This window comes from Nonomuraea sp. NPDC049784 (assembly GCF_040659615.1).
Classification (GTDB): Bacteria; Actinomycetota; Actinomycetes; order Streptosporangiales; family Streptosporangiaceae; genus Nonomuraea.
This window is the reverse complement of record NZ_JBFAMX010000002.1, coordinates 56,840-109,029: the sequence shown is the minus strand read 5'-3', so window position 1 is coordinate 109,029 and position 52,190 is coordinate 56,840. Positions and strand designations below refer to the sequence as shown.

General features: G+C 68.0%; 36 protein-coding genes and 1 tRNA gene (1 of these 37 cut by a window edge). 24 read left to right on the top strand and 13 right to left on the bottom strand.

Annotated elements, in window-relative coordinates:
• A partial coding sequence (locus AB0J09_RS01065) for an acyltransferase domain-containing protein (protein ID WP_360683119.1) occupies positions 1 to 2,710 on the top strand: 2,710 nt, incomplete at its 5' end.
• A gap of 86 nt (positions 2,711 to 2,796) precedes the next feature.
• On the opposite strand, the gene AB0J09_RS01060 is transcribed toward AB0J09_RS01065, so the two are convergent.
• Positions 2,797 to 3,321, bottom strand: a complete 525-nt coding sequence (locus AB0J09_RS01060; protein ID WP_360683133.1) for a hypothetical protein — start codon at positions 3,319 to 3,321, stop codon at positions 2,797 to 2,799.
• Positions 3,213 to 4,016, bottom strand: a complete 804-nt coding sequence (locus tag AB0J09_RS01055) for a CPBP family intramembrane glutamic endopeptidase (RefSeq protein WP_360683117.1) — start codon at positions 4,014 to 4,016, stop codon at positions 3,213 to 3,215. The genes AB0J09_RS01060 and AB0J09_RS01055 overlap by 109 nt, the downstream gene beginning before the upstream one ends.
• A 324-nt stretch (positions 4,017 to 4,340) precedes the next feature.
• Here AB0J09_RS01055 and AB0J09_RS01050 point away from each other — a divergent pair, with 324 nt between their 5' ends.
• Together AB0J09_RS01050 and AB0J09_RS01045 are read left to right on the top strand one after the other, a co-directional pair.
• Positions 4,341 to 6,296, top strand: a complete 1,956-nt coding sequence (locus AB0J09_RS01050) for an endo-1,3-alpha-glucanase family glycosylhydrolase (RefSeq protein ID WP_360683115.1) — start codon at positions 4,341 to 4,343, stop codon at positions 6,294 to 6,296.
• 382 nt (positions 6,297 to 6,678) lie between these two features.
• Entirely contained in the window at positions 6,679 to 7,269 is a 591-nt protein-coding gene (locus AB0J09_RS01045; RefSeq protein WP_360683113.1) for an SMI1/KNR4 family protein, read from the top strand.
• 233 nt (positions 7,270 to 7,502) lie between these two features.
• On the opposite strand, the gene AB0J09_RS01040 is transcribed toward AB0J09_RS01045, so the two are convergent.
• Positions 7,503 to 8,264 carry an SDR family NAD(P)-dependent oxidoreductase gene (locus AB0J09_RS01040; RefSeq protein WP_360683111.1) on the bottom strand — a complete coding sequence of 254 codons (762 nt, stop codon included), beginning with the start codon at positions 8,262 to 8,264 and terminating at the stop codon, positions 7,503 to 7,505.
• 189 nt (positions 8,265 to 8,453) lie between these two features.
• Here AB0J09_RS01040 and AB0J09_RS01035 point away from each other — a divergent pair, with 189 nt between their 5' ends.
• From AB0J09_RS01035 to AB0J09_RS01025, 3 genes are all read left to right on the top strand, one after another.
• Positions 8,454 to 9,326 (top strand): helix-turn-helix transcriptional regulator, encoded by an 873-nt coding sequence (locus tag AB0J09_RS01035; RefSeq protein ID WP_360683109.1) that lies wholly within the window; start codon positions 8,454 to 8,456, stop codon positions 9,324 to 9,326.
• Positions 9,327 to 9,478: 152 nt separating this feature from the next.
• Positions 9,479 to 10,399: a MerR family transcriptional regulator gene (locus AB0J09_RS01030; RefSeq protein ID WP_360683107.1), complete on the top strand. Its 921-nt coding sequence runs from the start codon at positions 9,479 to 9,481 to the stop codon at positions 10,397 to 10,399.
• Positions 10,396 to 10,980, top strand: coding sequence for a hypothetical protein (locus AB0J09_RS01025; protein ID WP_360683105.1), 585 nt, complete (start codon positions 10,396 to 10,398; stop codon positions 10,978 to 10,980). Before AB0J09_RS01030 ends, AB0J09_RS01025 begins: the two co-directional genes overlap by 4 nt.
• 43 nt (positions 10,981 to 11,023) lie before the next feature.
• Here the strand turns inward: AB0J09_RS01025 and ilvA are convergent, their stop codons facing one another.
• Both ilvA and AB0J09_RS01015 read right to left on the bottom strand, forming a co-directional pair.
• Positions 11,024 to 12,274: a threonine ammonia-lyase IlvA gene (gene ilvA / locus AB0J09_RS01020; RefSeq protein ID WP_360683103.1), complete on the bottom strand. Its 1,251-nt coding sequence runs from the start codon at positions 12,272 to 12,274 to the stop codon at positions 11,024 to 11,026.
• A gap of 102 nt (positions 12,275 to 12,376) precedes the next feature.
• Entirely contained in the window at positions 12,377 to 13,087 is a 711-nt protein-coding gene (locus tag AB0J09_RS01015; RefSeq protein WP_360683101.1) for a hypothetical protein, read from the bottom strand.
• Between the two features lie 292 nt (positions 13,088 to 13,379).
• On the opposite strand from AB0J09_RS01015, the gene AB0J09_RS01010 reads away from it, so the two are divergent.
• Entirely contained in the window at positions 13,380 to 13,724 is a 345-nt protein-coding gene (locus AB0J09_RS01010; RefSeq protein ID WP_360683099.1) for a hypothetical protein, read from the top strand.
• Between the two features lie 7 nt (positions 13,725 to 13,731).
• Here the strand turns inward: AB0J09_RS01010 and AB0J09_RS01005 are convergent, their stop codons facing one another.
• Together AB0J09_RS01005 and AB0J09_RS01000 are read right to left on the bottom strand one after the other, a co-directional pair.
• Complete coding sequence (locus AB0J09_RS01005; RefSeq protein WP_360683097.1) at positions 13,732 to 14,451, bottom strand: hypothetical protein; 720 nt, start codon at positions 14,449 to 14,451, stop codon at positions 13,732 to 13,734.
• Between the two features lie 116 nt (positions 14,452 to 14,567).
• The gene (locus tag AB0J09_RS01000; protein WP_360683095.1) at positions 14,568 to 23,282 is read right to left on the bottom strand and encodes a DNRLRE domain-containing protein; all 8,715 of its coding nucleotides are present in this window, start codon (positions 23,280 to 23,282) and stop codon (positions 14,568 to 14,570) included.
• Positions 23,283 to 23,975: 693 nt separating this feature from the next.
• Here AB0J09_RS01000 and AB0J09_RS00995 point away from each other — a divergent pair.
• Positions 23,976 to 24,476: a transposase family protein gene (locus AB0J09_RS00995; protein ID WP_360683093.1), complete on the top strand. Its 501-nt coding sequence runs from the start codon at positions 23,976 to 23,978 to the stop codon at positions 24,474 to 24,476.
• On the opposite strand, the gene AB0J09_RS00990 is transcribed toward AB0J09_RS00995, so the two are convergent.
• Positions 24,477 to 25,223, bottom strand: coding sequence for an integrase core domain-containing protein (locus AB0J09_RS00990; RefSeq protein WP_360683131.1), 747 nt, complete (start codon positions 25,221 to 25,223; stop codon positions 24,477 to 24,479).
• Between the two features lie 194 nt (positions 25,224 to 25,417).
• Here AB0J09_RS00990 and AB0J09_RS00985 point away from each other — a divergent pair, with 194 nt between their 5' ends.
• On the top strand, positions 25,418 to 25,657 hold the full coding sequence (locus tag AB0J09_RS00985; protein ID WP_360683091.1) for a hypothetical protein: 240 nt from the start codon (positions 25,418 to 25,420) through the stop codon (positions 25,655 to 25,657).
• 81 nt (positions 25,658 to 25,738) lie between these two features.
• Here AB0J09_RS00985 and AB0J09_RS00980 read toward each other — a convergent pair whose 3' ends face one another.
• From AB0J09_RS00980 to AB0J09_RS00970, 3 genes are all read right to left on the bottom strand, one after another.
• Positions 25,739 to 28,057 carry a 2OG-Fe(II) oxygenase gene (locus tag AB0J09_RS00980; RefSeq protein ID WP_360683089.1) on the bottom strand — a complete coding sequence of 773 codons (2,319 nt, stop codon included), beginning with the start codon at positions 28,055 to 28,057 and terminating at the stop codon, positions 25,739 to 25,741.
• A gap of 228 nt (positions 28,058 to 28,285) precedes the next feature.
• Positions 28,286 to 28,702, bottom strand: a complete 417-nt coding sequence (locus AB0J09_RS00975) for a hypothetical protein (RefSeq protein ID WP_360683087.1) — start codon at positions 28,700 to 28,702, stop codon at positions 28,286 to 28,288.
• On the bottom strand, positions 28,677 to 29,414 hold the full coding sequence (locus tag AB0J09_RS00970; protein ID WP_360683085.1) for a DUF433 domain-containing protein: 738 nt from the start codon (positions 29,412 to 29,414) through the stop codon (positions 28,677 to 28,679). Before AB0J09_RS00970 ends, AB0J09_RS00975 begins: the two co-directional genes overlap by 26 nt.
• Before the next feature lie 132 nt (positions 29,415 to 29,546).
• Between AB0J09_RS00970 and AB0J09_RS00965 the strand changes: the two genes are divergently transcribed.
• Positions 29,547 to 30,836: a recombinase family protein gene (locus AB0J09_RS00965; RefSeq protein WP_360683083.1), complete on the top strand. Its 1,290-nt coding sequence runs from the start codon at positions 29,547 to 29,549 to the stop codon at positions 30,834 to 30,836.
• 5 nt (positions 30,837 to 30,841) lie between these two features.
• On the opposite strand, the gene AB0J09_RS00960 is transcribed toward AB0J09_RS00965, so the two are convergent.
• A tRNA-Leu gene (locus tag AB0J09_RS00960) sits at positions 30,842 to 30,927 on the bottom strand.
• A gap of 339 nt (positions 30,928 to 31,266) precedes the next feature.
• Between AB0J09_RS00960 and AB0J09_RS00955 the strand changes: the two genes are divergently transcribed.
• Positions 31,267 to 31,905, top strand: coding sequence for a hypothetical protein (locus tag AB0J09_RS00955; protein WP_360683081.1), 639 nt, complete (start codon positions 31,267 to 31,269; stop codon positions 31,903 to 31,905).
• A gap of 231 nt (positions 31,906 to 32,136) precedes the next feature.
• Positions 32,137 to 34,125 (top strand): chaplin family protein, encoded by a 1,989-nt coding sequence (locus AB0J09_RS00950; RefSeq protein WP_360683079.1) that lies wholly within the window; start codon positions 32,137 to 32,139, stop codon positions 34,123 to 34,125.
• A gap of 119 nt (positions 34,126 to 34,244) precedes the next feature.
• Here the strand turns inward: AB0J09_RS00950 and AB0J09_RS00945 are convergent, their stop codons facing one another.
• Positions 34,245 to 34,430, bottom strand: a complete 186-nt coding sequence (locus tag AB0J09_RS00945) for a DUF5703 family protein (RefSeq protein ID WP_055508738.1) — start codon at positions 34,428 to 34,430, stop codon at positions 34,245 to 34,247.
• A 192-nt stretch (positions 34,431 to 34,622) separates the two neighbouring features.
• On the opposite strand from AB0J09_RS00945, the gene topA reads away from it, so the two are divergent.
• The 12 genes from topA to fxsT all read left to right on the top strand — a co-directional run.
• Entirely contained in the window at positions 34,623 to 37,307 is a 2,685-nt protein-coding gene (gene topA / locus AB0J09_RS00940) for a type I DNA topoisomerase (protein WP_360683077.1), read from the top strand.
• A gap of 61 nt (positions 37,308 to 37,368) precedes the next feature.
• Positions 37,369 to 38,577 (top strand): metallophosphoesterase, encoded by a 1,209-nt coding sequence (locus AB0J09_RS00935; RefSeq protein WP_360683075.1) that lies wholly within the window; start codon positions 37,369 to 37,371, stop codon positions 38,575 to 38,577.
• Positions 38,578 to 38,651: 74 nt separating this feature from the next.
• Positions 38,652 to 39,197: a helix-turn-helix domain-containing protein gene (locus AB0J09_RS00930; protein WP_360683073.1), complete on the top strand. Its 546-nt coding sequence runs from the start codon at positions 38,652 to 38,654 to the stop codon at positions 39,195 to 39,197.
• A gap of 132 nt (positions 39,198 to 39,329) precedes the next feature.
• Positions 39,330 to 41,390, top strand: coding sequence for a dTMP kinase (gene tmk, locus AB0J09_RS00925; RefSeq protein WP_360683071.1), 2,061 nt, complete (start codon positions 39,330 to 39,332; stop codon positions 41,388 to 41,390).
• 99 nt (positions 41,391 to 41,489) lie between these two features.
• Complete coding sequence (locus tag AB0J09_RS00920; protein ID WP_360683069.1) at positions 41,490 to 42,662, top strand: DNA polymerase III subunit delta'; 1,173 nt, start codon at positions 41,490 to 41,492, stop codon at positions 42,660 to 42,662.
• 100 nt (positions 42,663 to 42,762) lie between these two features.
• Complete coding sequence (locus tag AB0J09_RS00915) at positions 42,763 to 43,290, top strand: SigE family RNA polymerase sigma factor (RefSeq protein ID WP_360683067.1); 528 nt, start codon at positions 42,763 to 42,765, stop codon at positions 43,288 to 43,290.
• Positions 43,287 to 44,327: a permease-like cell division protein FtsX gene (locus tag AB0J09_RS00910; RefSeq protein WP_360683065.1), complete on the top strand. Its 1,041-nt coding sequence runs from the start codon at positions 43,287 to 43,289 to the stop codon at positions 44,325 to 44,327. The genes AB0J09_RS00915 and AB0J09_RS00910 overlap by 4 nt, the downstream gene beginning before the upstream one ends.
• A gap of 101 nt (positions 44,328 to 44,428) precedes the next feature.
• A complete protein-coding gene (ricT, locus tag AB0J09_RS00905) occupies positions 44,429 to 45,256 on the top strand; it encodes a regulatory iron-sulfur-containing complex subunit RicT (RefSeq protein ID WP_360683129.1) in 828 nt (275 codons plus the stop codon).
• A 129-nt stretch (positions 45,257 to 45,385) separates the two neighbouring features.
• Entirely contained in the window at positions 45,386 to 45,667 is a 282-nt protein-coding gene (locus AB0J09_RS00900; protein ID WP_360683063.1) for a hypothetical protein, read from the top strand.
• A gap of 20 nt (positions 45,668 to 45,687) precedes the next feature.
• Entirely contained in the window at positions 45,688 to 47,925 is a 2,238-nt protein-coding gene (locus AB0J09_RS00895) for an FxsB family cyclophane-forming radical SAM/SPASM peptide maturase (RefSeq protein WP_360683061.1), read from the top strand.
• 191 nt (positions 47,926 to 48,116) lie between these two features.
• Complete coding sequence (locus AB0J09_RS00890; protein WP_360683059.1) at positions 48,117 to 49,355, top strand: TIR-like protein FxsC; 1,239 nt, start codon at positions 48,117 to 48,119, stop codon at positions 49,353 to 49,355.
• Positions 49,339 to 52,190, top strand: partial view of an FxSxx-COOH system tetratricopeptide repeat protein gene (fxsT, locus tag AB0J09_RS00885; RefSeq protein ID WP_360683058.1) — the 5' portion only. Its footprint extends 1,048 nt past the window's final position; 2,852 of the gene's 3,900 nt are visible here — the first part of the coding sequence; it begins with the start codon at positions 49,339 to 49,341; its stop codon lies off the right edge, out of view. Before AB0J09_RS00890 ends, fxsT begins: the two co-directional genes overlap by 17 nt.

Below are 52,190 nucleotides of genomic sequence, written 5' to 3'. Positions count from 1 at the left end.
CGGTCACCTCGAGGGCGCCGCCGGCATCGCCGGCCTGGTCAAGGCCGTCCTGGCGCTCGACCGCGGCGAGCTCCCGCCGAGCCGGCTCGGCAAGCCCAGCCCGGCCGTCGACTGGACGGGCGCCGGGCTGCGGGTGGTCGACGCGCCGACGTCCTGGCCCGCCTCCGCGCATCCGCGCCGGGCCGCGGTCTCCGCCTTCGGCTACGGCGGCACCGTCGCCCACGTCGTCCTCGAACAGGCGCCGCCCGCCGGACCACCCGCCGAGGGGACCGCGGGCCGGCTGTATCCGGTGTCCGCCGCGTCGCCGGCAGCGTTGCGGCAGGCCGCAGGCAACCTCGCCGGCGTCGCCGGTCGCCTGCCCTCGGCCGACGTCGGGCACACGCTCGCGCTGCGCCGCGCCCACCTGCCGGACCGGGCGGTGGTGGCGGCGCAGAGCCCGGCCGCGCTGGCTGACCGGTTGCGCGCCCTGTCCACCGGCGCCTCGCACGACGCGGTGACCACCGGGCGGGTGCTCTCCGATCCCGGTCCCGGCCCGGTGTTCGTGTTCTCCGGGCACGGCTCACAGTGGGCGGGCATGGGCCGGGAGCTGCTGGCGACCGAGCCGGTGTTCGCCGCGGTGATTGACGAGCTGGAGCCGGTGTTCGCCACCGAGATCGGCTTCTCGCCACGGGAGGTGCTCGCCGAGGACGAGCTGACCGAGGTGGACCGGATCCAGACCATGATCTTCGCGATGCAGCTCGGCCTCGTCGAGCTGTGGCGCGCGCACGGGGTGCGCCCGCACGCGGTCATCGGCCATTCGGTCGGCGAGATCGCCGCCGCCGTGACGGCCGGGGCGCTGAGCCGCCTGGACGGCGCCCGGCTGATCTGCCGCAGGTCCCGGCTGCTGGGGCGGGCCGCCGGCCGCGGCGCGATGGCCATGGTGCACCTGCCGTTCGCCGAGACGGCGCGGCTGCTGGGGGACCGCACCGACGTGGTCGCCGCGATCGCGGCGTCACCCGGCTCGACGGTCGTCTCCGGCGATCCGGACGCCGTGGCCGACGTGCTGGCCGGCTGGATCAAGGAGGGCATCCCGGGCCGTCGGGTCGCCTCCGACGTGGCCTTCCACGGGCCGCAGATGGATCCGCTCCTGGCCGACCTGACCGCCGCCGCGGCTGACCTCACGGTCGGCGTCCCCGGCATCCGCGTCTACTCGACGGCGCTGGACGATCCGCGCGCCAACCCGGGCTTCGACGGCGCGTACTGGGCGATCAACCTGCGCCGGCCGGTGCGCCTGGCCGACGCGGTCACGGCGGCCGCGGCCGACGGATATCGCGCGTTCGTCGAGATCTCCCCGCACCCGGTGGTCACCCACTCGGTGCTGGAGACGCTCGGCACGGCCGGTCACGAGGAGGTCTTCGTCGGCACGTCGTTGCGGCGGAACCGTCCCAGCCTGCTGGCCGGCGTGGCCGCGGCGCACTGCGCCGGCCTCGACGTGGACTGGCGCCGGCTGCAGCCGGCCGGCGGGCCGGTCGTGCTCCCCTCATACCCGTGGCAGCACCGCAGGCACTGGCGTGCGCCGTCGGCCCCGGACGCCGCCGGTCGCGGCCACGATCCCGGCACGCACACGCTGCTCGGCGACGGCCTCGATCTCGCCGGCACCGACGTACGGCTCTGGCGGACCAGCGTGGACGACCAGACCCGGCCCTATCCCGGCAGCCATGCCATCGAAGGCGTGGAGATCGTGCCGGCTGCGGTGCTCGCGGCGACCTTCTTCGCCGCAGCCGGAGGTCAGGTGCTCGGCGAGGTGAGGATGTCGGCGCCGCTGCTGACCGCCGACCGCCGCGAGGTCCAGGTCGTGCGGCAGGGAACCGGACTGCGGCTGGCCGCCCGTGTCGCCAGTGAACCGGACGCCGCCTGGCAGATGATCGCCACCGCCACGGTGCCCGCCGAACCGGGAGAGGCGCCTGCTCCCCCGGCGCAGCCGCTCGTCCAGGCGGAGCCGGGCCAGGTCACGCAGCGGCTCGCCGCCGTCGGCGTGCCTGGCACCGGGTTCGACTGGACGGTCGAGGAACTGCTGCGCGGCCGCGGCGCGCTGCTCGCCCGGGTCCGGTGCGGGCCGGCCGCCACGTGGGCACCCGTTCTGGACGCGGCGATGTCGGTGGCGCCGAGCGCGTTCCCCGGTGACCCGCTGCTTCGCATGGTGACGAACGTCGATCGGCTGGTCACCGTCGGAGAGCCACCGGACACGGTCGACATCGAGGTCTGGCTCGACCCCGAACGCGCCGACACGGTGCAGGTACGGGTGACCGACCGCGCCGGCACCGTCGTCGGCTGGCTCTCGGGGCTGCGGTACCCGGTGATCGACGTGCCGGCCGCCGCGGAGAACGGTGCCGAAGGCGTGCGGCCCGCCGAATCCATCGCCGATCTGGGGCCAGAGGAACTGCGTGCGTTCCTGCTCGAGGAGGTCGGCGCGCAGATCGCCCAGGAGATGCGGCTGGCCCCCGCCGACCTGTCGCCGTACCGGCCGCTGATCGAGCAGGGGCTGGACTCGGTGCTGACGGTGGTCGTCCTGCGGCGGCTGGAGAAACGGTTCCGATGCTCGCTGCCGACGACCTTGCTGTGGCGGCAACCGACCGTCGCCGCGGTCTCCGACTACATCGCCGGGCTGGTGTCCGCCTCGGGCGGTAACGGGCACGCCCACGCGCCGGTGGGCGGGGGTTCCTTGATGTAGGGCTCGAGCGTCTCGCCCGGCTCGTCCACCTCAGGGTCGCGATTGTCTGCCGCCACCCGTGTCACCAACCTCATGGGACAGAACATCTAGAGCAGGTGCCGGTGCGGGCGGTCTGTCTCTTGGGGCTGATTGGTGTGCTGGTGAGTAGCGGCCCAGGAGGCGAGCAGGCGGAGCGCGTCTTCGGACGGGGAGCCTGGTTCGGCGGCATAGATCGTCATGGACAGGTCCGGCTCGGCGCGCAGGTCCATGCTCTCGTAGGCAAGGGTGAGGTCGCCGACGATGTGATGGCGAATGTGCTTGACGCCGGTGCCGTGCGTGCGGACGTCTGCGAGCGGTGAACATGCTCGGGGACTGGTTGAAGAGCCGACATCAACCTCAGTGTCAGTCCGGCCTGGACCACGGGCAGCCCGGGGTCGACCTGCTTGGCGCCCTTGTGGCCTGCTCCGGAGCGACGCATCCGGCCCTCGGCCAGCGGACGGTACCCCCTCGTTTCGAGGCGGTCTTACATCGAGTAGGCGCCGGAGGCGAGGGCGATGACGCCGACCACGGTCATCAGCAGCGCCGAGCCGGGGTGCATGGCGATCGAGATGCGGATGTCCTGCTTCTTCCAGGCGAGCCAGACGCCCGGGTAGAGGAAGACGAGCTTCGACAGGACCGTCCAAGGGGCCCAGAAGTGGTACACCGAGAAGAAGAAGGTGTTGAAGAACGGGGCCCACTTGCCGAGCTGCGGGAGGCGGGGCAGCAGGAAGCCGCGGAAGTAGTACTCCTCGAGCAGGGGCAGGGTGAAGCCGGTGAACGGCGCGCAGATGAGCAGCGTGGTGAGCACGAGCTCGTGCGAGTAGCCCTGGAGGTAGGCGGTGCCGTCGGGGCCGGCGCCCTGGTAGTTCACCCAGGTGAAGAACCAGTCGTAGACGATGTTGTCCAGCGAGGTCAGAGAGAGCGAGACCACGGTCATCCACACGAGGCACGCGGCCCCGAGCCAGAAGACCTTGCCGCGCGAGACCGGCTTGTCGCGATAGTGGACTACGCCCTTCATCGTGAAGCGGCCGGTCTTCTTCTTGCCCAGCCACAGCAGGAATAGCTGGAGCGGGAAGAGCACAACCGCGAGGGCGATGGCCCAGGCCAGGAAGATCGGGAAGTGTATCGCCCGGACCAGGGGGGCGGCGATGAACGCGTACACGGCGACGATGACCGCGCCGGGCACCAGGTGCAGTGCGATGGAGAACGGGACGGAGTGACGGTCGGCGAGGAGCTTCGCGACGAAGCCCTTCGGCTGGGCGCCTTGGCTGTCGGGTGAGGGTCGCATTGCTGTATCCATGTCGAGAATCGTGGCCCCTCGACCCGACACGGACCTGACATCGCGCTGACACGGCTTCGAGTCGCCGTGAAAGGCGCAGGTCACGGAGCCACGCTCCGTCATATGTAGCGGAGGACGCGAGCTCGAAGAAGGTCGAAGTTGGCTCGGCCGAACAGCCGGTGCGTCAGCGGTCGTGTACGGAACGAGTTGGTGACGTTCCAAAAATCAGACTTCGGGCCAATGGCAGGAAAAGGTGGTTGATCTTGCCTCATCCTTGGGTCTTGCACAGCGGCTCCGCCCCCAGGAGCCGCGTCGAGAGTCAAAGGGAGTTCCATGGTCAACCGATATCGGGCGTTACTGGCGGCGGTGGCGGCCTCGGTCACACTGGGGACCGTCGCCGTCGCCCCCTCGCAGGCGTCTGCGGTCGCTCCGGTCAGCGTGACGTTCGCCGCCGCGGAGGACGTGTTCGTCAGCCAGGCCGAGCCCGCCAAGAGTTTCGCCACCGCGACGTGGCTGAGCGTCTGCGGCTCCGGCTGCGGCGGCGTCGCCGCGGGGCAGCGCATGGCCCTGACCCGGTTCAAGGTCACCGGGATCCCGGAGGACGCCGAGGATGTCAAGGTCACCCTGGACGTCGTCTCGGCCAGGACGACGGACACCACCATCTCCGCCCGCGAGGTGACGGGCTCGTGGACCGAGGCCGCCACCACCTGGAACACCCGCCCGGCGGCCGGTGACAGCGCCGTCGCCTCGCACACCGGGTTCACCACCGGCGCGACGGCCAAGCTGGACGTCTCCTCCGCGATCGTGGGAGACGGCACCTACGCCTTCGCCCTCACCGGCACGTCCGACACCACGACCGTCCTGATGTCCTCGCGTGAGACCGGCGACCGCGGGCCGAAGCTCACGGTCACGTACACGCCGGGTTCGGGGGAGGAGCAGACCGACGGGCCGCTGCCGTTCACCCTGGCTAGCACGGCGGCGCTGCGGGCCTCGGACAAGAAGGTGTTCGCGCACTACTTCACCCCGTACCCGATCTCGCTCGACAACGCCGCTCCGGAAAACGATTACTACGCCCGCAACTACCTCAAGCCGGAGGGGGAGAGCGGCAAGCATGCCGCGTACGGCGGGCTGCTCCGCGACCGGCCCGCCGGCCGCGCCCCGATCACCGGCGACTACGCGCTAGCCGACCTGAAGACCGAGGTCCAGCAGGCCATCGCCGCCGGCATCGACGGCTTCACCGTGGACATCCTGTCGGTGACCAGCGCGAACTGGACGCGCGTGCAGAACCTCATCAAGGCCGCCGAGGCCGTCGATCCCGGCTTCAAGATCGTGCTCATGCCGGACACGAACGGGCTCGCCTCGGTGGACAGCGCCACCCTGGCCGCGGCCATCGCCAAGCTCGCCGCGTCGAAGTCGGTCTACCGGCTCGCCGACAACCGCCTGGTCGTCGCCCCCTTCAAGGCGGAGGGCCACACCGCCGCCTGGTGGGCCGACTGGATGAAGATCATGGAGACGGCGCACGGGATCAAGGTCGCCCTGGTGCCCTGCTTCATCGACTTCGGCAAGAACCGCGACGCCTTCGCCTCGATCAGCTACGGCTTCTCCAACTGGGGCAGCCGCAGCCCCGCGGGCAACGCGAACCTGACAGCCAACATCACCACCGCGCACGGCATGGGCAAGATCTGGATGCAGCCGGTGTCGGTCCAGGACGAGCGGCCCAACCAGGGCATCTTCGACGAGGCCGGCAACACCGAGAACCTGCGCGCCTCGTGGAAGGGCGCGATCGACGGCATGGCCGACTGGGTCCAGCTCACCACCTGGAACGACTACTCCGAGAACACCCAGTTCGCCCCGTCCAGGAACGCCGGGTGGACCTACCTGGACATCAACGCCTACTACCTGACCTGCCACAAGCTCGGCTGCCCGAAGATCACCAACGACGTCGCCTACCTCACCCACCGCGTCCAGCCGGTCGCGGCGACGCCGTCGTTCGAGCAGACCAAGCTGATGAACCTGCGCAGCGGCAGCACGGCGGCCCGTGACACGGTCGAGGTGCTCAGCATGCTCACCGCGGCCAGCAAGGTGTCGGTCACCATCGGCGGCACCACGCAGACCTACGACGCGCCCGCCGGGGTGTCCGCCAAGACCTTCCCGCTGAAGGCCGGCACTGCCGCGGCCACCGTGACCCGGGGCTCCGCCACGGTGGCGAAGGTCACCTCGCCGTACACCATTACCGCCACGCCGTACGTGCAGGACCTGCACTACCGCGCGGCCTCCAGCGAGCGCTGACCTGGGCAGGCCCCGGGCACGGCGGTCAGCCGCGCGGCCATACGGCGGTGCGGGCCGCCAGCGCCGGGCAGGACGGGGCGCTCCGCGCAACTCACATACCTTCGCTTAACCGCGACCGTGGCGTGGATACGGACGGCGAGGACGATGACGGCTCAGCGGAGGCGCTGGTGCCGGTGGCGTAATCGCCAGCTCATCGCCCGGCGGCGGCCGGGCGGCTAGGACGAAAGAGGCCCAGGCCAGGGAGGTTGTCCCTGGCCTGGGCAACTGGCGACCCTGCCCGACGTCGGCACGCCGACCCGCTAGTGCGCCTGTTGCGGCGTTTGTCGGTGCGACCTCGTAGGCTCGCGGCCACGTTGTCGAAGGGATTGCCGTGGAAGACCCGATGGGTATCGCAGCGCTGACCAAGATCCTGCCTTCGGATCTCGGTGCGGACGAGGAAATCGATTGGTCGGCAGCAGAGATGCGATGGGGCACGCGGTTCCCACGTGACTACATGGCCTTCATGTCCATCTATGGCGCCGGCGCGTTCGACGCCGCCGACGGGCGGGGCGGGGGCGTCATCCTCATGCCGTTGCCCAAGGAGAGCATCTACCTGGACGATGAGACCTTCGAGGATGAGACGCAGAACGCCCGTGCCACCTGGGAGATGCTGGGGGGTCAGGAAGGCCTCGACATCGACCCGGACGACATCCTCGCCTGGGGCGTCACCTCGGGCCCCGACATCCTGTGCTGGCTGACCACCGACCCTGACCCCGACGAGTGGCCGGTCCTGGTCTGCGGCCGACACACCGACGAGGACTTCACACTCTTCCCCTGCGGCATGGTCGAATTCCTCCGCAGGCTGCTCCTGGACGAGCACGACCCCTACCCCCTCAGCATCGACCTGCCGCCTGTCGCCGTTCCCGCGCCACCACATCAACGTGATCGGCAAGTACTCCTTCGTCCTGCCGGAGCTGCCCGGCGGCGTGCGTGAGCTCCGCGACCCCGATGAAGCCGACGAGGACGACGAAGCCGCTTACAACACGCACTGAACGATGGAGGCGGCCGGACTTCCCGAGCTCGCGCCGCCGCTGAACCGTCGCTGCCCCGGCAGGGTGGGCTGCGGAGGCGGGGCCGTTCGGGGGGCGGGGTTCGTGTCCAGGACGCGTGGCTGCCCGTTGGCCGCCCGGTGGCGATGAGAGAGGAGGCCGTCGGCGGGGAAGGGCGTCAGCCTTCGCGGTTAAGGAGCATGGCCAGGGCCTGGGAGCGCTGTGCGACGAGGTCGTCGTAGGTGCCGTCGCGCTCGGCCCAGCGGTGCATGAGGACGCCCTTCACGAGGACTTCGTGAGGCGTGGGGTTCTCCGAGAGCAGGTGCATGACCTCGGTGGCGAAGTCGTCGAGCGGCAGCGCGTGCGGGTTCACCTTTTCCTGACCTGCTGTGGCGACGGCCGGGGGGACAAGCTCGACGACGCCGACACCCGTGCCGTCGAGCTGCGCGCGCAGCGCCTCTGAGTAGGCGTGCACCGCGGCCTTCGAGGCGGCGTAGCTGGGCATGGGCGGGAACGGCAGGAAGGCGATGCCGGAGGTGACGGTGATGAAGGTGCCGGCGCCCCGCCGGACCAGGTGGGGGGTGAAGGCGTCGATGACCCGGATGGTGCCGACCAGGTTGGTGTCGATCGTCGTCTCTGCCGCCTCGAAGTGCGCGGGGTCGCGCAGGTCCTCCAGGAGCATGACGCCCGACATGGTCACCACGGTGTCCAGCTCGGGGTACCGGGCGAGCACGGCGTCACGGACAGACGTGACGGAGGAACTGTCGGTGACGTCGATACCGAACGTGCCGAAACCTTCTTCGGCTAGTTCCGAGAGTGCCTCTGGGCTGCGGCCGCCAACTGCCACGGTGCTGCCCGCTGCGGCGAACCGGCGGGCCAGCTCTCGCCCGATACCCGAGGATCCGCCGACGATGAGAACGGTGCGGTTGGAGAGATCCACGAGATCTTCCCTTCAGTCCAGGGCGCCGACGGCGTTCAGGCCCGCGGCGCAGACAGTGATGTTCTCTGTCCTTCTCAAAACGGTGTCACCACAGTCTTGACGGCATTCGGTGGATGTGGCAGGGCTCTCGTCTTCCCTGGTCCTGCCAGGGCCCCCTCTGAGACACGCGCACCGCATTACGGTGTCGGTATGAAGGATGAGGAATCCGGCAACCGGCTCGGCAGCTACCTTCGTGCCCGGCGTGAGCTGGTCTCCCCGGCGCAGGCAGGACTCCCCTCCGGCGGAAACCGCCGCGTGCCCGGCCTGCGCCGTGAGGAAGTCGCCCTGCTCGCCGGAATCAGTCCCGACTACTACCTGCGCCTGGAACGGGGCCGTGACAGGAACCCCTCACCCCAGGTTCTCGAATCACTCGCGCGCGTCCTGCAGCTCGACGGCATCGAGCGGACGTATCTGCTCGGCCTCGCTGCGGCACGCCCCAGGGCGCCGCGCCGCAAGCGGCCCGAGCACGTACCGGCGCGAGTGCACGAGCTACTCGCCCACCTTCAGATCCCCGCGTTCGTCGAAGGGCGCGCGTTCGACGTCCTGGCCTCCAACCCCATGGCCGTCGCGCTCTCCCCCCGCCTGCGGCCCGGCCAGAACCGGCTTCGTTCCCTCCTCCTCGATCCCGAGGAACAAGCCTTCCACCAGGACTGGACGAAAGCCACCGCCGACTTCATCGCCGCCCTTCGCACCACCATCGGGGACGACACCGACAACCCCCGGTTCGTCGAACTCGTCGGAGAACTCGCACTTTCCAGCCAGCGGTTCCGCACTCTGTGGGCCCGCCACGACGTCCGCAGTCTCGACGGAGGCACCACCACGGTCCACCACCCCGTCGTCGGTGAACTACGCCTCCATCGCGACAAACTCCCCATCGACGACGTCATCCTCGTCGTCTACTACCCCGACAAGGACAGCGACAGCGACGAGAAACTGCGGCTTCTCGCCGCACTTTCACACACCGAGTCCGCCGGCACAGCGCACGACAGGCGGGCGGACGACCCGTACCCAAAGACACCCTGACGAACACGCGCCGCCCGCGCCCGAGAATGACATGTTCTCGGAAGCCACGGGCCTACCAACTTCCGAGAGTCCGGTGTCGGCTACGCCGTACGGCCCCTGTTCCGCGCTGGCCGCTTTGACCTCGCCCCAGGGGAATGGCCCAGGCTAGGCGCGTGAACGACGCGGATCTCTTGCTGCCTGGCGAGTTCGGTGCTGCCGCCCGGCTGTCGCCGAAGGCGCTGCGGCTCTATGCGGCGCAGGGCCTGCTGGTGCCGGTCTACATCGACCCCAGCACCGGGTATCGCCGCTATCACCGCGACCAGATCCCGCTCGGTCGGCTGATCGGACGGTTACGCATGCTGGACCTGCCACTGGCCCGCATCGCCGCGCTGCTTCCACTCGACCCGCAAGCGCGCCAAGCCGAGCTGCGCGCCTGGGTGGCCGCCCAGGAGATCGAGCTTCAGCATCGGCGTGAGTTGGTCGAGGCGCTTGATTGCTCGGATCGTGCGGCCGCCGGCACCCCGACGCTCCGGGCTCGCCCGCAACGCAAACTGTTGTGCCGAGAACAACGTGTCCACATCGGCGAACTGGATGCTTTCATGGCCGACGCACAGGAGCGGATCCGTGCCCGGTTGCGGGCAGTCGGATTGCCCGGCGACGGACCGACGTTGGTGCACTTCCACGGATTCGTGACCCGGGACAGCGACGGGCCGGTAGAGGTCGCGGTGCCGTTCACTGGTTCGGTGGATCCCGTCGACGATCTGCGGGTGAGACTTTCGCCGGCCGGCACCGACGCCGTCCTGCCAGTCGCCAAGGCTGACGCCGACTTCCCCAAGATCTTGCACGCCTACAACGCGTTGGAAGCCTGGATCGACGCGCATCGGCTGGTATGCGTCGCCAGCCCGGTCGAGATCTGGCCCGGCACCCTGACCGGGGCCTCGTCGACGCAGTCGCACTGCTGGGTTGGACCTGCCAACGTCAGGGTGCGGACGACGACGAGCAAGCCCTTGCGATGCTGTGCGACGCGGTCAAGGCGGGCCCGGTCCTGGCCGGGCCGGTGGAAAACGGTCTGCTGCGGCACCAGCCCGGGATGACCGGGCCGATCGAGGCGGACCACTTCGTCACGGTGCTGGACGCCGACGACACGCTGGTCCGATTCCACGACCCACACGGACACCCCTACGCGACCCTGCCAACCGGGGATTTCCTCGCCGCGTGGCGCGCCGACACCATCGCCTACCGGACCACGCCGTACACCATGCGCAGTGAATTTCAGCGGGTCCGAAAGGTCACCGCCGAGGCGGCGCTTCGCACGGCCCTGCCCGGTGCGGTCGCCTGGCTGCGCGGACGCGATGAGCTCGCGGTGCCACCGGGCACGATGGGTGGCGCTGCCGGGGTCGCCCGGCTCGCGGACATGGTCACTGGTGGGCTGGATCCCCAGGTGCGTGATCACCTGATCCACTTCGCGATCCGGGTCGGTGCCCGACGGCTCACCGACGCCGCCACCTCCTTCGCCGCCCTCGGGTACCACAGGGCCGCCGCCGTGGCCACCCGACAGGCTCGGCTGGTGGGTAGCCTCCAGTATGACCTCGTGGCCGGGCACACGACGTCCGCCGCTGAGACGCTGCGGCAGCTCGCCCCTACATACGAGGAGTTGGCCACCGCGCTCAGCTAGAGCCCGTACGAATCGTGGATCACCAGCACGCGGTGGCGAGGTGTCAGAGAACAAACGTGAACATTGGCGAGCCCGGTGGGATGCGCTCCACCGTGAGCGGGCTGGCCTTCATCCGGGACAGGAGACTGTCGAGGTCGCCGGCCCGCTCGAGTTCGATGCCGACAAGCGCCGGGCCGGTTTCGCGGTTGTTCTTCTTGACGTACTCGAAGGCGATGATGTCCTCGCCCTCTCCCAGAACCTCGTCCAGGAAGTGGCGCAGGGCGCCGGGGCGCTGTGGGAAGGTCACCAGGAAGTAGTGCCTCAGCCCGATGTGTACAAGAGAGCGCTCCAGCACCTCGTTGTACCGACTGACGTCGTTATTGCCGCCCGACACCACGCACACCACCGGTCCTCCAGAGGCGTATGGCAGGAGCTCACGGGCCGCGGCACCCGCGAGAGCTCCGGCGGGTTCGGCGATGATGCCGTCGGTCTGGTAGAGATCCAGCATCTCGGTGCACACCGCGCCCTCATCGACCGCGACCACCTCGTCAACCAGATCCTTGACCAGGGGGAACGTGGCGTCTCCCACCCTTCCGACGGCGGCGCCGTCCACGAAGGTGTCCAACTCGGGCAGGGCGAGAGGCTCGCCGTGGTCGAGGGCGGCTCGCATGCTGGCCGCTCCGGCGGGTTCGGCGCCCACGATGCGGGTGGCGGGTGAGTGCTCGCGCAGCCAGACGGCGATGCCGCTGATCAGGCCGCCTCCACCGACCGGGACGACCACGGTGTGCGGCGCCTCCCTGCACTGCGCCAGGATCTCCAGGCCGACCGTGCCTTGCCCGGCCATCGTCCTGACGTCGTCGAACGGATGCACGTAGATGGCACCGGTGTGTTCGCTGTCGGCGTGCGCGGCGCTGCTCGCCTCGTCGTAGGAGCCGCCGCCGACCACGACCTCCACCCGGTCGCCGCCGAGCGCCGCGATGCGCTCGCGCTTCTGCCGTGGCGTGGTGGACGGGACGTACACCCGACCGCTGATCCCCAGACGGGCACAGGCGAACGCGACGCCCTGCCCGTGGTTGCCTGCGCTCGCGCAGACCACGCCGCGCCGCCGTTCCTCATCCGTGAGGGAGGCGATCAGGTTGAACGCCCCGCGCACCTTGTAGGAGCGACAGACCTGCGCGTCCTCGCGCTTGAGCAGCACTTGGCCGCCGAGCAGGTCGGACAGCCGATGGTTCGGCTCCAGTGCAGTATGGCGTATCACCGGCCGTAGCCGTTCGGCCGCCTGGCTGATCAGCCTGGCGGTGAGGCGGTCGGTCATGCACACTCCTGGCACAGCGGTGGATCAAGGGATGGTGGCGGGGCGTGTCGTGGTGGCCACGGTCGCAGCCGAACAGGCGATCGCCGGGAACGGTGCTCGCCGTCAGTCGAGCACACCGGCCACAACGATCCCACCAGGCATGCTATTCCGGCAGCGCCCGCCTCTCAGCCGGACGGCGTCGGCCCTTCGCTGCGCGGGAGAGGTGGCCAGCCCTAGATCAAGGGGTTCAGGCCCTCTCGGACGCCTAGGACGCCGAGATGAGCCTCCACCTCCTCTATGAGCCCTTCCAGTGTCGGTGAGCCAGGCCAGGTTTGCTTCGTGACGCTCGCGGGCGAGACGTTCTCGTTCGAAGAGGGCTTCTGTTTTGGTCAGCACCAGGGTGTACGGGCGGCCCTGCCGTCTGGTCTCGTGACGGACGGGCAGCTCCGCGTCATTTATTCGGGCGTGGACATGCCTGCGCTTGTCCTTTGCGAGCGGCCAGTCGAGAGCACGCCGTTCAGGATGCTGGAGGAACGTGCCGAGCGCTTCGCACAGGTCGCACGCGCATCCGGTGGGCAGCTCGATCGACCAGCCGCCCGGCGCGCGTTGTGGCCGCGCCAGTAATGCCCGGATCCGTTCGGCACAGTTGATGGCCAGCTCGCCGAAGCCCGCGTGGTGCCCCCCGGCGGCGCGCAGCGTGGCCATCGCCAGCACGTACGCCCGATCACCGGCCGTCCGCGCGAGCTTGTGGGCGTCCTCCAGTACGCCCGTCGATCCCAGCTGGGCCGCGGCCGCGATGATCCCGGAGCATGGCGCCCCAAGGCGGTCAGCCATGCTTCTTGCCGGGGGGTGAGAGGCCCGTCGATCGCCGGACCGACCTGGCCCGCGAACATCGTCCACGACAGATCGACGATGCGGCGGGCGGCCGTGGTGGACGGGCTCCCCTCCACCGAGAGCGCGGTACACAGCCGTGCAAGATTCTCAAGCCATTCCAGCGGCGCCTGGGCGAGGCCGTAGGAGCCGGGGGTCCCCTCGTGGTTCGTCGTGGTGGGCAACTGGTCGATGGTGGCTGTTGGTCGGCTGCTACGCGGGGTAGCCGCGCCGTCCCGTGTCTCGCGGGAGGAACGTGTCGGGCTCCGGCCGTTCCCCGCCGGCGCACGTGCTCGGCGCGGTGCGCCTCGGCGAGGGCGATGTAGATGTCGAGGGCCTTTCGCCGCAGGCCGGGCAGGCCCGGGTCCAGGCCGGGCCGCAGGAGACGACCGGTGAAGAGCGGGTGCGCGATCGTGCGGCGTTCGCGGCCCTGGCACGTCTCAGCTCCATCCGGCGTGCCCAGGACGCCGAGCGGCGCCACGTGCGGGCGGACACCGCCCACAGGTACGCCGACGCGGCCGCCGCCCGGCTCCGCCGCCTCATCGACCAGCGGGGCGAGCGGTCACCCAAACAGCAGGACCGCTTCTCGCCGCCCACCTGACGGCACGTCAGGAGTGCTCCCGGAAGATCGACATCAGCCTTTCCGCCGCCTCAGGGGAGAGCCCGCCGGTGAGGAACTCCGTGTGGATGAACAGGTCGCGCTGACCTCCCTTGACATTGAACTCCAGCGTTTCAATCGTCGCGATGGCCTCGTCGCGGTCCTCGGCCTCTCCCCATCGCTCGGCGTCCCGCATCGCGATTTCCAGGGGGCCCGCCGCGTCGCGCAGGATGAAGTAATCGTCGCTGTCCGGGAACCGCTGCAGGCCGAGGTCGATCCCGCCCCGGAAGGCGACGTCCTTCATCCGCGCCGCGGAGAAGTCGTTTCCCTCGTACCTGTTCCTCGTGCGTCCCAGCTCTGCGTCCTCCGCATAGGGTTTCGCGGAGAAGATCACCGATTCGATACGCCCCGAGAAGACGCAGTCCACGAATTCGGCGTCCCGGAAGTCGAGACGGATCAGGCTCGTGTCCAGGAAGGAGCACTTGATGAAGGTGGCCCGGCCGGGGTCGAGGCCATCCCCCTTGAGCGTGCTGCCGTCGAAAACGCACTCGGTGTAGACACTCGGCCGCCGGCCGCCTCCCAGACAGCCTTGGGTCGCGCGGATGCGGCGGAAATCGCACTTGGTAAGGTGGCTGCCATTCGCGACGGAGATGTACTTGAAACGCTGCCCGGAATAATCCGCGCCCTCCGATCGGGTGCCGCTCAGCTTAAGCTCGCCGCTCGCTTTCATCGGCTGCCCTTTCTGTCGTCTCAATCATAGGTATGTATTTTACCGCAGTTCTTTCAGGTAACAAGGAGACGCTCCCGGACGAGGTCCGGGAGCGTCTCGGGTGTCAATCGGCTACCTCATGAAGGCAGGCGGCCGACGCTGTACAGGAGGTACGGCACCCTGCTGTACACCCCCTTCGTCGTCCGGCCGAGATGGTTCGCATAGTCCTTGACCGTGGTGAACTCCACCCAGTTCATCAGGCGGCGGTCGTAGAAGTCGACGCCATGACTGGATTTGTAAACCCATCGACCGGGGTCTATCGCGTTCGCTTCCTTCTCCAGCGCGCGATGGAATGCCGACCCCAGGTAGCGGCGCGCCTGCTTGTATTTTCCGGCCTTGAGCAGCTTGCGATATTGTTTCAACTCGCCGTCCCGGAAGCCCTCCATAATTTTGTCCGGTTTCATCGCGAGCTGTTTTGCTGCGGTCTCGAGTGCGGCGGCGGATTCCGCGTAGCGAGCCCGGACTCCGGCGGGCAGGTCGTCCCTTACCTTGACGCTGAAGGTGAACCCGCACTTTGAGGCGTTGTGTGCCAGGACCGATGCGGTGCCCGCCAGCACGTAGTAGGTGTGCAGGTCGGCGACGGTCAGGTTGTGGACCCGCTGGTGCGCGGTCCGCTTCTTGACCGCCTTGACCTGGACGTACGTGCCCGAGGAGGTCCGCAGCCACATGCCGGGCTGAAGATCCTTGGCGTAGACCCATCTGCCCAGGTCACGGACCCAGAACGGGTGCTCGTCCGTGGCGGTGAGCTTGCCGGTCTTCTTTTCCTTCTTCCCGTCGGCGTCGACGGTCCTGCCGCCTGCGTCGACTGTCTTCTCGTCCGTGTCGACCGTGATGTCGACCAGCTTCTTCTCGCCGTTGCCGGTGATCAGGTCGGTGACGGGCTCGGACTGGGTCTCGCCGGTCGCGGTGTCGGTGGCCAGCACCTTGTCCCCGACCTTGACCTTGTCGATGTCCTTGGTGCTCCCGTCAGCCATCTGGACCTGCGTGCCGGGCACGAAGCTGTTGGGCGTGCACCCGCCCGTCAGGCCCCGGCCGCCGCCCAGGAGCCTGCCGAGCCCGAAGGTGGCCGCGCCCATCGCGCCACCGGCCAGCGTCTCCAGGGCGAAGTCGCCGGCGTCGAAGCTGCGGTTGGGATCCAGGGCGACGCTCGTGCTGTAGCCGGCCGCCGATCCCGCCGCTCCGGCCGCTATGGCGACCGCGAGCCCGCAGGTGATCCCGCCGGTCTCGGGGCAGAACACCGCGAGCCCGCCGACGGCCAGCCCGGCCAGCAGCCCGACACCGAAGGACGCGAGTTCGTGCTTCCAGTTGAACGGCGCCGTGTAGTGCAGGTTGGCGATGCTCAGGCCGGCAGCGTAGCCATAGCGGTTGCTGGTGGCCGGGTTGAGGTTCAGGCCGAGATCGGCGTCGGCCCCCTGCTGCGAGTCTGGGGTGAGGTACTGGTGGCTGGTGGGCAGGTAGTTCCGCGTCCCCATCTGGTAGCTGGCTGAGAACTGGTCGTACCGACTGGCCCCGAACCAGTACGGGTTGTAGGGCTCCTTGTAGGGGTTGTGGGTGTCGGGGGTGTCCACGCCGCTGACCGATCCGGGCACCAGGGAACCGAAGACGCTGTAGCCGTACGTGGCTCGGGTGTCGCCGGCGTCGGTGGTGAGGATCTCGACATTGCCCTGCGGGTCGTAGCCGTAGACGCTGCGCTCGCCGTTCGCGCCACCGTCGAACTTCGCCATGGACAGGCGCTCGTCCGACGCCGAGTACTCGAACGAGCGGGTGATCGCCCCGGCGACCTCCTCGTCCAGCACCTCGCCCGACATGCCGAGGTAGGAGTAGGTGGTCTTCTTGCCGTCGTTGTCGGTCGTGGAGGAGGTACGGCCCAGCGGGTCGTAGGTGTACTGGTTGACCCGGTTCACGTTGTCAACGCCGACCTGCTCGGTCTGAATGATCTGGTCGAAGGCGTTGTAGGTGTAGGTGGCCGTCGGCGTGTGGTCATCGCCGGAGGTCACCTGGGCGAGCCGGCCGGAGGGGTCGTAGTTGTACTCGGAGCCGTCGTCGCTCTTGGCCAGGCGGTTCCAGTCGTACCAGAAGTACGTCGAGTCCCCGGCGATGTTCTGCAGGACCACGTTCGAGTTGGCGTCGTACCTGTACTGCTCGTCGAAGGCCCAGCCGGAGTTGGCCACGCTGGTGACCCGGTCGCGCGGGTCGTAGTCGTACTCCTTGGTCACGTCCGGGTCGAGGCACTTGAACTCGACGCACTGCACCTTGATGTGGTCCTTGGAGACCTGCAGGTCGGCCTGGTACTCCAGGGTGTGCTCGTCCTGTACGGCCCCGTCGGCCTTCTTCTCCACCGAGTGCTGGAGCAGCCCGTCGAGGTAGTAGTCGTAGGTCGAGACGTTGCCGTTGGACTTGGTCTCGGTCTTCCGCTGGCCGCGCGGGGTGTAGGTGTACTGGGTCAGCCTGACGTTGGGGTCGGTCGCGCTGGAGCCGTTGCGCACCGTGTCCATCAGGTCCCGCGCGTCATAGGTGTAGTTGGCGACCGTCTTGTCGTGACCGCGGTAGGTCAGGCTGCCAATCTCGTTGTAGTCGTAGCTGGTGGTGTTCTTGAGTGCCCCGGCCAGGCTTTCCCTGATCTGGTGCACCTGGTTGAGGTCGGTGTAGTCGAGGTCCCACTGGTCGATCGTCGCGTTCGACGCGGTGTCGGTGACCTTCTTGAGGTTGCCGTTCGGGTCGTACAGGTAGTCGAAGGAGACCGCCTGCGGGTACGGCGGGCTGGACGATCCGCCCTGGTCGGCGTGGTGCTTGAGCTTTCCGTCGGGGTGGTAGCCCCACTCCAGGGTTCGCTGCAGGGTCCCGTCCGCCGCGGTGACGGTTCGCTGGGTCTGCTCGCCCAGCTCGTTGTAGTCGTAGCTGGCCGCGATGCCGAACGGGTCGATGGACTTCTTGATCCAGCCGTTGTCGTAGTACTCGGTGTGGCTGACGATCCGGCCGCTGTGATCTTCGTTGGCGAGGTGATCGGAGTCGCCCGCAGGCAACTCCACCGTCTTCAGGCGCGAGGCCGCGTCATAGGTGTAGAGGACGCTCTGAGGCGTGCGGTAGGGGAGGTCCGGATAGTTGTGGTTGTCGTCCTTGTCGAACGGGTAGACCTGCTCGGCTACGCGATTCAGCTTGTCGTAGCGCAGCTCTGTGAGGAAGTCGCCGTCGTCGTCAGCGGTCGCCACTCCACGTGGGTTGATGATCTTGGTCTGGTTGCCGACCTGGTCGTACTTGAACTGGCGGATCGTCTCCTTCTTGACCCCGTCGACCACCTCGTGCGGGACCCGCGTCTCGACCACCTGGCCGCGCTGGTCGTACACGGTCGTGGAGACGGTGCCGTTCTCGTCGGTGGAGGTGGTCTCCAACCCGTCGAGGTCGTACCCGGACTGGGTGGTGTACCCGCCGGCGTCGGTCACCGTCTTGACCTGGTGGTTGAGGTCGTAACTGAACTTCGCCGTGAAGTCGAGCGGGTCCGGGGTGGCCGCCTTGCGGGGGTCGATCACCATGGACAGGTTGCCGACGTTGTCGTAGTAGTACCTGGTGATGAAGCCCTTGGCGTCGGTGATCGTGGAGAGCTGGTAGATCTCGTCGAGGCCCTTGGTGGTGACGAAATCGCCCTCGGTGGCGGTCGCGTTGCCGTTGGGCTCGGTGATCGTCAGCCGGTTGCCGACCTTGTCGTAGGTGAACGAGGTCTTGCGCTCCGGGGCGTCGCTCTGGTCGTCCTTGGGTTCGAGCTGGTAGTTCACCCGGTCGTTGGCGTCGTAGTCGGTGGTCGTGACGGCGCCGTTGGGCGCGGTGGCCGTGGTGATGTTGTCGTTGAGGTCGTAGATCGGGGCGGGCGTGGTGATGGTCTCGCCAGTCGCGTGGTCCTTCTCCACCGTGCTGGTCAGGAGCCGGCCGTACAGGTCGTACGATCGCGTGGCGACCGTTCCCAGAGGGTTGATCACCGACAGCGGCAGGCCCCGCCAGTCGTAGCCGAGGTGGGTCGCGTCACCGTTGGCGTCGGTGATGAGCTGGGGCTGGCCGGTCGCGTCGTACTCGTCGAACTTGGTGAGGTTGCCGTTGGCGTCGGTGGCCGTCCGCACCTGACCGTAGATGTCGTAGGTGTAGGAGGTGGTGTAGTCGCCTGCGGTGGCCGTGGTGTTGCCCACGGGGTCGGTTACGGACGTCAGGTTGCCCCACGGGTCGTAGGCGAAGGTGAACTGGCGGCCTTCGGGGCTGGTCTCGCCGATCAGGTCGGCGATGTGCCCGCCGAAGCCGTACTGGTAGCTGAGGACGGTGGTCGGGGTGCTTTGGGCGGTCGCCTCGGCGTCCTGGATCCAGAGCTGGTTACCGGTGAGCGGGTCGTAGGACGCCCTGGTGATGGCGCCGTTGTCCTCCTGCTCGCTGGTCAGGTTGTGGTCGTCGTCGTAGCCGAGGGTGGTCACCTGGTTCTTGGCGTTGACGATCCGCGTGGGCCGCCCGTACGCGTCCAGGTGGTAGGCGGTGGCGTGGTTCTCCGCGTCGGTGACGGTGGTGTCGATGGTTGAACCAGTCGGCCCGTCGGGGTCCACGTAGGCGAACTTGGTGATGAAGCCGAGCCTGTCGGTGATGGTCTTGGACGACCAGTGGAACTTCGGGTCGTCGCCGGCCTGCGGGTAGTAGTAGTCCAGGTCGGTGCCGTGGTTGCGGGGGTCGATGACCTTCACGAGCTTGGCGTTGTTGCTGCCCTGGGTCATGTCGTACTCGAAGCGGAACTTCTTGGGGTTCTCGTGGCCGTCACCGTCGATCATCTTGGCCATCAGGCCCCAGCTCGTGTACAAGAAGGTGATCTTGCGGCCTTCTATGTCACTGACGGACTTGACGTGATCGATGATGTTCGGGTTGACGAGGTTGGCCCAGTAGACCTCTTCGTTCTGGTCGTTGATCCAGGTGTAGTTCTCGCCCTTCTTGTAGTACTCGACCGTCAGCGTCTGCCGGTTCGCCGGGTCAGTGATGTACTGCAGGAACTTCACCGGCTTGTTGTTCGACTTGCGCGAGGCGTACGTGAAGGACGCCGTGTTGATCATCCCGTTCCGGTCCTGCGTCTTCGACAGGTAGCCGTCGCAGTCGAAGTAGAACTGGGTCCGGTCGGGCTGGGTCATCACCCACGCCTGGGACTCCTCGGTCTTCGGCCCGCAGGTCACCAGGTGCTGCAGATACAGGTGCACGCCCTTCGGGCTGAACCACTCGTCCGAGTCGTCGTCCTTGGTGAAGGTGTGGCTGGTGCCGTCCCCGTCGGTCATGGTGACCGTGGTCGGGCTCGTATTGGGGTGGAAGTCCAGCGGCGAGCCGAGCCGCATCGGCATGGAGGCCTGCAGCGACCAGCCGAACCCCATCGAGCTGTTGGAGGTGTCCTTGGAGTTGTAGGCGAGGTTGAGGCTGGAGGAGAAGTCACCCCGGGACTGGTGCAGCCAGGCGTTGTAGTTCCACACGGCGTTGCCCGAGTACAGGTTGGTCTCCACCACGCCGCCGGCGCCGGTGTCGCGTCCCCGGTACTCGTAGAAGTCCTCCAGCCCGAGCTGGTCGGAGGTCGGCTTGTCCACCGCCACCGTCTGGGTCAGTGACGGGATCACCTCGCTGGCCGACAGCCAGGTGCCGGTGGTCTTGTTGTAGAGGTCCGACTCCAGCGTGTAGCTCGTGCGCTTGTTGCTGTCGTCGGCCGTCACCGGCGCCTTGACCTGCGCCTGGACGGTCACCGTGTCACCCGGGGCGAGGTCCTTGGGCAGCGCGGTCTTCACCTGGTTGTCGGCCGTGGTCACATCGGTGCCGCCGGGCAGTTTCCAGCGGTACGACAGCACGTAGTCCGACGCCTTCCACGTCGCCGCCGTGGTGTTGGTGATCGTCACATCGGTGCCGGTCTGACCACCCTCGACCATCCGGAGCGCGGTGTCGGGCGCGTAGTAGGTGTTCTCTGTGGTCTTCTCCAGGTACGTCACGCGCAGCTGGGGTCGCAGCTGCGGCTCGGCCGCCTCGTCGGACAGGAACAGGGTCCGCTCGGCGGGAGAGGTCTCGTTCGCGAGCTTGACCATCACGCCGTGGTTGCCGGAGGGGGCGGAGACCCAGCTCTGCGCGAGCGACGTGGCGGTGAAGCTGCGCCGGTAGGGGTCGTTGCTGAGCCCGGTGTAGTTGCCGGTCACCGTGGGCGCGTACTCGCCGCCCGGCGTCGTCCACGTCCTGGCGGACGTGGCCTTGTTCCACGTGGCCGTGGTCTCGTCGAAGTCGCTGTTCAGGCCCCGCAGCTCGTACGTGGCCGTGCCCGACCCGATCATGGTCACTTCCCACAGGTCCACCTGGGCGTCGAGCACCCGGGCGCCCTGCGGGATGTCCGAGACCCCGGCGAACTTCAGCACCGCCCGCGTCTTGCCGTACGTGCCGGAGTTGTTGCCGACCGACAGCCACGGCGCGCCCGCCAGCATGTCCTGGTTGACGTCGGGCTGGCCGCTGGCCAGCGTCGTGGCCGCGGTGCCGCCCTGGAAGACCTTGACGGTACGGCCGGCCTTCGGCAGCGCGGCGATCTCCGTCGGGCCGGGGATGATCTGCCCGTCCTTGGTCTTCACCGCGACCATGTAGTAGTAGACCTGGCCGAACGGGTCGGTCGAGTCGGCCGGGGTGGGCCTGGCCGTGGAGTCGGTGATCTCCGTGGTGTCCGACGCCACGGGCGAGACGAGCGTGGCGGCCGACGGGGTGAAGGTCTGGAACACGCTGCGGTGGACCTGGTACTCCACTATGTTGTCCGACGTGGCGTCCGACGGGTCCTGGTAGGCGGGCCAGGACAGCTTCGCGCCGCTCGCGTTGATCGTCGTGGGAGGATCGACGTTGACGCCCCGGCGGTCGTAGGTGAGCACCAGGCGCGGGTAGGTCGCGGTCTCCCCGCCGTAGGAGTACAGGCTGCCCTCGTAGCGCACGCCGCCCTTGTTGAGGGTCTCGTCGGCCGCCTTCAGCACGAAGCCGTAGTTCTGCGCGCCGTCGAGCCACGACTGGACGATGTTGCGTACCGCGAACGAGTGCCACTTGCTGCCGTTGTCCGTGGCGGTCTTGACCTGGGTGGCGTCCTTGGTCAGCCGTACCGCGTCGGCGATCACCGCGGTGGTGGCTGTGGCGGGGCCATCGCCCAGCACGACCTTGCCGGTGGTGCCGGCGACGAACGGGTGGGTGCCCAGCGTCTTCCACACGCCGTTCGTGGTGGATGCCGCGTTCTGGTTGACCGTATACGCCTTGCTGCCGCCGTTGTAGGTGACGGTGTACGGCGCGTTCGTGGCCCGGTCGGATGCCTCCACGTAGTGGACGTCGACCCGGTAGTCGCCGTCCTCGGTCAGGCGCGGGGTCCAGGTGTAGCGGTCGCCCGCGACGGTGTCACGGTTGTAGAGGTAGTCGCCGTTGACGGCGTTGGCCGCCAGGGTGCTGGTGGACGTCGGCCACGCGCCCGTCGCCGCGGTCTTGCCCTCGTCGTCGTCATCGACGACCTCGGTGTTGTTGCCGAGCTCGCCGGTGATGTTCTTGGCCGAGTTCCAGGTGGCGGACGTCTCCTCCCAGGCGGCGGTCGCGCGGTGCGCCTCCAGGGTGACGTCGTAGGTCGTGCCGGTGCTGGTCGGGATGTCCTGGTCCCAGTAGACCTGGAGCTGCGCCGAGTCGATCTTGGTGCCGGACGGCACCCCGGTCAGCGGGAACTTCAGCAGCGACCGCGACACGCCCACCGACGACGTACCGGTCGACAGGCGCCAGCTCTCGTCGTAGTTCGTGTCAGGGGAGTCGGAGACGATCATCGTGTCCTGCGACACGCTGGGCGTCGGCGAGATCTTGATCGTCGGGTCGATGACCACCGGGTACTGCCGGGCCGGATCCGTCAGCCACGCCTGATCCGCGCTCACCGTGATCCGCAGCAGCCCCGCCGCCGCGTCCCACTGCATGCTCTGCGACACCTTGTCGCTGTAGGTCTTCCCGTACGGCGAGGAGGCGTCGTCACGGGCATCGGTCATGAACGGCTTGGGGATCTCCATGACCGGCGAGCCGTCGAAGTCGCCGCGGTAGAACGCGATCGAGCCGTTCGGCCGCTGCCAGGCCCGCAGCCCGTCCGCCCTCATGGTGAAGGTGTAGGTGGCCTGCTTCGGCGGGGCGTCGAGGACGATCTGCTCCTTGGCGCCTTCCGGGGTGACCTGGTACGACAGCCGCCCGCCTTCGCCGTACGCGTAGGTGGCGGTGTTCTCCTTGACCTGCGGCTTGCCGCGCTTCACGCCGTCGGCTCCGAGCGTCAGCGACACGTCGTCCAGCTCGACGCGGAGGACCGAGTCGGGATCGGCGCCGAAGAAGCTGCTGAAGACGTTCCTCTGGTTGCCGTACGCGAAGCCGGACCGGTCCGTGGGGGAGAGTTTGGTGGCGATCGGCTGCCACTTGCCGGACTTATCGCGATAATTCACCAGACCTGCGGAAACTTCCGCTTGCTGCCGGCCGTCCTCCAGCAGGAACGTCCGCGAGTGCGAGCTGCGCTTGTCGGCCAGCTCCTTCACCCGCCTGGCCGGCGGAAGCTTCTGCGCCGCGGGCTCCTGATCGCGGCGGGGCACCGCGTTCACGCCGAGATCGCGCGGCTCGGGCGTCCTGTCGCCCTCGCCGGTCAGCCAGTCGTGGAGCTCTTCCAGCCAGCCGCGCTCGCTGTCCGGCTTCCACCCGCCTCGCGCGTCGGCCGGGGAAGGCGGGCTGGGCGTGGTCGCCAGGGCGGGCAGTTGCCCGCCGCCCACCGCGACGGCGATCACCAGTAATCCTGCAGTTAATCGACGTAACCTTCGCATTTTCCTACGTCCAGCCACGAGCTGGCCTCCAGAGTCGGAAGTGGAGCCCAAAAAAGGCATCAGTGATGCAGGCCATGGCCTGACACGAAAAAGCCATGGCAAAAGTCGATGGACACGGGAAGAAATTGCGGACGCGAGTTTTGAGGGCTCGGGACTCACGTATCCCGATCGAGGTAGGTTGGGGGGCCTCACCTATGCAGTCCCGGTGATCGTCAGCCGATCCTGACCGTTTGTCAAGCCCGGCTCATCTGGGGTACTGCGCCTGGCAGGAGCCGCATCCAGGTACCGATCCGACTCCTCCGACTGACCGTTGGGCCGAATTTCGGCCCAACCGCCCTTGTGAGCTGGCCGGACGAAAACCGTCCCCGCGCACCATGATCGCAATTGATGTAACGAGGAGTGTATAGACTTGTCAGCACACTGTGTACGTGTCACGGTTTCAATACATATGGTCGGGGAAACCCGGCAGTCCACCAATTGGACAGGCGTTTACTGAAACACCTCACCCACGTGACCTGCCTTCTAAAAGGCCGGGAAGGGGCCTCGCCGGGTCCTGGCGTCATGCGCTTCATCGTCGATTAACGATTAATGGGGACGAGGGCCGGCCTCAAGCACGCCCTGGATCGCGCCCAAGCCGACGGCTGGCCTCACCTGATCTTGGATGGCACCCTGACGCGCATCGATCGGATCGGCGAGAAGAAGACCAGCGTGAAGGGCCAGGAAATCGACGCCTGGTACTCCGGCAAAGCCCGAGCCTTCGCCGCCAACCTGCAAGGTCTCATGACACCGGGCGGTTTTCCGATATGGATATCCGACGCCCTGCCCGGGTCGACTTATGACATCACCGCTGCGCGAGAACAGGTTCTCGCCACCATTCGCCCTTATCTCAAGGACATGCCGCTGCTGGCCGACTCGGGCTACGAAGGCGCAGGCGCCGGCGTCCACGTCCCGGTCAAGCAGCCCGCAGACGGCCAAGAGCTGGACGTTGACACGCGTACCAGAAATGCGCTTCTTCGTTCTCTTCGCTGTCTGGAGAACGCGGCTTCGCGCTTCTTGAGCAACGCTGGCGCACCCTTCAGCACGTCCACCTCAGCCCCAGCCGAGTCGGCGACCTCGCCAAAGCGGTGCTCGCTCTCACCCACTTCGAGCACGGAATGATCACGTGAAAGTCGCTGGGATTACCTCATTGATGAGGCCTGCGACGGCTTTCCGGCGTTTGATCCGCGCTGCTGGCAGCGGCAGCACCTCGGGGTCGTCCAGCGGCGCAAGCTGTTGGCGGCCTTGGTGGGGGCGATGCTCGTTGAAGTGGCGGGCGTAGCTGTGGAGGATCCTCTCGGCGTGCCCGCGGTTGAACAGCAGGATCCGGTTGGTGCACTCCTCGCGTTCCGAACGTATGAACCGCTCGGCGTGCGGGTTGCAGTTGGGGCTACGCGGGGGGATCTTGGCCACGATGATGCCTTCGCTGGCGAAGACGGCGTCGAAGGCGGCAGTGAACTTCGCGTCCCGGTCGCGGACGAGGTGGGTGAAGTGGGCGGCGTGCTCTCCGAGGTGCCAGAGCAGCTGTCGGGCCTGCTGGGTGGCCCAGGCTGCGGTGGGGTGGGCGGTGACGCCGAGGATGTGGACCGTGCGGGTGCGTACTTCCATCACGAATAGGGCGTAGAGCCGTTGCAGTCCGATCGTGTCGACGTGGAACAGGTCGGTGGCGAGTAGGCCGTCGGCTTGGGCCTTGAGGAAACTGGTCCACTCGCCCCGCGTCGGATGACGTCGCGGAGCGGGACCCAGGCCGGTAGCGCGCATGACGCGGCGGACGGTGGCCGGGCTGATTTTGTGTCCGAGGCGGCGCAGTTCGCCGTGCACTCTTCGGAAGCCCCAGTGCGGGTTCTCGGTGCCGAGCCGCATGATCAGTTTGCACAGTTCCTCTGGAACTGGAGGGCATCCCGCGGACGGCGGCTGTGTCCACTTCTTCTTGGTGAGCCGCCGGTGCCAGACAAGGAGAGTGCGTGGGGAGACGATCCGGTGGCTGCGCAGTACACGGGGGAGTAGGCGGGCGAGGGCGGCGAGTAGCGCGCGGTCGGCCAGGTGGGCCTTGGCGCGGTGCCTTGGCGGCGCAGCACCGCTACCTCGTGCCGCAAGATCAATTGTCCAGAAGCGAGATCGCCGCCCTGGTGACCGAGATCGGCGACATGGCCCGAGCCATCACCGAGGATTCGGCGGAGTTCAAGAACGAGACCTACCGGCGCATGGGTCTACGGCTGACCTATCACCCTGATCAAACAAATGTGAGGGCCGAGATCCATCTCAGCCCTCACATAGTGAAAAGATACGTGTCCGAGGACTGAGCGCCACCGGCCGCACATGGCCTGCCGCCATCCACATTCCCGTACACCACATTCACGTGGCCCGACCATGTCCGTGACGGATCAGGTGGAGACCTTCCACTCATCGGTGAGCCAGGCCAGATCCGCTTGGTGGCGCTCGCGGGCGAGACGCTCACGTTCGAACAGGGCTTCGGTCTTGGTCAGTACCAGGGTGTACGGGCGGCCCTGCCGCCTGGTCTCGTGGTGGACCGGCAGCTCAGCCTCATCGATCCTGGCGTGGACATGCGTGCGCCTGTCCTTCGCGAGCGGCCAGTCGAGAGCGCGTCGCTCAGGGTCTCGGAGGAACGTGCCGAGCGTCTCGCACAGCTCGCACGCGCATCCGGTGGGCAGCTTGATCGACCAGTCGCCCGGCGCGTGTTGTGGCTGCGCCAGTAATGCGCGGATTCGATCGGCACAGTAGAGGGCCAGCTCGCCGAAGCCCCCTTGGCGCGTCCCGGCGGCACGCAGCGTCGCCATCGCCAGGGCGTGCGCCCGATCACCGGCCGTTCGCGCGAGCTTGTGGGCGTTCTCCAGAACGCCCGTCGATTCCAGCCCGGCCGCAGCCGCGATGATCCCGGAGCAGGGCGCCCCCAAGGCGGTCAGCCATGCTTCCCGCCGGGAGGTGAGCGGCCCGTCGAGTGCCGGAGCGACCTGGCCCGCGAACATCGTCCATGACAGTTCGACGATGCGGCGGGCGGCTGCGGTGGACGCGTTCCCCTCCGCCGAGAGCGCGGCACACAGCCGTGGGAGATCTTCGAACCACTCCAACGGTGCCTGAGCGAGACCGTAGGATCCGGGCCGCCAGCCCTCTGTCCAGTGGCGCAGCAGGCCGTCCATCCAGATGTCGCCGTAGTGCGTGGCCAGGGCCGCGAATGCCGGACCATGAGGAGGGACCAGCCGCTCCAGCGCGAACGGCCGCAGCAGCATGGTCGCGACCTGCGCGTCATCCAGCTCCCTGGCCGCTTCCAGCGCCTTGCCGACCAATTCGGTCTGGCCGGGGTAACGGCCGGCGGCGTGCCAGAAGGACTCCAGCGACCGCGCCGCCTCACGAGCCTCCGCGATCTTCCCGGCACGGGCCGTCGCGGCGAGTTCGTCCAGCGCCCATCCTGGAGACGCCTCGGCCCGGCTGGCGAAGCCCTGGCTCCGGGGCCAGATGACCAGCGCCGCCCGCCGGTACCAGCGGTCAAGGGTGTTGCCGTAGTTGCCCATGTAGCCCTCGTACTCGGAGGAGTAGGGCGTCATGTCGGCCGTTGGGGTCGTCGAGGCCACCTCGGCGTCGCTGAGGTCCAGCGAGATGTCCTCCAGCCGCCCCGTTTCCGGGTCGATCCAGTGGGCGAGGGTGGTGGAGGTCTCGATCAGGTCCTGGAGGACGTACTGCTTGTCGTCCGTGCTGCCCGGGTCCTCGTAGTCGTCGGGATCCTCGTCCTCGTGGTGGCCGTACCACGCGTCCTCGTCCTCGTCGGGGTCGTAGGCGTCCCAGGTCTCCTGGATCTCCGCGAGGGCCAGAGTGATCTCACAGTCCGCCCGCTCGGCCGCGGCGCGCAGCAGGGCGCCCCGCGCGGCGTCTGATCCCTTCAGCCGGGACCAGCTCAGCCCGCGGGCGGTGTACTCGTGGTCGAGGAGATACGCCAGCCGCGCCGGTGGTTCCCCCCGGCGGGAGCTGTGGGGCAGGACGACCGGGGTGGCGAAGTGCGTGAAAAGATCGGCCGCGAGCTCGCTGACCAGCGGATTTTCGGCCGCCGCGGCCTGGCTGTCTCCTGCCAGGAGCAGGTTGTAGGTGAGGGTGACACGGTTGCCCTTTTTGACGGGAAGAACCTGGTGCCGGCAATCGGAGTAGAAGGCCACCAGTGAGACCGCGGTCTTCAGCCCCCGGTACTTCTTGGTCTGGCCCTGATGCTCGACCACGAGCTCGCCGTCGGTGTGCGCGGACGGCAGCGACACCACCAAGGTCGCGACCATGGCGTCGTCCTTCTCGGAGTCCTGGTGCGGGACGAAGAACTGCCCGGTCTCGTACAGGAGCATGGAATGCAGCTCGGGGATGAGCCGGCAGTGCGATGGCAGCCCTAGTTCCGCGCGCATCCCGTCGAGGACGGTCGTGAACGCTTCCGTCCATTCAATGCGCACCAGCTCCTTGGGGATCTCCCAGGTGTCGCGCACCTCTGGGTCGGTCAGGGTCTGCTCACCCCGCCCGAACCGCGCCCGGCGGCCGAGCTCGCGCAGCTGGACCGCCTGCTCATCGGCGACGGGAAACCGCAGTGGGCCGAGCCCATCGACCGCCACCGAGAGATCGGTCTTTTGAAGCTTTCGCAAGGCGCTGTACGCAGCGGGCTCCGCCGACGCGGTGAGTAACTCGGCCACTCGTTCACGAGCCATGTCGGGCATGGAATCACTCCTTCATCGCGGCACCAAATTACTGCGCAAGGAGAGCGCTCCGGTGGGGCCTTCAGGAGTGACGTCCGCGAATGCCGAAGACCGCGATCGGGACCTCAACGCGGCTTACTGGTGCCCGCCACCTGATCATGGGAGGAGGCGGAGTGTGAGTCGTTCGGCGTTGAGGGCGGCGGCGATCTGTTTGGCGGGCCTCCAGGAAACTGGCAGGGAACGCAGGCGTCAGTGATGTGGGGGATACAGGCGCTCGAGTCGGTCAGTGTGGACGGCGTAGATGAAGGGGCCAGGACTGTTGGAGGCGGCGAAGACGGCCTGCTGGTTGGTGATGAAGCGTTCGGCGTAGGCGGCGGAGGTGAGATCGCCGCGGGTGATGACGAAACAGCGGGCCTGATGCTCGATGACCGTGGCGATCCCTGCTTGCCGGTAGCGGATGCGTTTGTCCTTCATGAGGACGGCCCAGCCGAGCTTGGCGCTGTCTTCGATCCAGCGGGTGTCTTCGATGGTCTCGTCCTGGGGGACGCCGTAGTGTTCGGCCAGGGTGATCAAGTCCCACCCGGCTTCACGTAGCAGCTTGGGCACGGCGAGCCGGCCGAGACTGCGATCGACGAAGAACCTACGCGGCTGTTCGGGTGGCGACACGCAGGACATCCTCGATCTCGTCGCGGGTGAGCCCGTACTCCTCCGCCACGACATCGACGGGCTCTCCGGCCCGGAACAGGTCGATCGCGTCCTCGATCTTGGCGCCCCCGCGGGCGAACCGGGGCCGGCCGAAGGCATGGCGGGCATCTATCGTGACCTCGGCGACGCGGTATTGCGGAAGCGTGATCACTTCGGCGTATCCGTCGTGTGCGAAGTGCACGCGGCGCAGGTAGTTCTGCACGATCTCGGTGAAGACTCGTTGGTTGTTGCGGACGACGACCAGTTCGCGGGCCGAGTCGTCGCCGACGTGCTCGGCGTAGTCGTAGAGGACTTCGGCGCCGTCGGTGAAGAGTCGACGGCTGGCCAGGGCGTGTTCCAGGCCGAGCTCGCGCTGCAATGCGTCGATTGCCGGCCGGATGCGCTGCAGTGGTACGCCAGCCTGCCGAAACGCGGCCAGGGCATAGCCCTCGGCCAAGCCGATGAAGGGCACGGACGCCTCGTTCGGCCGTTCTGCGCGGGTGGCGGTGATGACCGGCTTGGCGCGGATCGCACGGCCGTCACGCTGACGGCGTTGGTAACCGAAGGCCCAACTGGTGAAGGTGGAGGCGGGGATCGCGAGGTAGCCGGCAGCTTCGGCGATGCCGTACAGCGGCGTGGTGAACCGATCGATGGCCATGCTCACCTCCTGGATCACGTCGTTGAGCCTCTCCATGATGCCTCACGGTGTGGTGCCGTAGGCGGCGCATTCCTGCGTCAACTAGATATGTCCTCTTTGTTCGACAGCTGGGTCCAGCGCAAGGTCATCAGTCCGCGATCTCCTCGTCATCGTTCGAAGGACGGGCCGTTGCGGTTCGCCCTCTACGCGCGGACCTCCACCGAGGATTTCCAGGATCCCGTCTCCTCGTGTGGGTGGCAGCGTGAGGCGGCGCAGATCCTGGTCACGGGTCGGGGCATGATCGTGGCTGAGTTCGTGGATATCGGATATTCGCGGCGGTTACCGTGGAGCGAGCGGCCGCAGTCCGCCGAGCTGCTGATGGCTCTGACCGATCCGGGCCGTGGCTGGGACGCGATCGTGGTCGGCGAGTATGAAAGAGCGTTCTGCGGGGATCAGCTCACGCAGCTTCTGCCGCTCTTTCAGACCTACGGTGTCCAGCTGTGGATGCCGGAGACGGGTGGGCCGGTAGATCCGGAGAGTCCGATGCATCAGGCGTTGATGCTGTTGCTGGGCGGGCAATCACAGCGTGAGGTGCTGCGGGCTCGCTACCGCGTGCTGGCCGCGATGCGGAACCAGGCTGCCGATCAGGGACGCTTTCTCGGTGGACGGCCGCCGTACGGCTACCGCTTGGTAGACGCGGGTCCGCATCCGAACCGGGCGCACGCCCGCTGGGGACGCCGTCTGCACCGGCTTGACGCCGACCCGGCCACGGCACCGCACGTACGGTGGATGTTCGCGCAGCGACTGGCGGGTGTCAGCGTGGCGGGGATCGCCCGGAGGCTGAACGAACGCGGCGTCCCGTGCCCCTCGGACGTGGATCGCGAGCGTAACCGGCACCGGTCTGGACATGTTTGGACGTTACGTACAGTTACGGCGATCCTCGGCAATCCTCGCTATACCGGCCGCCAGGTCTGGAACCGCCGGAGCGGCAGCGTCACCGATGCAACGCAGCGTGGCTGGAACGCTCCCCAAGAGTGGGCGATCTCGACGAAGCGGAGCCATCCGGCACTGGTCAGCGACGGCGACTTCGTCGCCGCGCAGGCGATCCGGGCTGCTCGACCCACCCAGGACGGCAGTCCGCGCGTCTATCTGCTCGCGGGCCTACTGAAGTGCGGGTTCTGCGGGCGCCGTCTGGATTCGCATTGGGTGAACGGACGTCCGGGATATCGGTGCCGCCACGGCTACACTAGCGCCAGACCTCGCGAGGCGTCCGGCCCGAAGTTCCTGTACTTACGTGAGGACCGGCTGCTGGCAGAGCTGTTAGCGCATGTCGGCGGCAGAGGGCGGGAAGGGCCGATGGAGATCGTCTCTGCATTACGAGCCAATGGCCTGGTGATCGTCTGCCACGCGGCGACCCGTGTCGTAACTGAGCTCAATGCAGAAGAGCCCGCCCCTCAGGGCAGGCTCTTCATGGGGTAATCCTGTGTCCGAGGGGGGACTTGAACCCCCATGCCCATCACTGGGCACTAGCACCTCAAGCTAGCGCGTCTGCCTATTCCGCCACCCGGACTTGGTGCCTGCACGCGAGACCGTCATCCCGCGTCGGCTCAGTAAGGTTAGCAAACTCTGAGGACTGCTTCATACCGAGAATCTCCGAGACCTCGAAGTGGGGACGGCGGGGGCTTCCGATGGGGCTTTGGTGGGGTGCGGCTGGCCTCCGGATGGCGTATGGCGGAGGGTATTGGGGCAGTTGGGGGCGGTTTGCGGTTGGGGGAGTTGGTGAATTTCTGGCTCTCAGGTGAAAAGCGCTTGCGGCAACCTTGGGTGCTGCTACGGTTACGGACCGTTGAGGGGTGAGTCCACGGACTGGCCTCACGACTGAGGCCGGTTCTGGAATGCGGGAGGTCACGTGGCGAGCGTGGTGGTGCTGCAGCTGAGGGCGATGACCCTCCGTGCGCATCGCCTGCCCGTGACCGTCCCGGCGCAGGACGCGACCACCGATCGGGTTGACCGGATGGCGCGGTTCGCGGCCGGTGCCCGTCGGCTCCTTGTGCGGGCAGTCACGATTGGCGCCCTGGTGGCCGCCGGGTGGCTGCTTGCTGTCGTGTTCGGCATGCTCACCGCCGACCCGGCGGCTGCCCAAACAATGGCTGCTGCCAAAGTGGCGGTGGCTGCCAAAGCGACGGCGGCCCTGGAGGCCGCCACCACTGAGGCCGCGGTGAGTGACGCCGCGGCGACTCAATCCTTCACCCGTCCGGACCGTGTCTCGGAGTCCGACAACGCCGAGGCCATGGCCGGGCGTACGGTTGACGGGCTGAACAGCCAGCGGGATCCTGGCCTGCCAACACCATCCACCGCCGGAAAGATCCTGGACACCAACGGCTTGGTGCCCAATGGCGGTGCCGGCGGCCCGTTCGGGGCCGCTGCGGGGGATGTCGCGAGGTCCGTGTTCGACCCGCGGCTCCAGGCGCGGCGCGCCCTCCTGGCGCGCGTGCTTCCCCCCGTCGTCCGCACAGCGGCGGACGACCCCTCTTTCTCACCTGACTGACCCCCGCCCAGGTGCCGGTCTTTTCTTCAGCCAGAACCGGTCCTTCACGAATCACGAAGTAGTGCGGCGGAGCGTGGTCTGACACCCCTTCGCCGACGGGTGAAACACGTCAGTTCAGCTGGTTCGCGAAGCTGATCCGGGGTCTCCGCTGTGCGCGAAACCTCATACGGCCTCGGCTGCCCGCGATCCGTTCAGGTATCCCCCCAAGAAGAACCACTAGGAGCATTCATCATGCGTACGTGGGCAAAGGCATCTACTCCTGCGGCCCTCCTCGCGGTGGCCGTCATGTCGTTCGGCGGCACCAGCACCGCGCTGGCCGACACCTCGGGCGACGGGTCCGTCGGCGGCGGCAACCAGGTCGACCTGCCGATCTCCCTCCCCATCGACATCAGCGGCAACTCCATCGCCGCGGTCGGCTCGTCCCATGCCTCCTCTCAGGGCGGCGCGACGGTCGTCAACAGGGGCGGCATCTCCAACAAGACCTCGGGCAACGGCAGCGTGCTCGGCGGCAACCAGATCACCGCGCCCATCAGCGCCCCGATCAACGCCTGCGGCAACGCCGTGTCGCTGATCGGCAAGTCCGACGCGGGGTGCAAGGGCGGTGCCACCGTCCGTAACCAGGGCAAGGGCGGCGCGGGTGGCAACCGCACCTCGGGCGACGGCAGCGTGCTCGGCGGCAACCAGATCACCGCGCCGATCTCCGCGCCGCTGAACGTCTGCGGCAACGCGGTCGCGATCTTCGGCGAGGCGACGGCGGGCTGCAAGGGCGGATCCAGCGTCCACAACACCGGGGTGGGCGCCGGCGGCAACCGTACCTCGGGCAACGGCAGCGTGCTCGGCGGCAACCAGGTCATCGCGCCGATCAGCGCACCGATCAACATCTGCGGCAACTCCGTGGCGGTGTTGGGGCGGGCGTTCGCCGGCTGCAAGGGCGGCTCCACCGTGAGCAACAACGGCGGCTCGCACGGCTACCACAAGGCCGTGGGCTCGACCGGCAACGACACCGACGGGCGCTTCGGGGTCGGGAGCGGCAACCAGGTCATCGCCCCGATCAGCCTGCCCGTGGACGTCTGCGGCAACGCCGTCGGCAACGCTCCCGCCGGGTGCCTGGGCGGCGCCAAGGTCGAGAACAGCGGCGGCGGCTCAGGGGCGGCCGACAACGTCACCTCGGGCCGGGGCGGGGTGCTCGCCGGCAACCAGGTGGTCGCGCCGATCACTGCCCCGATCAACGTCTGCGGCAACGCGGTGGCCGTGCTCGGCCACGCGTTCGCCGGATGCAAGGGCGGGGCCAGCGTGAAGAACGGTGGCAGGGGCGCGGGCGGCAACTACACCTCCGGTCGCGGCGGGGTGCTCGCCGGCAACCAGGTGATCGCGCCGATCACTGCCCCGATCAACATCTGCGGCAACGCGGCCGCGGTGCTCGGCAGGTCCGACGCCCACTGCAAGGGCGGCGCCAAGGCCGGCAACACCGGGGGCGGCGGCAACCGCACCTCCGGCCGCGGCGGGGTGCTCGCCGGCAACCAGGTGATCGCGCCGATCACCGCTCCCATCAACGTCTGCGGCAACGCGGTGGCCGTGCTGGGCGACGCCGCGGCCGGGTGCCTCGGCGGGGCGAACGTCGGCAAGCCGGAACACGGCGGCCCGATCGGGTACGGCCACTTCAGCGCCACCGCGACCAAGGAGGCCAAGCGCGGGCTGCTGCCCACGCTCCCCGCTGTCCCGGCCATGGGCGGCCTGCAGGACGTCGCCGGGGTCACGCAGAAGGTGCAGGGCGTCGGCGGAGTCCCGCAGCAACTGGGCGTGACCTCGCTGCCGCTGGTCGAGGACGTCTCCAGCACGTTCGGCCTGCCGGGCCTGCCCGAGCTGCCCGGCCTGCCCGCCCAGGCGCAGGCCCCGGCCCACCCGAAGAAGACCCGCGTGGCCAGCTCCGCCGACGGCGCCCGGCGCCCCGCCACCCCGGCCGGTGCCGTGTCCGTGCTCGACCCGGCGACCCAGCTGGTGGCCTCCACCCCGGTCGGCGGCGCGGTCACCTCGGCCACCCGCGGCCTGCCCGTCAACAGCCTGCCGGTCAGCGGTCTGGGCCTGATGAGCGCCGAGCAGCCCGCCGGCCTCACCGGAATGAACTCGAGCTCCCTGCTCGCCCTCGTGCTCGGCTCGATGTTCGCCGCCTCCGCCGCGCTGTTCGCGACCGCCCGCCGCTTCCGGTTCGGCCGGAAGTAAGGGAATCAGACAGAACCTATACAAAGTTCGGCTGCTGCTCACAGTCCGTGAGTAGTCAGCGATAGACGCTTTGCCCGTTCCGGGGGCGCGGCCCGGGACGGGCAAAGCCATGCCCATGTTCAGAGCGTGCTGCGTACCCGCATGACCTTGCGACGTAGCCGTACGTGACGACTCCCGTCGGGGTGCACACGTACGCGGGCGAGCTCCCACTGGCCGTACTCTGCGTGTTCGGTCAGCAGTTGACGTGCTGCTTCGCGAGTGAGGTCGCGCGGAATGAAGATATCCATGTAGGAGTAGTCGAGCACAACGATTAGTCTCCAGGGTGAGTCAGGGCGCCATGCCGCTCGATGGGCCTTATTCTGCGTGCTTGTGGGTGGACCCGGAAGCTAGTGGGTAGCCCGCGGGGGAAGGAAATTTCCGCGAGTCGGGTTACCTTTCAGTCTGTGCCGACTCCCGGCAGGGGGATTTTGCAAGCGAACAGCGAGGTAGGAAGCAGCGTGCCAGCCAAGAACGGCAGCGCCGGCGGAACACGCCTGGTGATCGTCGAGTCGCCGGCCAAGGCGAAGACGATCGCGGGGTACCTCGGGCGCGGCTACATCGTCGAATCGAGCATCGGCCACATCCGCGACCTGCCGGAGAAGGCCGACGACATCCCCGAGAAGTACAAGGGCGCGCCGTGGGCGCGACTCGGGGTCAACGTCGAGCACGAGTTCGAGCCGCTGTACGTCGTCAACCCCGACAAACGGTCGCAGGTCAACAAGCTGCGGCAGTTGCTCAAGGACGCTGACGAGCTCTATCTGGCCACCGACGAGGACCGCGAGGGCGAGGCCATCGCCTGGCATCTGCGCGAGGTGCTCAAGCCCAAGGTCCCCGTGCACCGCATGGTGTTCCACGAGATCACCCCCCAGGCCATCCAGGATGCCGTGGCCAACCCGCGCGACCTCAACCTCCGCCTCGTGGATGCCCAGGAGACGCGGCGCATCCTCGACCGCCTCTACGGCTACGAGGTCAGCCCGGTCCTGTGGAAGAAGGTCAAGCCCCGCCTGTCCGCAGGTCGCGTGCAGTCGGTGGCGACGAGGCTGGTGGTGGAGCGGGAGCGGGAGCGCATGGCGTTCACGTCTGCTCACTACTGGGACCTGCAGGCGCTCTTCGACACGAACAAGCCCGAGGAGCGGCCGCGCGACTTCACGGCGACGCTGACCGGGGTAAACGGCAAGCGGGTGGCGCAGGGCCGCGACTTCGCCAGCACGGGGCAGCTGAAGAACGCCGACGTGCTCCACCTTTCCGAGGCCGCCGCGGGCGAACTGGCCGGCAGGCTGAGGGATTCGTCGTTCGCGGTCAAGTCCGTCGAGCGCAAGCCGTACACGCGTAAGCCCTATGCGCCGTTCCGGACGACCACATTGCAGCAGGAGGCCAGCCGGAAGCTGGGGTTCTCCGCGAAATACACGATGCAGGTGGCGCAGCGGCTTTATGAGAATGGATTCATCACCTACATGCGTACCGACAGCATCACGCTGTCGGAGACCGCCGTGGCGGCCGCGCGTTCGCAGGCGATCAAGCTGTACGGCGCCGCGTACGTGCCCGACAAGCCGCGCGTCTACAGCAGCAAGGTGAAGAGCGCGCAGGAGGCGCACGAGGCGATCCGGCCGTCGGGTGAGGAGTTCCGCACGCCGGGCGAGACCGGGCTGTCGGGCGACATGTTCCGGCTGTACGAGCTGATCTGGCAGCGGACGGTCTCCTCGCAGATGAAGGACGCGGTCGGCGAGTCGGTCACGGTCAAGGTGAGCGGCAGGTCGTCGTCGGGCGAGGACGTCGAGTTCAGCGCCTCCGGCCGGACGATCACGTTCTACGGGTTCCTCAAGGCGTACGTCGAGGGGGCCGACGATCCCTCGACCGACCGTGACGACTCCGAGAAGCGGCTGCCCAACCTGGAGGAAGGCGACGCGCTGAGCGTCAGCAGGCTCGACGTGGCGGGCCACTCGACCAAGCCGCCCGCGCGTTACACCGAGGCGTCGCTGGTCAAGGAGCTGGAGGACCGGGAGATCGGGCGGCCTTCGACGTACGCCTCGATCATCGGGACCATCCTCGACCGCGGCTACGTGTTCAAGAAGGGCACGGCGCTGGTGCCGTCGTTCCTGGCGTTCGCCGTGGTCAACCTGCTCGAGCAGCACTTCGGCAACCTGGTCGACTACGACTTCACGGCCGAGATGGAGAAGGTGCTCGACGACATCGCCAACGACCGGGCCGAGCGCGTGCCGGAGCTGCAGCGCTTCTACTACGGTTCCGACGGCGACGAGGGGCTGAAGGAGATGGTCACCGACCTCGGTGACATCGACGCCAAGGAGATCAGCTCGTTCCCGGTCAAGGGCACGGACATCGTCCTGCGGGTCGGACGGTACGGCCCGTACCTGGACAGGGACGGCGCGCGGGTCAACGTGCCCGAGGACATGACGCCCGACGAGCTGACGGCGGAGAAGGCCGAGGAGCTTTTCTCGCGGCCGACGGGCGACCGGCAGCTCGGGCACGACCCGGTGACCGGCAACATGATCGTGGCCAAGGACGGCCGGTACGGGCCGTACGTGACGGAGGTCCTGCCCGAGGCGCCCGAGGAGGAGACGCCCAAGAAGCGGACGAAGAAGGCCGACGCTCCCAAGCCGCGCACCAGCTCGCTGTTCAAGACGATGTCGCTGGACACCATCACGCTGGAGGACGCGCTCAAGCTGCTGACGATCCCCAGGCCCGTGGGCGAGCTGGAGGGCGAGGAGGTCGTGGCGTACAACGGGAAGTTCGGCCCATACCTGAAGAAGGGGACGGACTCCCGGTCGCTGGCTTCGGAAGAAGACCTGCTGACCGTCACGATCGACCAGGCCAAGGAGCTGTTCGCGCAGCCCAAGCAGCGCGGGCGGCGGGCCGCCGCGGCGGCGCCGTTGCGCGAGCTGGGCGACGACCCCAACTCCAAGAAGCCCATTGTGGTGAAGGAAGGGCGGTTCGGGCCCTACGTGACCGACGGCGAGACGAACGCGTCGCTGCGCAAGGGCGACACGGTCGAGGACATCACGACCGAGCGGGCGGCCGAGCTGCTGGCCGAGCGGCGTGAGCGGGCGCCGGCGCCCAAGAAGACGACCGCCAGGAAGGCGCCCGCGAAGAAGCCCGCGGCGAAGAAGCCGGCGGCCAAGTCGTAAGTGCACATTCCGCCACTTCCGGCGGCCGCCGGACGCGACCGCCGGAAGTAGCATCGATGACGTGATCGTCTTGGTGTTCGCGGGCTTGATCCTGCTTGCGCACTTTTATCTGTGGCATCGGATGGTGCGCTCCACGACCGGCCCTGGGCGGCTGCGCAAGGCGCTGACCTGGGGCGTGGTGGGTCTGACCGCCCTTGTCGTGGCCACGTTCGCAGGCACCCGGATGGAGTTCGGTCACTGGCTGGCCTGGCCCGGATACATCTGGCTGGCCCTGATGTTCTACCTGCTCGTCTTCCTCGTGGTGCTGGAGGTGCCGCGGGCGGTGGCCGCGCTCTTCGTGCGCAAGGCCGAGCGGCAGGCGACGCCCGAGCCGGAGCCGGTGCCGGCCATGGCGGGCGGCCCGGCGCTTCCCGAGCCCGCACCCGAGGCGCCCCCGATGAGCAGGAGGCTCTTTCTGGGGCGGGCCACCGCCACCGTCGCGGGGGTGGGGGCGCTGAGCACGGTCGGCTACGGCATGACGAGCGCCCTCGGCGACCCCGTGATCGAACGGGTGAAGGTGGCGCTGCCGAAGCTGGATCCGCGGCTCAGCGGCCTGCGGTTCGCCGTGGTGAGCGACATCCACCTGGGACCGCTGACCGGCAGGGGACACACCGAGCGGATCGTTCGCATGATCAACGGGCTTGAGGCCGACGTGGTGGCGATCGTGGGGGACCTGGTGGACGGGTCGGTCGCCCAGCTGGGCGCGCTGGCGCAGCCGCTGAAGAGCCTTGAGTCCCGCTATGGGTCATATTTCGTGACCGGTAACCATGAGTACTTCGCCCCCAGCGGGCCCTTGGAATGGATCGAGGAGCTCGACCAGCTCGGCGTACGCTCGCTGCGAAACGAGCGCGTGGAGATCAGGCACCAGGGCGCCGTGCTCGACCTGGCCGGGGTGAACGACCTCAACGGTGAGTCCGCGGGCGACGGCCCCGACTTCGACAAGGCGCTGGGCGGCCGGGACACCAGCCGCTCCACCGTGCTGCTCGCGCACCAGCCGGTGCAAGTGGAACAGGCCGCCCGTCACGGCGTCGACCTGCAGTTGTCAGGGCACACGCACGGCGGGCAGATCGCGCCGTTCAACCTGGTGGTGGGGCTGCAGCAGCCTGTGGTCTCCGGTCTGGCCACGGTCGACGGGGTGCAGGTATACGTCAGCAGGGGCGCGGGGTTCTGGGGCCCGCCCGTACGCGTCGGGGCGCCGCCGGAGATCACGATGCTGGAGTTGCGTATCTGACTTTCCGCCATCCAGTAGCCACGGGCTGTCATCGTGGCGTAGAGTATCCGACCGGATACTGATCGGAGGTGGGCATGGTCTCTTCGCCGATGGAGGCGGCGCACGCCGCCTTCTGGGCCAAGCGGGGCGGGCTGCTGTTCAAGCAGGCCAGGGATGCGGCGAGCATGAACCAGCGGGCCCTGGCCAGCGTGAGCGGCACGTCGAGGACCACACTGTCGGCCTATGAGCACGGCAGGAAGTCGCCGACGCTCGAGACCGCGGGGCGCATTCTCGACGCGGCGGGGTTCCAGCTGGCGCTGGAGGCGAAGGTCGACTTCACGGCCCGGGTGAGCGAGGGGCGGACGTTCTACGTGCCGAGCCGGTTGCGGAGGCTGCCGGTCGGGGCCGCGCTGGGTGTCGTGCGGCTCCGGGATCAGCTTTACGACCTGGCCGACCGGGACGCGCGCCGGACCGCCTACACCCTGCTGCTGTGCGAGGGTGGGCCCCAGGAGCTGCTCGATCACGTGGACGGGGTGCTGCTCGTCGAGCTGTGGGGCGAGCTGGTGCTGCCCGCGGCCATCCGCGCGGAGTGGGGGCCATTGGTGGAAGAGTCCCGGCATGAGGCCGGAGTTATGAATTGATGATGCTTTCCGGGGCCCATTCGAGGTGTGTAGCCTGCGCGCGAGCCCGCGGACGTAATACCCTCAGCCACGAGCCAGCCCGGAATATCCGGCTCGTCTGTTGTCCGCCCACTTCCTGGATACGCTGAAATCATGACTGCCCTTGGCCGACGCCACCCCTCCCACGTGCTGGCCAATGCGCCGTTCCGACGGCTGTGGATGGCCATGTCGGTGTGCAGTCTGGGCGACTGGCTGAACATCCTGGCTCTGACCGCCCTGGCCGCCAACATCACGCAGGGCGACTACCGTGTGCAGTCACTGGCCGTCGGCGGCGTGTTCATCGCCAAGATGTTGCCTGCTGTGCTGCTCGGGCCGCTCGCGGGCGTCTTCGCCGACCGGTTCGACCGGCGGCTGACGATGTTCGTGGCCGATCTGGCCCGGTTCGCCGTGGTGCTGTCGATCCCGCTGATCTACAGCTTCCAGTGGGTGATCAGCTACCAGTGGGTGATCATCGCGACCATCCTGGTCGAGTGCATCAACCTGTTCTGGGTCCCGGCCAAGGAAGCCACCGTGCCCAACCTGGTGCCCAAGGAGCAGCTCGAGTCGGCCAACCGGCTCAACCTGCTGGTCACGTATGGCACCGCGCCGGTCGCGGCCATGCTGTTCGCGGCGCTGTCGGTGGTGGGCGACGCGTTCAAGGACCTGATGCCGTTCGCGTCCGGCAGCGACGCGACGGGGCTGGCGCTGATCGTCAACGCCTGTGCTTACCTCGTCTCGGCCTTCCTGATCTTCACGCTGCGTGGCATTCCCAAGCGCGACGGCGCGATCTCCGCGCCTTCCGTGCTCAAGCAGATCGTCGAGGGCTGGCGGTACGTCGGCCGCAACCGGCTGGTGCGCGGGCTGATCATCGGCATGCTGGGCGCGTTCGCGGCGGGCGGGGCCGTGGTCGGGGTCGCGAAGATCTACGTGGGGGCGCTCGGCGGCGGCGACGCGGCCTACGGCGTGGTGTTCGGCGCGGTGTTCTCCGGCATGGCGCTGGGCATGTTCTTCGGGCTCAGGCTGCTCCGCGAGCTGTCGCGGCGGCGGCTGTTCGGCCTGGCCATCACGGTCGCGGGGCTGGTGCTCGTGGCCACCGCGCTGGTGCACAACCTGGTGATCGTGGTCATGCTGACCGTGCTGCTCGGGGCTTGCGCGGGCATCGCCTGGATCATCGGCTACACGTTGATCGGGCTCGAGGTCGAAGACGGGCTGCGCGGCCGTACGTTCTCGTTCCTTCAGTCCACGGCGCGGGTGACGTTGCTGCTGGTGGTCGCCGTGGCCAACCCGCTGGCGGCGATCTTCGGCGTGCACGTGCTCCGGATGGGCGAGTTCGCCTACCGGTTCGACGGCTCCAACCTGGTGCTGGTGATCGGCGGGGCGCTCGCGATGGTCGTGGGCATCCTGGCACTGCGGCACATGGACGACAGGAAGGGCGTCCCCCTGTCGGCCGACCTGATCGCGACCGTGCGGGGCGAGCGGTTCACGGCGGAGGCGGCCGAGCAGGCTCCCGGGCTGTTCGTGGCGTTCGAGGGCGGCGAGGGGTCGGGCAAGACGACCCAGTCGCGGCTGATCGCCATCTGGCTGCGTGACCAGGGTTTCGACGTGGTGCAGACGCGCGAGCCGGGCTCGACCAAGGTCGGGATGCGGCTGCGGGCGATCCTGCTCGACGCGGCCGAGCGCGGGCTGTCGGCGCGGGCCGAGGCGCTGCTCTATGCCGCCGACCGGGCCGAGCACGTGGAGAAGGTGATCCGTCCCGCGCTCTACCGGGGCTCGCTCGTGATCACCGACCGCTACGTCGACTCCTCCCTGGCCTACCAGGGGGCGGGGCGGGCGCTCGACCCCAAGGACGTGTCCAAGATCAACGCTTGGGCCACCGGCGGGCTGGTGCCGCATCTGACCGTGCTCATCGACACGCCTCCCCAGGTGGGGCTGACCCGGCTGGGCGGGGCCGCCGACCGGATCGAGGCGGAGCCGCTGGAGTTCCACGAGCGGGTGCGCAAGGAGTTCCGCGCGCTGGCGGCGGCGGCGCCCGAGCGTTACCTCGTGGTGGACGGCACGCTGGCGCCCGAGGTGATCACCCGCCAGATCCAGGACCGGATCCGCGAGATCCTGCCGGACCCGGTGCCGCAGGAGTCTGAGGACGCCACGGGCACGATGCCCGCCATCCGCGACTAGCCGATCGTGCCGGTTCGCCGGTAGGGCGGCATCACGGGGTGACGGTGGTGCGCTTGCAGTGCGGGCGTGGGGGCCGCGATGTGCGGCTAGCCTTACGTCGTGGCAGTTTTCGATGACCTCGTCGGGCAGGACCAGGCGGTAGCCGTGCTGTCGCGGGCCGCGGCGGCGGCCGGAGAGGTCGTCGGGGGCGGGCGCGGCGCGGGCATGACCCACGCGTGGCTGTTCACCGGGCCGCCGGGCTCGGGCAGGGAGGACGCCGCCCGTGCCTTCGCCGCGGCGCTGCTGTGCCCCGATGGGGGTTGTGGCCACTGCGACCAGTGCCACCAGGTGTTCATCGGCTCGCATCCCGACCTGGAGTCCGTACGCCCCGAGGGCCTGTCCTACAGCGTCAAGCAGACCCGCGAGCTCATCCTGCGGGCGGCCGGGGCGCCGACACAGGGGCGGTGGCGGGTCATCCTGTTCGAGGACGCCGACCGGGCCACTGAGTCCGCCGCGAACGCCCTGCTCAAAGCCATCGAGGAGCCGCCGCCCCGTACGGTGTGGCTGCTGTGCGCGCCGGCTCCGGACGACTTGATGATCACCATCAGGTCGCGCTGCCGGGTGGTCAACCTGACCACCCCCGCCACGGAGGCCGTCGCCCACGTGCTGGCCACGCGCGACAGCGTGCCGCCAGACGTGGCCAGGTTCGCCGCCAGGGCCGCCCAGGGCCACATCAGCAGGGCGCGGGCGCTGGCGCTGGACGAGGGCGTCAGGCGGCGTCGTGAGGCGGTGCTGAGCATTCCACGCTCGCTGACCGGGGTGGGAGAGTGTGTCTCGGCGGCCGAGCGGCTGGTGAAGACGGCGGAGGAGGAAGCCGCCGCGGCCACGGCCCTGCTCAACGAGAGCGAGACCGCCGAGCTGCGCAAGATCTACGGCGAGGGGTCCACCGGCAAGGGCCTCAACCGGGGGTTGGTACGCGGCGGGGCCGGGGCCCTGAAGGAGCTGGAGGACCGGCAGAAGTCGCGGGCCACGCGGATCAAGCGCGATTCGCTGGACTCGGCGCTGCTGGAGCTGGTGTCGTTCTATCGGGACGTGCTGGCCATGCAGTTCGGGGCCGGCGTCGAGCTGGCCAACGACGACCTCTGCTTCGATCTCGACCAGCTGGCCAAGGCGTCCACGCCGGAGGAGACCTTGCGGCGGATCGACGCGATCATGCAGTGCCGGGAACGGCTGGCAGTGAACGTCAATCCGCAGATGGCGGTCGAGGCGATGATGCTGGCGCTGCGTCCCTGATCCACGCCTGGAGCGCTAGGCTGCCCCGGTTGATCACACTCCAGCGCAAGATGGCAGGGTGACGCGAGCAGCAGATGAGGCCGTGGGGCGTCTCTGATATGTGGAAGTCGAACTGCTCACCCAACAAGAGGCGCTGGCGCGGCAGCGGGTAGACGTGGCGTCGATCTTCGCTGAGCACCACGTGGGCCTCGTCCGGCTGGCCCTGATCATGGTCGGTGATCAGGCGACCGCCGAAGACGTCCTTCAGGAGGCGTTCGCGCGCACTCACGCCGGTCGCGGCCGGTTGCGGGATGCCGACAAGGCGCTGGCCTATGTGCGCTCGGCGGTGCTCAACGGGTGCCGGTCCGTGCTGCGCAGGCGGGCGACGGTGTTCCGGCGCGCGGTGCCGTACGAGCCGCCTGTCTGGTCGGCGGAGAGCGCCGCGCTGATGGGCGAGGAGCGGCGCGAGGTGCTGCTGGCCCTGCGCGAGCTGCCGCGCAGGCAGCGTGAGGCGCTGACGCTGCGCTACTACTTCGACCTGTCCGACCAGGAGATCGCCGAAACCATGGGGATCGGCGCGAGCACGACCAGGTCCACAATCGCGCGAGGGCTGGCGGCCCTCGGTAGGGCGCTTGGGGAGGATTCATGACCAGCCGGGTGGAAGACAGACTGCGTGAGGCCCTCGTCGAGACGGGGGCGACGGTCGACACAAGCACGCTCAGGCCGTTGCGGGCATCGCAGAGGGGGCGGTTCCGGGTGGACTTCCGGCTGGTGACGGCGGCGGTCGTGGTGCTCGCGGGGGCGGCGACCGCCGTGTGGCTGGGCGGTCCAGGCGGCGGTGAGGACCGCGCGGTGGCCGCAAATCCGGCGCTCGCCAAGAGCACGGACATGGCCGTCTTCCTGTGTACGAAGTCGGCTCCGAAGGAGACGAAGTGCCAGGGACGCGACGTCAGCCGTGAGGAGACGGAGGCGGTCGAGCGGACGCTGAGGGAGTTGCCGCAGGTCGAGGCCATGTTCTTCATGGACCAGGTGGCCACCTACGAGAAGTTCCGGGTCAGGTTCGCGCACAACAAGGCACTGCTGGATACGGTCAAGCCCACCGACCTGCCGACGTCGGTCAGGTTGAAGATCAAGAAGGGGGCTGACCCGAAGGAGGTGGAGAAGGCGCTTCGGGGGATGTCCGGCGTGCTGGGCGCCATGGAGCAAGCTCCTCCTCCGGCCGATCCGCAGAAGCCGCTGATCAGCGTGTTCCTCTGCGCCAAAGCATCCCCCATGCCGACGTGTGGTGCCGAGCGCGAGTCCCTTGGGAAGGGCGACTTCAAGCTCACGAAGGACGGGAAGGCGGCGACTGCCGCCCAGAAGCAGGCCATCGCGAAGACGATCAAGGCCATGCTTGGGGTCAAGGAGGTCGTCTTCGAGGACCAGGCGGCGGCGTACGAGAACTTCCGGCGCTTGTACCGGGACAACAAGACGCTCCTCCGGGCCACCAAGGTGACGGACATGCCGGAATCCTTCAGAGTGACGATGAAGCCCGAGGCAGAGTGGGCCCCGGTGGTCAGCAAGCTGGAGCGGCAACCTGGGGTGAGTCAGGTCTTCTACGCCCCATGTTTCGCCGATGACAGCGAGTTGCGCACCGCCTATGGGTTGTCCCTGCCGGACGACAAGGTGTGCCCGGTAGGCAAGTGATCCGGCTCCGGCCCTCACCCCAGGCGCGCGGACACACGTAATGTGTCAGGGAAGGCCGTTGGACCCCTAGGCCGTCAGGAGGCGAGCGCGAGCCCATGGGAATGATCATGGCCGTGAGCTTCACCCGCTACGGGAGGCTCTACTACCTCGATCCCGGTGCGCACAGCCCGAAGGTGGGCGACAAGGTGCTCGTGCCGACCGACTCGGGCCCCGAGGTGGCGGAGTGCGTGTGGGCGCCGCAGTACACGAGCGAGGACATCGACGGGCTACCGGTGTGCGCGGGCCTCGCGGCCGAGGAGCATCTCGCCCGCGACGAGGCCAACAAGCGGCGCAGGGCCGAGGCGCGCAGCGTGTCCAAACGGCTGATCAAACGGCACACGCTGCCGATGAAGGTCGTCGGGATCGACTACCTCGACGAGGAGAACATCTACACGGTCTATTTCTCGGCCCCGCACCGGGTGGACTTCCGTGCCCTGGTACGCGATCTCGCCCGTAACCTCCGGGCCAGGGTCGAGCTGCGGCAGATCGGGCCGAGGGATGAGGCGCGGCTGCAGGGCGGCATCGGCCCCTGCGGCCGTGACCTGTGCTGCGCCACGTTCCTGAAGGACTTCGAGCCGGTCTCGGTGCGGATGGCCAAGGATCAGGACCTTCCTGTCAATCCACTGCGGATCGCGGGGGCGTGCGGGCGGCTCATGTGCTGTCTCAAGTACGAGCACCCCCTGTACCAGGAGTTCCGGGCCTCGGCTCCCCGGGTGGGGGCGAGCGTGGAGACCCCTCAGGGAGCGGGGACCGTGGTGGGGCACAACGTGCCGTCGGACTCCGTGGTGGTGCGGCTCAACGACGGGGGGCGGCGGTGCGCGTGCTCGAAGGCCAGCGTGTGTTCGCCACGCAAACAGCACGATGCGATGTACGGTGACGGACCGTCATAGTCCGATAGCGAAGATCGATGCGTGTAGCGACCTAACTGGACGTTAAGCCACAATGACCGTCAATTGTCGCTAAAGTAACTCGCGCATTTGCTTGCCGGAGGTCAGCCGGGCGAGGACAATGAGGGGTTCATGGTGGCGTCCTGGCGTGTCGTGGCCGCCGCGTTGCTCGGGGACACTTTATTTCATGACACAATTGCTCTGCTCAATACCCAGCACGCTGCAGGAACGGTGAAGATGGTCACGTTCGAGGATGGGGAGTTGATCTCGGAGCTGAGGGATCTCCGTGATGTTCCCTTTGTGAATATGGGAACGCCAGAGGACCGCATGGTCGACGAGATTTTGCGGCGTGTTGTGCCTGTTTGTGGGGAAATGCCTGTCGTGCCCGTTGCGGCCTTCCAGAACTCCATCTAATTCTGGAACGGCTGAGTCCGGTGATCACGCCTTTTCGACAGTTTGTACTAAAAGTACATAGTCGATGTGATCTGGCGTGCAACCACTGTTATGTGTATGAACATGCTGATCAGAGTTGGCGTAGCCGTCCCAAGGTCATATCCCCCCGCACCGTCGATCGCGTCGCGTCGCGCATAGCGGAGCACGTGACGCGGCACGGCCTGGAGCAGATCGACGTCGTGCTGCACGGCGGGGAGCCGCTGCTGGCCGGGCACGAGCGCCTCGCCGAGATCGCCGAGACGCTCCGCACCGCGCTCGACGGCCACTGCCGTCTCGGGCTGCACATCCAGACCAACGGCGTGCGCCTCGACGACCGGTTCTGCGAGGTGTTCGAAGAGCAGCGGATCAGTGTGGGCGTGTCACTCGACGGCGACAGGGCGGCCAACGACCGGCACCGCGTCTACGCCTCGGGCCGGAGCAGCTACGACCAGGCCATTCAGGCCGTTGAGCGGCTGCGGACGCGACCCGAGCTCTATGCGGGCCTGCTCTGCACGGTGGACGTGGCCAATGATCCGATCGCGGTGTACGAAGCATTGATCGATCTGCGGCCGCCTCGGATCGACTTCCTACTTCCCTACGCGACCTGGGACACCCCGCCGGAGCGCCCCTCCGAGACGGCCTATGCCGACTGGCTGATCTCGATCTTCGATCGCTGGGACGCCGACGGGAGGCCCGCGTCGGTGCGGCTGTTCGAGTCGATCATCCGTACGACTCGGGGAGAGGCGAGCTTGACGGAGGCGGTCGGGCTCGAGCCGAGCACGATGATCGTCATTGACACCGACGGCTCGTACGAACTGGTCGACTCGCTCAAGGTGGCATACGACGGCGCCCCGGCCACCGGCTACAACGTCTTTCGGCACCCCCTGGACGAGGTGGCGGCGCATCCGGGGGTCGTCGCCAGGCAGCGAGGGCTGGAGGGTCTGTCGGCCACCTGCCGGGAGTGCCCCATCGTCGACAGCTGCGGGGGCGGGCTATACACCCACAGGTTCCGGGCAGGGTCGTTCGACAACCCCAGCGTCTACTGCGCAGACCTGTTCAAACTGGTGTCTCACATCCAGGACAGGACGAAGATGTCCTCGCACGCGATTCCGTACGCCTCCCTCGACTCGCTCGCCACCGGCTTCGGCAACGCCGACGACATCGGGCGGCTGGTGGACGCGCAGCGCAGCGTGCGCCGTGCGCTGATCGCGGCGCTGCGCCCGAAGGCCGCCGGCGCCGTGTGGGAGCTATTCGCCCGGCTCGACCGGGACCACCGCGACGAGCTGGAGACGGTGCTCGCGCACCCGTACGTCCGGGTTTGGGCGGTCGGATGCCTGCAGGGTGAGAGCTCGGTGACGTACCTGGCCAACGTCGCGGCCGCCGCGATGATCCGCTCGGGCCAGGACGTGACGCTGCCGGTCGCGGTCACCGACCACGCCGTCTACCTGCCGACCGTCGGCACGCTGCATGGCGTCGAGGGTGACGTCGTCACCCTGGTCGTGCGGAGAGGCCGGATCACGGTGGCGACGGGCGCGACGCCCGAGTGGCGGGCCGTCCGCACGGTCAGCAGCGGGGACTATTCGCTCGTGCTCGAGGACGCCGACTCCCACCGCGACTGTCATCAGTGGCCCGCGGCCGGGAGGCTGAGCGAGGACGAGGCCGCCGCGTGGCAGGAGTCGTTCGAGCAGGCCTGGCAGCTCATCGAGAAGGAATACCCCCAGTACGCACAGGGCCTGCGCGGCGGCCTCACCACCCTGACCCCGCTGGCGCCGGCTCCCGACGGCCGAGACGTGAGCTCGACCGCCCGCCACGCCTTCGGAGCCATCGCGGCGGCCCTGCCGGCCGATCCCGCGACGCTGGCGATGCTGCTCATTCACGAGTTCCAGCACGTCAAGCTGGGAGCGGTGTTCGATCTTTTCGATCTGTTCGACCGATCTCACACCAGGCTCTACCACGCGCCGTGGCGGCAGGACCTCCGGCCGCTGGAGGGGCTGCTCCAGGGGACGTACGCGCACATCGGGGTGACGGACTTCTGGAGAACGCGCCGTCATGCCGTACGGGGTGCCGCCCGGGACAAGGCGGAGGAGGAGTTCACCCGCTGGTGCGGGCACACTGTCGCGGCCACCGACACATTGGCCGCCTCGGGAGCGCTGACCCCGGTGGGCGAGAGGTTCGTCGCCCGGATGAGGGAAACGGTCGTGTCGTGGCAGAAGGGCGAGGAGATTCCCCTGCCGGGCTGAGCTCCTCGATCTGCGCGCCAGGGTTTGTGACGGACCGAATACCGCTATTTCTGGAAGAGCCCGAAATGGCGAAAACTCGGGCTTGTCGTTTGGGGATCGGACGACGCCAAGTGTGGACATAGTGCGAAGTAGACAGTCTTCGTGGCGCCTGCCCGCGTGTATAGTGAATCATTCCTGAAAGAGGGTGGTCGATGTCGGGAATGTCGGCTTCCGGGGGGACCGGGCAGGTGCCATATTTCTTCCTGAGTTATGCGCGCATGCCCATGGACGAGACCACAAGCGGTGATCCAAACAGATGGGTATACCGGTTATTCGACGATTTATGCGAAGAGCTCGTTCAGATGACGACATTGCGGAAGAAGTCGGAAGCCGGCTTCTTGGATCGCAAGATGCGTTTGGGAGAGCAGTGGCCGGATGAGGTGTCCAGGGCACTGGCCACCTGCCGGGTGTTCGTGCCGCTCTACTCGCCTCGCTACTTCAACAGCGAGCAGTGCGGACGCGAATGGTCGGCCATCCAGATGCGGCTCAGGGCGCACACATCGGAGCCGCCCCCGGTCATCATCCCCATCATGTGGATCCCGATCGAGCCGAACTCGATGCCCGACTGCGCCCGCCTCATCCAGTTCTCCCAGGAAGGCTTCTGGCCGGACTATCTCCGCCATGGGCTGTACAGCGTGGCCAAAGTCTCCTCGCAGCGCAACAAATTCCTCCAGGCCACGCTCACACTCGCCCGCCGGATCAGCCAGGTCGCCGAGCTGTCCCCGCTGCAGGAGGCGCAGGATCTGCCCCGGTACACCACGCTGCCCAATGCCTTCGACGGCTATCGGGCGGAGCAGAGGATGAAGGTGAGCGTGGTGGCGCCCCATCTCGGCAACCTGCCCAACGGCCGCAACCCGTATTACTACGGCATGCGGCCGCACGAATGGAATCCGTACCGCGATGAGGGCAATCATCAGCCGCTCGCCCACCAGGTGACCGAATTCGCCCGCCGCCGGGGAATCGGCGCCGAGATCGGCCCGCTCAGCATTCCCGAAGACGATCAGGGATCGCCCGACCAGCCGGGGATGATGCTGGTGGACCCGTGGGCCACCGACATGCCGGACACCTATGAGGCGCTGCGGCAGTTCGGCGGCGAGATGACCCGCTGGTTTCCCGTCGTGGTGCCGTGGAATTCCAGGGACAAGGAGACCAGCGACGCCGAGCCCAGGTTGCGGCGCCTGCTGGGTGAGGCCATACCGGGCGGCCAGGGCCAGCCGGCCGTTCATGAGATCAAGTCTCTCGACGACCTGCAGCGGGAGATGCCCAGGATGCTGGAGCGCGCGTTCAACCGGTACCTGCGAACGGCCCAGGTGTATCCGCCACCGGGCGGCTCAGGAAAGAAACCCCGATTGATGGAGCCAGGGGATGGTGACGATGAGCGACGAGACTGACGGACGGATCGTCACGTTCTATTCGTACAAGGGAGGTACGGGCCGCACGATGGCGGTGGCCAACGTCGCCTGGCTGCTGGCCGGCAACGGCCTGCGCGTCCTCGCCATGGACTGGGACCTCGAGTCGCCCGGGCTGCACCGCTTCTTCCGGCCGTTCCTCGACGACAGCGTGATCAGTGCGACGACCGGCGTCATCGACATCGTCAACGAGTACCGCTGGGCGGCGACCAGCCCGCGCGAACGCGGCCCCGAATGGCATCTGGAGTACGCGACAGTGGTGCCGCACGCGGTGTCGCTGGAGTGGAAGTTCCCGGGAGCGGGCACGCTGGACTTCGTTTCCGCGGGCCAGCAGAACCGCGACTACTCCTCACTCGTATCTGCCTTCGACTGGGACACCTTCTACGAACGGCTCGCCGGCGGCCGCTTCCTCGACGCGTTACGCGCCGACATCAAGCGCCACTACGACTATTGCTTGATCGACAGCAGGACAGGCTTCAGCGACATCGCCGACATATGCACGATCGATATGCCGGACGTCCTAGTGGACTGCTTCACCATGAGCGATCAAGGTATTGACGGAGCCGCCAGGGTCGCTCGGGCGATCAGCGAGCGCCACGACCGCGATCGCAAGATCCTGCCCGTGCCCATGCGTGTGGACGACGGCGAGAAGAAGAAGGCGGACGCGGGGCGCGCCTATGCCCGCTCCAAGTTCGAGCGCTTCCTCCTGCATCTGTCTCCGGAGGAACGCGAGCGGTACTGGGGGGCGGTGGAGATCCCGTACAAACGCTTCTACGCGTTCGAGGAGACGCTGGCCGTCTTCGGCGACGCTCCAGGAGCACCGGGGTCGCTGCTCGCCTCCTTCGAGCGGTTGACGAACACGATCACGTCGGGGGCGGTCAGTGAGCTGCCTCCGATGGAAGAGCCGATCCGCCTGCGCTGGCTGGAGGCGTTCACCCGTAGGGAGCCTCTCCTGCACCAGGAGATCCTGCTCAGCTACGCCCCCGAGGACCGCATGTGGGCCGACTGGATCGCCGTCATATTGCGGCACGCAAACTTCCGCGTGGTCCCGCAGGCGCTGACGGCGGCCGGAGAGGGCGGCTTCGGCAGGACCGGGGAGGTCACCGGCGTCGTGGCCGTGCTGACCACCACCTACCTGCAGGACTTCAACGCCGCGGACTGGACGGCCTCCGGCGCCGACGACCTGAGCCTGTGGCCCATGGTCACGGCGCTGCGAGTGTCGGGGGACCTGCGGCTCGTCCCGCCGTTCTCGGAGAGGCCGACCGTCGACCTCTTCAGGCTCCCGCCCGTGCAGGCCGCCGAGGCCATCCTGCGCGCGGTCAGCAAGCCGGGGCTCGCCCTGCAGGACACGGCGGTGCTGGAGGCCCGCTTCCCCGGCACGGAGCCGAAGGTCTGGAACGTCCCGGGGCGCAACGCCAGCTTCACGGGACGGGACAAGATGCTCGAAACGCTGCGAGATCAGCTCGTCGGCGGCAACCAGGCGGTCGTGCTCCCCCAGACGCTGTACGGACTGGGCGGCGTCGGCAAGACGGCGGTGGCTCTGGAGTACGCCCACCGGTTCAGGGCCGACTACGACGTGGTCTGGTGGGTCTCCGCGGAACAGCCCGACCTGATCAACCCCTCCCTCGCAGAGCTCGCCAGACGCCTCGGCCTGCCCGTCGGCGACAGCGTCGTGGAGGCGGCGGAGGCGGCCCGCGAGGCGCTGCGGCGCGGCACCCCGCACTCCCGCTGGCTGCTGATCTTCGACAACGCCGGCGAACCGGACGACCTGCGCGAGTACCTCCCCAGCGGCTCCGGCCACGTCATCGTCACCTCACGCAACCCGACGTGGGGCAACATGGCGGCGCCCCTGGAGGTGGACGTGTTCAGCCGGGAGGAGAGCCTGCAGCACCTGCGGCGCACGGTGCCCAGGCTCGATCCGAACGATGCCCTCCAGGTCGCCGAGGCACTGGGCTATCTCCCGCTCGCCGTCACCCAGGCCGCCGCGTGGCTGAGCGAGACCGGCCAGCCGGCCTCCGACTACCTGGAGCTGCTGCGGAGCCAGACTGCCGCGGTGCTGTCCGCGAACCAGCCGGAGGACTACCCCGACCCGGTGGCCCGCGCCTGGAACGTCTCGCTGGAGCAGCTGAAGCGGCGCTCTCCGGCGGCCGAGCGGCTGCTGCAACTTTGTGCCTTCTTCTCGCCGGAGCCCATCTCGCAGTCGCTGATCTACAGCGACGAGATGATGAACGTCCTGGTGCCGTTCGATGACGCGCTGCGCGGCGAGAAGCTGCTGCTCGGCCAGGTCATCAGGGAGATCAGCAGGTTCGCCCTGGCCAGGATCGACCAGGGCAGCAACACCCTGCAGGTGCACCGGCTCGTCCAGGCCGTGATCCGCGGCCAGATGACCAAGGAAGAGAGGGACGTCGTCAGCCACCAGGTGCACCGCATCCTCGTGGGCGCCCGGCCGCGGCAAGGCGAAGTGGACGACCCGGAGAACTGGTCCCGTTACGACCTGATCTGGCCGCACCTCCTCCCCTCGGACGCGGAGAACTGCGAGGAGGACGACACCAGGCAACTCCTCACCGAACGCGTGCGCTACTGGTGGAAGCGCGGCGAATACCTCAATGCCCTGCGGCTCGGCCAGCGCCTGGCCAACTACTGGGAGGAGGTGTTCGGGCAGTTGGAGAGGCAGCGGTTACACCTGCTGACGAACATCGCCAACGTCCAGCGATCGCTCGGCCGGGCGCAGGAGGCGTACGAGCTCGAGCAGTGGGTGTGGGCCCAGCAGCGCGGACTCCTCGGCGACAACCACCCGCACACGCTGCAGACCGCCGG

Coding starts and splice junctions, on each gene's coding strand:
- tmk (WP_360683071.1), top strand. CDS start 39,330: ATGACTGCCCTTGGCCGACGCCACCCCTCCCACGTGCTGGCCAATGCG.
- ilvA (WP_360683103.1), bottom strand. CDS start 12,274: ATGACCGACCGCCTCACCGCCAGGCTGATCAGCCAGGCGGCCGAACGG.
- AB0J09_RS00950 (WP_360683079.1), top strand. CDS start 32,137: ATGCGTACGTGGGCAAAGGCATCTACTCCTGCGGCCCTCCTCGCGGTG.
- AB0J09_RS01025 (WP_360683105.1), top strand. CDS start 10,396: ATGACCGGGCCGATCGAGGCGGACCACTTCGTCACGGTGCTGGACGCC.
- AB0J09_RS00930 (WP_360683073.1), top strand. CDS start 38,652: ATGGTCTCTTCGCCGATGGAGGCGGCGCACGCCGCCTTCTGGGCCAAG.
- AB0J09_RS01035 (WP_360683109.1), top strand. CDS start 8,454: ATGAAGGATGAGGAATCCGGCAACCGGCTCGGCAGCTACCTTCGTGCC.
- AB0J09_RS00980 (WP_360683089.1), bottom strand. CDS start 28,057: ATGCCCGACATGGCTCGTGAACGAGTGGCCGAGTTACTCACCGCGTCG.
- AB0J09_RS01015 (WP_360683101.1), bottom strand. CDS start 13,087: ATGGCTGACCGCCTTGGGGCGCCATGCTCCGGGATCATCGCGGCCGCG.
- AB0J09_RS01050 (WP_360683115.1), top strand. CDS start 4,341: ATGGTCAACCGATATCGGGCGTTACTGGCGGCGGTGGCGGCCTCGGTC.
- AB0J09_RS00970 (WP_360683085.1), bottom strand. CDS start 29,414: ATGGAGAGGCTCAACGACGTGATCCAGGAGGTGAGCATGGCCATCGAT.
- ricT (WP_360683129.1), top strand. CDS start 44,429: ATGATCATGGCCGTGAGCTTCACCCGCTACGGGAGGCTCTACTACCTC.
- AB0J09_RS00910 (WP_360683065.1), top strand. CDS start 43,287: ATGACCAGCCGGGTGGAAGACAGACTGCGTGAGGCCCTCGTCGAGACG.
- AB0J09_RS00900 (WP_360683063.1), top strand. CDS start 45,386: ATGGTGGCGTCCTGGCGTGTCGTGGCCGCCGCGTTGCTCGGGGACACT.
- AB0J09_RS01005 (WP_360683097.1), bottom strand. CDS start 14,451: ATGAAAGCGAGCGGCGAGCTTAAGCTGAGCGGCACCCGATCGGAGGGC.
- AB0J09_RS00890 (WP_360683059.1), top strand. CDS start 48,117: ATGTCGGGAATGTCGGCTTCCGGGGGGACCGGGCAGGTGCCATATTTC.
- AB0J09_RS01055 (WP_360683117.1), bottom strand. CDS start 4,016: ATGCGACCCTCACCCGACAGCCAAGGCGCCCAGCCGAAGGGCTTCGTC.
- AB0J09_RS01045 (WP_360683113.1), top strand. CDS start 6,679: ATGGGTATCGCAGCGCTGACCAAGATCCTGCCTTCGGATCTCGGTGCG.